The sequence below is a fragment of the Pseudomonas sp. FYR_2 genome (assembly GCF_043106425.1).
Lineage (GTDB): Bacteria > Pseudomonadota > Gammaproteobacteria > Pseudomonadales > Pseudomonadaceae > Aquipseudomonas > Aquipseudomonas monteilii.
Window position 1 is genome coordinate 1 of record NZ_JBICMM010000020.1, and the last position, 57,671, is coordinate 57,671.

A 57,671-nucleotide genomic window follows, 5' to 3' on the forward strand; every position below is an offset into this window, starting at 1 on the left:
CCTTGTGTCTCAAGTCGCCCTCAGCGCTGCCGTTATACTGGCAACCACGGGCGCTCGGCATTATTACATGCGCCGCCGCGCTGCCAAGAGGCCGGGTTCGACAGGTTGTATACAATCATGACTGAAATCAATAGTCTCGCTGCACAAACCGCGGTCAACACCCAAGCCATGAAGGCGGGCATGACCGGCGAACTGCTGCGCCTGACGCAACCGCAGCCTGGCTTGATGGCCCCTGGCGAGACCGCACAGGCCGAAGTGGTTGCGATGCGCCAGGTGGGCAGCGACTTTCAGCTGGTGCTACGGCTGATGCAGGCCAACGGCCTTCAAACCCAACTGCAAGCCAGTGCCAGCCAGCCCCTGCCTCAAGGCAGCCAGGTCACCGTCAGCCAGACCGAAAGCAATCATCTGGCGATCATGCTGCAGCAGGCCAGCGCCAGCCAGGTCGCTACCCTCACCCGCCTGGACACCAGCAAGGTGCCCGTCGGCACCCTGCTGCAAGGCAAGGTCATGACCAACCAGCTACTGCCCCAGGCCGCTGGCCAGCCTGCGGCCTACCGGGCCCTGATCAGCCTGCTCAACAGCGCCCAGGCCGGCGCCACCCTGACGGTGGACAGCCCACGCCCACTGGCTATCGGCAGCCTGCTCAGCGCGCGGGTGGAGGGTGACCAGTCACTGCGTTTCGTGCCACTCAGCGGCAGGCAGGACCAGCTCAACATCGCCCAGCAGCTGCTAACCCAGCAAAACCGCCAAGCCTCGTTGCCCGGCCTGCTCAACGCCCTGCAACAGATGACCCGAGACCCTGGCATCGATGGCGACCTGCGCGCCAGCGCCGAACGCCTGTTGGTCAGCCTGCCAGATGCGCGCCAGCTGGGCGATGCGAAAGCGGTTGCCCAGGCCTTGAACAACAGTGGCGCTTTCCTTGAAGCGAAACTGCTGGGTGGCTTTCCTGCCAGCGTCGCCACCGATCTGAAAGCGCATTTGTTGCGGCTGGTCGCCCAGGCTTCAACTACGCCGCCCGGCACGTCCAACCTTGCACCCGCCAGCCTGGCCGTGACCATGCCGGCACTGGCCCGCAGTGCGCTGGGCATGCTCGAACGGGTCAGCCCCAGGCCGCAGCCGGGCGCGTTCCCGCTACCCTCGCGCCTGCTCGAGGCCCTGGAAGACGAAGGCAACCTGCAACAACTGCTGCGCCTTGCCGCTGCGGCAATTTCGCGCCTGCAAAGCCATGCCATGAGCAGCCTGCAACAGACCGGAACGCTGGAAAACGGCAACCTGCAGACCACCTGGCAAACCGAAGTGCCGATCCGCCACGGTCAGGAATTCATCCCGTTGCAGGTCAAACTGCAGCGTGAAGAAACGCCGCAGCAGCAAGCCGACCGCCAGCATGAAGCACAAGACCCGCTGCAGGCCCTGTGGCGCATCGAGCTGGCCTTCGACCTGTCGCCACTCGGCCCCGTTCAGGTACAGGCGCAACTGAGCCAAGGCCGCCTGAGCGGGCAACTGTGGGCAGAGCGTGAGCAAACCGCCAGGCTGATCGACACCCAGCTCGGCGCCCTGCGCGAGCGCCTGCTGGCACGTGGCCTGGCCGTCGGTGACCTGGAGTGCCACCCTGGCACGCCGCCACAAGGCCCGCGCACGCGGGTAGAACAACGTTGGGTGGATGAAAACGCATGAGCCAGAAGCACACACGCCAGGCCATTGCCCTGAGCTACGACGGCCAGCAGGCCCCCACCCTCAGCGCCAAGGGTGACGATGCCTTGGCCGAAGCTATCCTGGCCCTGGCCCGCGAACACGAGGTGCCAATCTACGAAAATGCCGAGCTGGTGCGCCTGCTGGCGCGCCTGGAGCTGGGCGAGCAGATCCCGGAAGCGTTGTACCTGACCATCGCCGAAATCATCGCGTTTGCCTGGCAACTGCGCGGCAAAGTCCCGTATGGCTTCGATGATTCACCGATAGACGAACGTGACGTGACAGAGGTGCTTGCGCGCCTGCCTGGCCCGACAGGCTGAGCCTCAGGGCCAGCACTATTTACCACTCCCCTGCCAACCAGCCGGTCGATGCTGTGGTTTTCCCAACCCACGGAGACCGACATGGCCACCACGCACATCAATGCAGCTGGCGTGCAGTTCGTACGCAACCACCTCGCCACCCTTCCCCGCCCCGACCGCGAGGCCAAGCGCGCCATTGCTGCCTGGCTTGCCACCCAAGGGGTACACCAGGACCCAGACCTGATCGATGTCGTCACACTGCATGTTCACCCTGATGGCATCGCCAGTTACCAGGCCAAAGTCGTACAGCGGGTCAGCCTCACCCAAGCGGTGCTGATGAACTGGCAAGGCGAATCCAACAACGACTTCTTCGGCGGGCTGTTCAGGCAACCCTGGGCCGGCACGTTGCCGGACGATGGCCCAATCACGCTGGTCGACCACTTCCCCCCACAGCCCATTTACGACAACGGCGCCTGGTACGAGGTGTTCAATGGCCTGTTCAAGCACAGCACACCCGCCCGTTACGATCATTCCACACTGCTTGACATCCGCGCCGAAGCCTTGCAAAGCCACATAGAAGCGCTGGACTTTCACACCCTCTACAAGGCGACACTCGATACCTACTGGCGCGAGCAACTTGCTGACTATCGCTTGAGCTGCAAACTCAACTTCATCGCTGCCTGCAACAAACAGGTCGCAGAAGGCAGCCTGAGTGATGCCGCTCGCATGCTGGCCTGGCGCGCGGCCGAACTGATTCCTCAGGGCAAGGGGCTGCGCCTTAGCACGCTGAGCATCTACGGCTATGCCTCCACCGACTTGCTTTACATCAACGACGCCGGCAGTGGCTTAACCCTGCTCTACGCCCCCGGCAACAGTTCACCGCTACTGGAGTTCGCCAGCGAAGACCTGTTGAAAGACTGGGTTGGCCAACAGTGCAAAGGCGCCGACACGCGCCAGGCACTCAAGCAACACTTTCGCCTGGCCGACGGCCCACAGGGCATCGACTTCAGCGGCCTGGACACCGCCCTGGAAGGCCTGGGCGTTTACCCGCACAACCACCGCTTGCCACCGGAGCATGGCTTTTTCAACAACGACGGTACATGGCCGCCGCGCACCTACGTCAATTACCGCCCCGGCAAGTACAACCCACGCATTAACGGTGATCTGTTCCAGGCCATGGCCGAGCGAATGCGCCAACGCTGCTACGACGATGCCGACTTTCTGATCACCAGCGATGCGCAGGTAACCAAGGCACGCTGGCGTGGCTACCTGGTAACCTCGCTCAACCTGCTGGCGCCCCTGGCCCTCGTGGTTCCGGAACTCGTACCCCTGCTGGCTATCGGCGGTGTAGCACAGTTTGGCTTGGGGCTCGATCAGGCAATCAACGGCAAAAGCCTTGAAGACAAGGACGCCGGCGTGAGCAACATCGTTTTCGGCCTGCTCAATGCCACGCCCTTGGTCACCCTGCCAGCGACCCGCCCGCGTATGCTCTTCCCGGGCAAAAGTCCGCGCTTCGTCATGCCCACGCGACTGAATGATCAATGGGGCTACCCACTGAGCCCCAATAGTCCACCCCGGTTACCTGAAGAATCAATAGCAGACTACTTTTCACCCCCCAAACCCTCAATGCCGACCACGCGAATCATCAGAGGCTCGTTGGATCGCGCAACGGGCACCCATCCGCTGCTGGCGATCAACGAAGGAAAAGAAGTCAAAGTACTGTATGACACTGAACACGATGCGTTCATCCTGAAGTCGGATGCCAACGAGGTATTACCAACCTATTATCAAGTCACTGACAACCATCGCGGCTTGACTGCAATTGACCTGACCAACCGCCCAGTGACAAATCAGATGCGCATGGACACGTTGCGCGCATTGGGTGTGGACATAGAACTGCCCATCACTATCCCCACGGTGAACAGCGCCGAAGTACGGCCAATTCCCAAGCAAATCCTCAGCATCTGGGTCGGCGACAAAAGCATCCCCGACGAGCTGGTGGAGACCGTTGCCAAAAACGCAAAACGCCTGGAGCACACCCGTTTCTCTTACCGTCTGTACCTGTCGAAGGCCAACCCGAAAGTATTCAAGAGCAACTACGCAAGGCTGACCGGAAAAGCCCCTCGGCTGCAGGTGCTCACACTGGAGGACCAACCCTTCTTTGATAACTTCAGGGCAACCAGGCACTTTCAACAATATGAACAGGCACTTGATGCACCGGGGGCAAACTTCGCCTCAGCATGCGACATACTCCGCTACCCACTCCTTCGATCAGAGGGTGGCGTCTACATGGACATCGACGACACCTTGCGCACCTTGGGTGACAATCCACAGGCCTATGCGGTGATCGACTCAACCCCCTTGGCCACTACGCCTGACGGCCTTGTACTGGGTGGTCCGGTGAACAATGAACTGCTGGGCATGCATTGCGCATACAACACCAACATGATCGGCAGCCATGCGGGCAACCCGACCCTGAGCCGGATTTCTGAAGCGATGCACCAGCGCTTTCTCGACAACCTGGCGTTCTACAACACCCGGCCTCTACGCGGCAGTGCCGGGTTCGAGGCGTATGCCCAGGCGTTGAGCAACATGACCGGACCTGGCGTGTTCACTGATGTGGTTGACCAGCAACTGCCCAGGCTGCGTATTCTGCGACAGATCAGCAAGCTGGAATCAACGCCTCTTAATGATCCTGGCTTCGTCACAGGAGACTTGACCTTCCCCCTTTTCAACGCGAGACACAGCGATCAGGCGCTGAGTTACGTCGTGGAGATCGGCAACTACCACTCGTGGAGCAAAGCCTGACACCTGCTGGGCGACTTACGTCGCCCGCTTGGCTGAGCCATAAAGCCAGCACTATCTACCGCCCCCCTGCCGATCAATCAGTCGATGCTGCGGTTTTCCCAACCCACGGAGACCGACATGGCCACCACGCACATCAATGCAGCTGGCGTGCAGTTCGTACGCAACCACCTCGCCACTCTTCCCCGCCCCGACCGAGAGGCCAGGCGCGCCATTGCTGCCTGGCTTGCCACCCAAGGGGTACACCAGGACCCAGACCTGATCGATGTCGTCACGCTGCATGTTCACCCTGATGGCATCGCCAGTTACCAGGCCAAAGTCGTACAGCGGGTCAGCCTCACCCAAGCGGTGCTGATGAACTGGCAAGGCGAATCCAACAACGACTTCTTCGGCGGGCTGTTCAGGCAACCCTGGGCCGGCACGTTGCCGGACGATGGCCCGATCACGCTGGTCGACCACTTCCCCCCACAGCCCATTTACGACAACGGCGCCTGGTACGAGGTGTTCAATGGCCTGTTCAGGCGTACCACACCCGCCCGTTACGATCACTCGACGCTGCTCGACCTCCGCGCCGAAACCTTGCAACGCCATATAGAGGCAATGGACTTCCACTCAGGTTACAAGGCATCACTCGACACTTACTGGCATCAACACCTTTCAGACTACCGGCTGTGCTGCAAACTCAACTTCATCGCTGCCTGCAACAAACAGGTCGCAGAAGGCAGCCTGAGCGACGCCGCACGTAAGCTGGCCTGGCGGGCAGCCGACCTGATCCCGCGTGGCAAGGGTTTACGCCTGAGCACGCTGAGCATCTACGGCTATGCAGCCACTGACCTGCTGTACATCAACGACACCAAGACCGACCTGACCCTGCTCTACGCCCCCGGCAACAGTTCACCGCTACTGGAGTTCGCCAGCGAAGACCTGTTGAAAGACTGGGTTGGCCAACAGTGCAAAGGCGCCGACACGCGTCAGGCACTCAAGCAACACTTTCGCCTGGCCGACGGCCCACAGGGCATCGACTTCAGCGGCCTGGACACCGCCCTGGAAGGCCTGGGCGTTTACCCGCACAACCACCGCTTGCCACCGGAGCATGGCTTTTTCAACAACGACGGTACATGGCCGCCGCGCACCTACGTCAATTACCGCCCCGGCAAGTACAACCCACGCATTAGCGGTGATCTGTTCCAGGTCATGGCCGAGCGAATGCGCCAACGCTGCTATGACGATGCCGATTTCCTCATTACCAGCAATGCGCAAATAACAAAATCCAGATGGGCCAGCTACCTGAACAGCACCCTCACGCTTGTGGCACCGCTGACATTCGTGGTGCCGGGCCTAGCCCCACTGCTTGCGCTGGGCGGTATAGCGCAGCTTGCGCTTGGCCTTGACCAGGCCATCAACGGGAAAACCTTGAGCGAAAAACAGCAAGGGCTGGGCGATATCGCTTACGGTCTTTTGAATGCAACCCCATTGGCCGCTGAGGCCGTGATCAAAAGCACTGCGCTGTTTCGCTATCAGGAAGACGGCTTCGTTCTCCCGCGCAAAATCAATGATCAATGGGGATACCCCCTGAGTCCCGTAAGCCCGCCCCATCTGCCGGAGGTGGAGGTAGCGCCCTATTTTCACCGCCCGGCGCGCATAGCGCCCCTGCCGGACGCTGATGCCGTCGTTGCCAACTCGGTAAGGCGCTTTCCTCGGTACAACGGCGATGTGGACCAACTGATCGGCTACTACGAAGAAGTGCCCGACTACGCAGAAGTGCTCGAGCTGGTCTACGACATGGAAGCCGATCTGTTCATCACCGAGGAAGGCACCAATGAGGTAGAACCGGTTTACTATGAAGCCGAGCCCGAAACCGGTAACTTGCGCATCGTCAACCCCGAAGGGCGCCAGGTAACAAACCAGATGCGCATGTCATCCCTGCGAGCGCTGGGTATCGATGTGCAGCTTCCCGTACATTTACCAGCGCCCGTCCCGCCAGGTGCTCACCCGATCCCCAAGCTGATTTCATCGCTTTGGGTCGGCAATAAAACGCTCAGCGACGAGCTGCTTGGCACACTGGCTGCCAACGCACTAAAACTACGCGACAGTGCGTATCGATATCGGCTATTCCTGTCAAAAGCAAACCCCGAGGCCTTTGCGGAAAACCTGCGCATGCTAGAGGCAAGAGTGCCCGATATGCAGGTATTAACACTGGAAGACCAGCCTTTCTTCACCGCCTTCGAACAAAGCCAATACTTTGCCCAGTACCAGGCAGCAATCGACGGCAACGGAGGTGTAGCCACCAACTTCTCCTCAGCATCGGATGTATTGCGCTACCCGATGCTGCATGCTGAAGGCGGGATATACATGGATGTCGATGACCAACTGCTGGATGCGGCGGCGAGTGCCGCTCATAACACTGCGGCTATCGATACCGTAGAATTGCTCGCCACCGATGACGGGCTGCTGTTACACCCACCCATGCACAACGAAAAGCTGGGAATGAACACGCAGTTCAACACCAGCATGATCGGCAGCCACGCCGGCAACCCGACACTGCTGGCCATTTCCGAAGAAATGCATGCCCGCTATCTAGGCAATGCGGATTTCTACCAGGTACGTCCCACGCTGGCAGATGACCCCGCTGGCTTCTATCGCTACGCCAACCGGCTCAGCGAACTGACCGGCCCGGGAATGCTCAATGCCGTGGTAGACCGGTTGCTGCCAGACCTCTATTGCCTGCGGCAGCTTCACAACCTGTACATGATGCCGCGCATCAACAGCTTCCTGTACGTTGACCTGGACGCTTTCCTCGCACTTCAGCGACAGCGCCTGCCACTGTCCCGCGTGGCCAACGTGGGCGGCATGCATTCCTGGGCCACTACCTGACGCAGCACCTGAAAGAAAGGCGACATCATGGTCGCCTTTGTGCATTCACCCGCTGCGGTGCAGCTTGCTCATCAACTCCGCCTCGGCCTGGGTCAGGCCGCAGCTTTCGGTCAATTCGGCCACGCTGGCGCCCATGCCCACCAGTTTGGCAGCCTGGGTGAAGGTGACGTTGTTGGGGTCACGCTGTTCCAGCTGCTGAATCTTGTCGGGCAGTGGCGCCACCGCCACGCTCAGCTCGTGCAGCGCCTCGCCCATGCGCACGGTACCGTTCTGGTAGTCGTCCAGGCGTTTGGCCAAGTCCTTGATGCGCTGGTCACGCAGCGCATCGCCTTCGGCCTGTTGCGCAGCCAGCTCGCGCTGGCGCTTGCTGTAGTTGAGGAAAAACCACAGGCTCAGCGCCCACACCAGCGCCAGGAAGATGACAGCAACCTGTAGGATCAACTCAGATATTCTCCAGCTCGGACCACTCTTCCTCGGTCATCATCTTGTCCAGCTCAACCAGAATCAGCAGTTCGCCATTCTTGTTGCACACGCCCTGGATGAACTTGGCCGACTCTTCGTTACCCACGTTTGGCGCGGTCTCGATTTCGGACTGGCGCAGGTACACCACCTCGGCCACGCTGTCGACCAGAATGCCGACCACTTGCTTGTCAGCCTCGATGATGACGATACGGGTGTTATCGGTGACTTCGGTCGGCATCAGGCCGAAACGCTGGCGGGTGTCGATCACCGTCACCACGTTGCCGCGCAGGTTGATGATGCCCAGCACATAGCTTGGCGCACCCGGCACCGGGGCGATTTCGGTGTAGCGCAACACTTCCTGTACCTGCATCACATTGATGCCGTAGGACTCGTTGTCCAGACGGAAGGTAACCCACTGCAGGATCGGATCTTCGGAACCTTGTGCAGACGACTTTTTCATTCCCCTAGCCCTCAAAATCCGCCATTGGCGGTGTGTTCGGTGTCATTTTTGTCTAGCGTGCATCTGCTTGACCGCGCCGCTGGCGATCAGCTCGGCCAACGCGGCGACGTCGAGCAGTGCACACATGTGTTCGATTACGGTGCCGGCCAGCCACGGGCGCTGGCCGCGCTGGCTGCGCCATTTGATTTCGGACGGGTCCAGGCGCAGCGAGCGGCTGACCTGGTGCACGGCCAGCCCCCATTCGTAGCCCTGCACGGAAATCACGTAATTCAGGCCTTGGCGAAAATCATCCCGGTAACGGTCGGGCATCACCCAACGCGCAGTGTCCAGCACCTTCAGGTTACCCGCCTGGCAGGTCAGGATGCCGAGAAACCAGTCGGGTTGGCCGAACAGCGGCGTCAGCTCCTGGCCGGCCAGGTTGTAGATCGACCCCAGGCACACCAACGGCACCGCCAGGGTCAGGCCAGCCACGTCGAACAGCAGGCATTCGAACGGCTCGGCGGCCCACACCGGACGGCCGTCGACGCTGGCTGGCGGCACCGGCAGGTCCGGCGCCGGCAAATGCACATCCACCAGCGGAACCGCCAGCTCCACAGCCTGCTCTTCAACCAGTACCGGAATACTGGCCTCGGCTACCACCGCTTGCTCGACCACCGTCACCACAGGTGCTTCCACCGGCATGACGGCAGGCAGCACCGCCAGCTTTGGTTCGGCGAAAGGCCGCGGCGGGAAGTTAGCAGCGGTTTCGGCCGGCGCCGGCACGGTCGGTTGCCGGGCATCACGCGCCTGTTCCTCACGCACCGCTTCGGCGAAATCGTCCGCTACAACCGGCGGCTCGAACAGGCCTTCGGCCTCGGTAGCCTCCTGCAGCAGGCCATCGAGGTACGACTGCAGAGCCAGCTGCGGGCGGGTGCCGGTTTTCTGTATCTGGGTCATCAGGCCACCTGCGCCGCAGTCTTGTAGGTCAACAGGTGCTTGAGCAGCGCCCGGTAGGCAACCAGCCCACGGCTCTTGCTGTCGAACTGCGAGGGCGTAACGCCCTTGCGGCTGGCATCGCGCAGGCGCGTGTCCACCGGGATGTAGCCTTGCCACACCTGCTGGCCGTAACTGTCACGCAACTGCTTGAGCGTGCCCAGCGAGGCCTGCGTACGGCGGTCGAACAGGGTTGGCACAATCTGATACGGCAGCGCCTGCTTGCGCGAGCGGTTGACCATGGCCAGGGTGCCGACCATACGCTCCAGGCCCTTGACCGCGAGGAACTCGGTTTGCACCGGGATCACCAACTGCTGGCTGGCGGCCAGGGCATTGACCATCAGCACGCCGAGCAAGGGTGGGCTGTCGATCAGGGCAAAGTCGAAATCCTGCCATAGCTGCGCCAGACTCTTGGCGATTACCAGGCCCAGGCCGTTCTGCCCCGGCGACTGGCGCTCCAGCACGGCCAGCGCAGTGCTCGACGGCAACAGCGAGATGCGCTCGTCACTGGTGGGCAGCAGCAATTGCCCAGGCAAGCCGTCGGGTACCGCACCCTTGTGCAGGAACAGGTCGTAGCAGCTGTGCTCCAGGGCATCGGGGTTGTGCCCGAAATAGCTGGTCATCGAACCGTGCGGGTCGAGGTCGACGACGACCACGCGCTTGCCGGCCTCTGCCAGCAGGCCGGCCAGGGCGATGGTCGTGGTGGTCTTGCCGACGCCACCTTTTTGATTGGCTACTGCCCAGACTCTCATCGTGCGTTGCTTCCTCCCGGTATGGCCGCCTGCCCTGCCGGGAACGGTGTGAAATTCAGTGACGGAGAATTGACGAGTTACTGCCCCGCCACCGTTGCTGGCGTTGCAGGTGCACTTTGTGTGCCAGCGCGTCGTAATGCAGCATCCGGCGTGGCATTGGCACTGCCCGAGCCGGTCAGGCTACGGCGCACTTCAAGGTTGCGCGATATCACCAGTACCACACGGCGGTTGCGCGCGCGGCCGTCGGCGGTGTCGTTGCTGGCCACCGGCTGGTACTCGCCGTAGCCCACCGAAGCCATGCGCGCCGGATTCACCCCTTCCATCGCCAGCAGCCGCACGATGCTCGCCGCCCGTGCCGACGACAGCTCCCAGTTGGTCGGGTACTGCGCGGTGCGGATTGGCAGGTTGTCGGTAAAGCCCTCGACGTGCACCGGGTTGGCGAACGGCTTGAGAATGTTGGCCACCTTTTCGATGATGGCGAACGCCTTGTCACTGGGCATGGCATCGCCGCTGCCGAACAGCAGCGACGAGTTCAGCTCGATCTCGATCCACAACTCGTTGCCGCGCACAGTCATCTGATTGCTGTTGATCAGGTCGCCAAAGGCATCACGCACATCATCGCTGATGGTTTTCAGCGGGTCGACGTTGGTTGCCGCCAGGCCCGCCTCGGTCTGCTCGCTGTCCTTCACCAGCGGCTCTGCCGGGCGCACGCTCAACGGCTGCTCATCGCCGATGGGGATGGGTTTCATGCTGCGTTCAGGGTCGTTGAACACCCCGAGCAAGGCCTGGGAAATGACCTTGTATTTGCCCTCGTTGATCGAGGAAATCGAGTACATCACCACGAAAAAGGCGAACAGCAAGGTGATGAAGTCGGCGTACGACACCAGCCAGCGTTCGTGGTTTTCGTGTTCCTCGGTATGACGACGGCGGCGCATGGGTTACTCCATGAAGCCTTGCAGCTTCAGCTCGATCGAGCGCGGGTTCTCACCCTCGGCAATCGACAGCAGGCCTTCGAGCAGCATTTCGCGGTAACGCGACTGGCGCATGACAATGGCCTTGAGCTTGTTGGCGACCGGCAGCAGGATCAGGTTGGCGCTGGCCACGCCGTAGATGGTTGCAACGAAGGCCACGGCAATACCGTTGCCCAACTGCGACGGGTCGGCCAGGTTGCCCATGACGTGGATCAGGCCCATTACCGCACCGATGATGCCGATGGTCGGCGCATAGCCGCCCATGCTTTCGAACACCTTGGCGGCCTGGATATCACGGCTTTCCTGGGTCAAAAAGTCGACTTCAAGGATGCTGCGGATGGCTTCCGGCTCGGCGCCGTCCACCAGCAGTTGCAGGCCCTTGCGTGCATACGGGTCGGGCTCGCTGTCGGCCACCCCTTCCAGGCCCAGCAGGCCTTCCTTGCGTGCGGTCAGGCTCCAGTTCACCACGCGGTCGATGCCGCCCGGCAGGTCGACCCGTGGCGGGAACAGGATCCAGCGCAAAATCTGCAAGGCACGCTTGAACGACGACAGCGGCGACTGCAGCAACGCTGCCGCCAAGGTGCCGCCCAGCACAATCAGCCCCGCCGGGCCATTGATCAGGGCCCCGACATGGCCGCCTTCGAGGAAGTTGCCCCCGACGATGGCGACAAAGGCGAGGATCAGGCCGATCAGGCTGAGGACGTCCATCAGACACAGGCCTCCACCAAGTGTTTGCCGATTTCGTCCAGGCTGTACACCGCGTCTGCCAGGTTGGCCTTGACGATGGCCATGGGCATGCCATAGATCACGCAGCTGGCCTCATCCTGGGCCCACACCGTGCTGCCACCCTGCTTGAGCAGGCGCGCACCTTCGCGGCCATCGGCGCCCATGCCGGTGAGCACCACCGACAGCACCTTGTCGCCATACGACTTGGCCGCCGAACCAAAGGTGATGTCCACGCACGGCTTGTAGTTCAGGCGCTCGTCACCTGGCAGGATCTTCACCGTGCCACGGCCATCGATCATCATCTGCTTGCCACCCGGGGCCAGCAGCGCCAGGCCCGGGCGCAGCATGTCACCGTCCTCGGCCTCCTTGACGCTGATGCGGCACAGTTTGTCGAGGCGTTCGGCAAAGGCCTTGGTGAACGCCGCCGGCATGTGCTGGATCAGCACGATCGGCGCCGGGAAATTGGCCGGCAACTGGGTCAGCACCCGCTGCAAAGCCACCGGGCCACCTGTGGAGGTGCCGATGGCTACCAGTTTGTATGGCTTGCGCTTGGGGGCAGGCGAGTGCGATGCCACAGGGGCCGGGGCCGGGGCCGCCGCTCGGGCAGGCGCCGCAGCGCGAGCTGGCGTCGGGCTGGCAAAGCTGCTCGTCGGCACAGGGCTGCTGGCTGGCGCAGGCGCTGCGACCGGCGCGGTGCGGGCATAGCTGCCAAGGCGACGGTTGCTGCGCGAAATGGTGTGCACCTTCTCGCACAGCATCTGCTTGACCTTTTCGGGGTTGCGCGAGATGTCTTCGAAGTTTTTCGGCAGGTAATCCACCGCCCCCGCATCCAGGGCATCGAGGGTGACACGGGCACCTTCGTGGGTCAGCGAGGAGAACATCAACACGGGCGTCGGGCAGCGCTGCATGATGTGCCGCACTGCGGTGATGCCATCCATCATGGGCATTTCGTAGTCCATGGTGATGACATCGGGCTTGAGCGCCAGCGCCTGGTCGATTGCTTCCTTGCCGTTGGTCGCGGTACCCACTACCTGGATCGTCGGATCCGCCGAGAGGATTTCCGAGACGCGGCGGCGGAAGAAACCGGAATCATCCACCACCAGGACCTTGACTGCCATAAACACTCCATTAGGCGGCGCACCCCGCCAGGGTGCGCCACCGAAATCAAATACGCCGCGCGGCGTAACGCTTGAGCATGCTCGGGACGTCGAGAATCAACGCAATGCGCCCGTCACCGGTGATGGTGGCCCCGGACATGCCCGGGGTGCCCTGCAGCATCTTGCCCAGCGGCTTGATTACCACTTCTTCCTGGCCCACCAGTTGATCGACGACAAAGCCGATGCGTTGCGTGCCGACCGACAGGATCACCACGTGGCCCTCGTGCTGCTCTTCGTGCACCTGGCCCTGCACCAGCCAGCGCTTGAGGTAGAACAGCGGCAGCGCCTTGTCGCGCACGATCACCACTTCCTGGCCGTCGACCACATTGGTGCGCGACAGGTCGAGATGGAAGATCTCGTTGACGTTGACCAGTGGGAAGGCGAACGCCTGGTTGCCCAGCATCACCATCAGCGTGGGCATGATCGCCAGGGTCAGCGGTACCTTGATGACGATCTTCGAGCCCTGGCCCTTGGCCGAGTAAATGTTGATCGAACCGTTGAGCTGGGAGATCTTGGTCTTCACCACGTCCATGCCCACGCCACGCCCGGACACGTCGGAAATCTCGGTCTTGGTCGAGAACCCTGGCGCGAAGATCAGGTTGTAACAGTCCGACTCGCTCAAGCGCTCGGCGGCGTCCTTGTCCATCAGGCCCTTTTCCACGGCCTTGGCACGCAGGATGTTCGGGTCCATGCCCTTGCCGTCGTCAGAAATCGACAGCAGGATGTGGTCGCCTTCCTGCTCGGCAGACAGCACCACACGGCCCGTACGCGCCTTGCCAGACGCTTCCCGCTCATCAGGCATCTCGACACCATGGTCGACAGCGTTGCGCACCAGGTGCACCAACGGGTCGGCCAGGGCCTCGACTAGGTTCTTGTCCAGGTCGGTCTCTTCGCCGACCAGCTCCAGGTTGATCTCTTTTTTCAGCTGGCGAGCCAGGTCGCGCACCAGCCGAGGGAAGCGGCCAAACACTTTCTTGATCGGCTGCATGCGGGTTTTCATCACCGCTGTCTGCAGATCGGCAGTGACCACATCGAGGTTGGACACGGCCTTGGACATGGCCTCGTCGCCGCTGTTCAGGCCCAAGCGCACCAGGCGGTTACGCACCAGCACCAGTTCGCCCACCATGTTCATGATCTCGTCCAGGCGCGCAGTGTCCACACGCACGGTGGTTTCCGCTTCGCTGACAGCATGCTTGTCGGCGGCCGGGGCCGGCGCACGGGGTGCCGCCGCTGGCTTGCTCGCCGGCGCTGCAGCGGCAGGCTTGGCAACCGGCTGGCTGTCGGCCTTGGCTGCGACGGGTGCTTGCACCTTGGCTGCAGCAGACGCTTCGACTGCTGCAACGTCACCGCCGAACTTGCCCTTGCCATGCAACTGGTCCAGCAACGCCTCGAACTCATGCTCGCTGATTTCGTCGCTGGCCGCTGCGGGGTTGCCCTCCACGGCGGGCGCCGGCGCCTTGGCGGCTGGCAAGGCATCCGCCTGGAAGGTGCCCTTGCCATGCAACTGGTCGAGCAGCGATTCGAACTCGGCGTCGGTGATTTCATCGCTGACCGGCTCGGCAGACGCGGCTACCGGCGCGGCCGCCACCTCGGTGCTGAACTGGCCTTTGCCGTGCAACTGGTCAAGCAACGACTCGAATTCGGCATCGGTGATTTCGTCACCCTCGCCGCTGACGGTCTCGCCCTGCATCTGCTCGTCGGCCGCCGCTTGCGCCTTGACCGCATCGAGCGAGTCGAGCAACTGTTCAAACTCGCTGTCGGTGATGTCCTGGTCTTCGACCGGGGCTGCGGCGGGCGCCTCGGCAACCGGCTCGGGTACAGCAACAGACGGCGCAACCGCTTCGGCGCCACCGGGCTCGGCCAGGCGTGACAACGCCGCCAGCAGCTCGGGGGTGGCCGGGGTCACTTCGGCGCGCTCGCGCACCTGGCCAAACATGCTGTTGACCGTATCGAGTGCCTCGAGCACCACGTCCATCAGTTCCGCATCGACCCGGCGCTCACCCTTGCGCAGGACGTCGAACACGTTCTCGGCAATATGGCAGCACTCCACCAGCTCGTTCAGCTGAAGGAAGCCGGCGCCCCCTTTAACAGTGTGGAAACCGCGAAAGATCGCATTGAGCAGGTCGGCATCGTCGGGCCGGCTTTCCAGCTCGACCAGTTGCTCGGACAGTTGCTCAAGAATTTCGCCGGCTTCTACCAGGAAATCCTGGAGGATTTCTTCATCGGCGCCGAAGCTCATCAAACGTGCTCCTTAAAAACCCAGGCTGGACAGCAGATCATCGACATCGTCCTGACCGGACACGACGTCTTCACGCTTATCGGCATGAATCTGCGGACCTTCACCCCGAGTCGGATGTTTTTCTGCATCTTTTTCTGCGCGCAGTTGATCGTGGTCATGTTTTATGCCGGCAAACCGGTCGACCTGGCTGGCCATCAGCACCAGCTTGAGCAAGTTGCTTTCGACTTCGGTCACCAATGCGGTGACGCGCTTGATCACCTGACCGGTCAGGTCCTGATAGTCCTGAGCCAGCAGAATGTCATTGAGGTGACCGGCGACCTTGCGGTTACCTTCGGCGCTGTGCGTCAGGAAACTGTCGACACGCTTGACCAGGTCACGGAATTCCGGCGCAGCCACTTCGCGGCGCATGAAGCGCTGCCAGTCGGTGCTCAGGGCCTTGGCCTCGCTGGCCAGGTCGTTGAGCACCGGGGTGCTTTCCTCGACCAGGTCCATGGTGCGGTTGGCCGCGCCCTCGGTCAGCTTGACCACGTACGACAGGCGCTCGGTGGCGTCGGTAATCTGCGACACCTCCTCGGCTTGTGGCATGGTCGGGTCGATCTGGAAACTGACGATGGCGCTGTGCAGCTCGCGGGTCAGCTTGCCGACTTCCTGGTACAGGCCACGGTCGCGGGTCTGGTTCAGCTCGTGAATCAGCTGCACCGCCTCGCCGAAGCGGCCGCGCTCCAGGCTTTCGACCAACTCCTGGGCGTGTTTCTTCAGGGTCGATTCGAACTCGCCCAAAGAGGTTTGTGATGAATCCATGGCGCGCCCCCTGACGTGACTCAACCGTTGACGCGTTCGAAGATCTTCTCGATCTTTTCTTTGAGCACCTGGGCGGTGAACGGCTTGACCACGTAACCATTGACGCCGGCCTGGGCCGCTTCGATGATCTGGTCGCGCTTGGCTTCAGCAGTCACCATCAGTACCGGCATGCTTTTCAGCTTGTCGCTGGCACGCACTTTACGCAGCAGGTCGATGCCGGACATGCCCGGCATGTTCCAGTCGGTCACCAGGAAGTCATAGTGGCCGTTTTCCAGCATCGGCAGCGCCGTGGTGCCGTCATCGGCTTCGTCGGTGTTGGTGAAGCCCAGGTCACGCAACAGGTTCTTGATGATCCGCCGCATCGTCGAAAAATCGTCAACGATGAGGATTTTCATGTCTTTGTTCAAGTAGACCTCCAAGCAGTCTCAAACGCGCTCGGCCCCGAGCGCGCATTCAATCAATTCGGTGCAACATGGAAAATGCATGTGGAAAACGACTGCAACGACAGCAGGCTCAACGTGCCCGCCATTCCCCCAAGCGGCTGCGCAGACGCGCGGCACACTGGCTGTGCAACTGGCTGACTCGCGATTCGCTGACACCCAGCACCTCACCGATTTCCTTGAGGTTCAGCTCTTCGTCGTAGTACAGCGCCAGCACCAGGCGCTCACGTTCCGGCAGGTTGGCAATGGCTTCGGTCAGGGCAGCCTGGAAGCGCTCGTCCTCCAGGCCACGCGCAGGTTCGACGTGGCCACTGGCACCATCCTCGTGAAGCCCTTCGTGCTCGCCGTCCTGCAACAGGTCGTCAAAGCTGAACAGTCGGCTGCCCAGGGTGTCGTTCAAGATCCCGTAGTAATCATCGAGACTCAATTGGAGTTCGGCAGCAACTTCATGATCTTTAGCGTCCCGGCCCGTTCTGGCCTCCACGGCACGCATCGCGTCACTGACCATACGGGTATTGCGGTGCACCGAACGCGGTGCCCAGTCGCCTTTGCGAACCTCATCCAGCATGGCCCCGCGAATGCGGATGCCGGCGTAGGTTTCAAAGCTGGCGCCCTTGCTGGCGTCATACTTGCTGGCCACTTCCAGCAGGCCGATCATGCCGGCCTGGATCAGATCCTCGACCTGCACATTGGCTGGCAACCGCGCCAGCAAGTGGTAGGCAATACGCTTGACCAGCGGCGCATAACGCTCGATCAGCTCGTATTGGGCGTCTTTGGCCGCCCGGCTGTACATCCTGAAGCCGCTGGCGTTCATAGCACAGGTCCCGCGCTGGTGGGCTGCACCAGCCGCTCGACGAAGAACTCCAGATGGCCGCGCGGGTTGGCCGGCAACGGCCAGCTGTCGACCTTCTGAGCAATCGCCTTGAAGGCCAGCGCGCACTTGGAGCGAGGGAAGGCCTCGTAGACGGCACGCTGCTTTTGCACCGCCTTGCGCACGCACTCGTCGTACGGCACGGCGCCTACGTACTGCAGGGCAACGTCAAGGAAGCGGTCGGTGACCTTGGTCAGCTTGGCGAACAGGTTGCGCCCTTCCTGTGGGCTCTGTGCCATGTTGGCCAGCACGCGGAAACGATTCATGCCGTAATCGCGGTTCAGCAGTTTGATCAGGGCGTAGGCGTCGGTGATCGAGGTGGGTTCGTCGCACACCACCAGCAGCACTTCCTGGGCAGCGCGAACGAAGCTGACCACCGAGTCACCGATACCCGCAGCCGTGTCGATCACCAGCACGTCGAGGTTGTCGCCGATTTCGCTGAACGCCTGGATCAGACCCGCATGCTGGGCCGGGGCCAGGTGCACCATGCTCTGGGTGCCCGAGGCCGCCGGCACGATGCGCACACCGCCAGGGCCTTGCAGCATCACGTCACGCAGCTCACAGCGCCCTTCGATGACATCGGCCAAGGTACGTTTGGGGGTAAGGCCCAGCAACACGTCGACGTTGGCCAGGCCCAGGTCGGCGTCAAGCAGCATGACCCTGCGGCCAAGCTCGGCCAGCGCCAGGGACAAGTTCACTGAAACGTTAGTCTTGCCGACGCCACCTTTGCCACCGGTCACGGCGATCACCTGTACGGGATGCATGCTACCCATGTCTGTTCTTTACCTTGTCTCGCTGGGACTCAGGCCACACGTGGGGCAATTCTGCGTACCCCTTGGCATAGCTACTTTGCACACACTTCATGGTCAACCCGCTCGCCGTGGGTTGTGATAGAGATCAGCGAACATGTCGGCCATGGCCTCTTCGCTGGGCTCGTCCTGCTGCTGCACATTGACTGCGCGGGAGACCAGTTGGTGGCCACGCGGCAGGTGCAGGTCGTCAGGAATGCGTGGGCCATCGGTGAGGTAGGCCACAGGCAGTTCATGACTGATGGCAAGGCTCAACACGTCGCCAAGGCTTGCCGTTTCATCGAGCTTGGTCAGGATGCAGCCCGCCAGGCCACAGCGCTTGTAGCTGTGGTAGGCGGCGGTCAGCACCTGCTTCTGGCTGGTGGTGGCCAGCACCAGGTAGTTCTTCGCAGCAATGCCACGCCCGGCCAGGGTTTCCAGCTGCATGCGCAGCGCCGGGTCGCTGGCCTGCAGGCCGGCGGTATCGATCAGCACCACGCGCTTGCGCAGCAACGGTTCCAGTGCGGCTGCCAGCGACTGCCCCGGGTCGACGTAGGTCACCGGCACGTTGAGGATGCGGCCCAAGGTCTTGAGCTGCTCCTGGGCGCCGATGCGGAAGCTGTCCATGCTCACCAGCGCCAGGTTATGCGCGCCGTACTTGAGCACGTAGCGGGCGGCCAGCTTGGCCAGGGTGGTGGTTTTGCCCATGCCGGCCGGGCCGACCATGGCGATCACCCCGCCCTCTTCGATCGGCTCGATTTCCGGGATTTCGATCATGCGCGCCAGGTGCGCCAGCAGCATGCGCCAGGCCTGGCGTGGCTCCTCGATCTCGGTGGTGAGGTCCAGCAGCTCGCGGGCAATCGGGCCGGACAGGCCGATGCGCTGCAAGCGCCGCCACAGGTTAGCCTGCTGCGGCTTGCTGCCCTGCAACTGGGTCCAGGCCAGCGAGCCGAGCTGCACTTCCAGCAACTCGCGCAGGCCCGACAGCTCGGAGCGCATGGCATCGAACAGGCGCGGGTCTACTGGCGCAGCGGCCGGGGCAGCAACGGCCTCAGGGACATCGACGTGCGGCTCGATCAATGGCTCGGCGGCGGTCAGCGACTGCCCGGCGAACAATTGGCGGTTGTTGTCACTGCTGTCCTGGCGGTGGTCCAGCTCGGCCTGGGCCGTGGCAATGCGCGTGTGCGTCTTGCGCAGCTCTTCTTCCAGCTCGGCGTTGGGCACGCGTGGGGCCAGGGCGGACAGCTTGTAGTCCAGCGCGGCCGTCAGTTCGACACCACCGGCAATACGGCGGTTGCCAATGATCGCGGCATCGGCGCCCAGCTCATCACGGACCAGTTTCATGGCCTGACGCATATCGGCGGCGAAAAATCGCTTAACTTGCATTATCCACTACCTCAGCCGTTAGGGCCCACGGTGGCAACGATGGTGACTTGCTTGTTGTCCGGTATTTCCTGATACGCCAGAACATGCAAATTCGGTACAGCCAGACGACCGAAACGCGACAGCATGGCGCGGATCGGGCCGGCGACCAGAAGAATGGCCGGCTGACCCTGCATTTCCTGGCGCTGGGCCGCTTCGATCAGCGAACGTTGCAGCTTCTCGGCCATGCTAGGCTCCAGAAGAACACCCTCTTCCTGACCCTGCCCGGCCCTTTGGAGACTATTGAGCAAAATCTGTTCCAACCTTGGCTCCAGGGTAATCACTGGCAGCTCCGACTCAACGCCGACAATGCTTTGCACGATGGCGCGACACAATCCGACGCGCACTGCCGCTACCAGCGCGGCGGTATCTTGACTCTTGCCAGCGTTGTTCGCGATGGCTTCGGCAATACTGCGAATATCGCGCACTGGCACCTGTTCCGACAACAGCGCTTGCAGCACCTTGAGCAGGCCCGACAAGGAAATGACACCCGGCACCAGCTCTTCTGCCAGTTTAGGCGATGCCTTGGCCAGCACCTGCAGCAATTGCTGGACCTCTTCGTGGCCGATCAGCTCGTGGCAGTGCTTCTGCAGGATCTGATTGAGGTGGGTGGCCACCACGGTGCTGGCGTCGACCACGGTATACCCCAGCGACTGCGCTTGCGAGCGCTGGCCAACGTCGATCCACACCGCTTCAAGGCCAAACGCCGGGTCGCGCGCAGCAATACCGTTGAGGGTGCCGAAGACCTGCCCCGGGTTGATCGCCAGCTCGCGGTCCGGGTAGATCTCCGCCTCGGCCAGGATCACCCCCATCAGGGTCAGGCGATAGGCGCTGGGTTGCAGGTCGAGGTTGTCACGAATGTGCACGGTCGGCATGAGGAAACCCAGGTCCTGCGACAGCTTCTTGCGTACACCCTTGATCCGTGCCAGCAACTGGCCGCCCTGGTTGCGGTCGACCAGCGGAATCAGCCGGTAGCCGACTTCCAGGCCAATCATGTCGATCGGCGTGACGTCGTCCCAGCCCAGCTCCTTGGTCTCCAGCGCACGCTGAGGCGAGGGCAGCAGGTCCTGCTGGCGCTGCGCTTCCTGCTGCGCCTGCAGCTTGGTCTTCTGTTGTTTCTTCCACACCAGGTAGGCGCCACCACCGGCCAACAAGCCGAGGCTGAGGAATGCTACGTGCGGCATGCCCGGCACCAGGCCCATGACGATCATCAGCGCGCCCGACACGGCGAGCGCCTTGGGCGAATCGAACATCTGCCGGTTGATCAGCTTGCCCATGTCCTCGGAGCCCGAGGCACGGGTGACCATGATCGCGGCGGCGGTGGACAGCAGCAGTGATGGCAATTGCGCCACCAAACCGTCACCGATGGTCAACAGGGCGTACACCTTGCCGGCATCGCCGAAGCTCATGCCGTGTTGCAGCATGCCGATGAGCATGCCGCCGATCAGGTTGATGAACAGGATCAGCAAGCCGGCGATGGCGTCACCACGGACGAATTTGCTGGCACCGTCCATCGAACCGTAGAACTCGGCCTCTTGCGCCACCTCGGCACGACGGTGCTTAGCCTGGGCTTGGTCGATCAGGCCGGCGTTGAGGTCGGCATCAATGGCCATCTGCTTGCCGGGCATGGCGTCGAGGGTGAAACGCGCACTCACTTCCGAGATACGCCCGGCACCCTTGGTCACCACCACGAAATTGATGATCATGAGGATGGCGAACACCACGGCACCGACCACGTAGTTGCCGCCGATCACCACCTCACCGAAGGCCTGAATCACTTTACCGGCGGCGCCATGACCCTCCTGGCCGTGCAACATGACCACACGCGTGGAGGCCACGTTCAGGGCCAGACGCAACAGCGTGGCCACCAGCAGGATGGTCGGGAATGCAGCGAAGTCGAGCGGGCGCAGGGCGTACACGCACACCAGCAGCACGACGATCGACAACGCGATGTTGAAGGTGAAGAACACGTCGAGCAGGAACGGCGGAATCGGCAACATCATCATTGCCAACATCACCAGCAGCAACAGCGGCACACCCAGGTTGCCCCGGCCGAGCCCGGCCAGGTTGTTACGGGCGTTGCTGATTAACTGAGCGCGATCCACCGGGAGTCCTCTTGATGCAAAACTTTGACGCACAGGGGGCGCCTGGGCGTGGCTTTGCAAGAAGCTTTCCAACTTTGTATGCCTTGAGGGATTTAGCGCCTGTCACACCGAGCGCCGCCCGCGCGGCGCATCGCGAGCTGCGCTCGCTCCTACGTTTGTTTCGGGCCAATTAGTCCTGTGGGATTTGCGCGCGTACGCCTTGGCGCATGGCTCGATTTCGCGTCGTTCAGACAAGGCGGTCGCGCGCGCCTGCCACAAGCGTTACTGGCCAGAAACAAACGTAGGAGCGAGCGCAGCTCGCGATGCGCCGCGTGGGCGGCGCTCGATCTAACACCACACAAACATCACCAAACGCTTCAACTGTCGCGCCGCAGGTCCGGCGGGATCGGCAGGTCGTCTTTCAGCGGCTCTGGCCGCTTGCCCTTGCCCGCTCGGTACTGGCGGATCTGGAACACATAGGCCAGCACCTGCGCCACCGCAAGGTAAAGGCCTGCGGGGATTTCCTGCTCGATTTCGGTGGAGTAATAAATCGCCCGCGCCAGCGCTGGCGATTCGAGGATCTGTACCTTGTGCTCCACGCCAATCTCGCGGATTTTCAAGGCAATGAAATCGGTACCCTTGGCCAGCAACAGGGGCGCCACCCCACCCTTCTCCGGGTCGTATTGCAAGGCTACCGCGTAGTGCGTCGGGTTGGTGATGATCACATCCGCATCCGGAACTGCCGCCATCATGCGCCGCTGCGACACCTCGCGCTGCAACTGGCGAATACGCTGCTTGACCTCGGGCTTGCCTTCGGTGTCCTTGTATTCGTCACGCACTTCCTGCTTGGTCATCTTCAGCTTGTTGTGCGCCTGCCACAACTGGAACGGCACATCCGCCGCCGCAATCAGCAACAACCCGGCCGCCATCCACAACGCACTCCAGCCGACCACCTGAACACTGTGAATGATCGCTTGCTCCAATGGCTCGTTGGCAATGGAGAGCAACGCCTGGCGGTCGTTGACCAACACCACTACCGCCACCACCAGAATCACGAAAAATTTGGCGAGCGCCTTCAACAATTCGGTCAGGGCATTCACCGAGAACATGCGCTTGATCCCCGACAACGGATTCATGCGGCTGAATTTCGGCTGCAACAGGGTGCCGGAAAACAGGAAACCGCCCAACGCGATGGGTGCGACAAACGCGATCACGAACAACAGGATCAGTATCGGCTGTACCGCCCAGATGGCCATCTTGCCCGAAGCCAGAAGAAAGGCACCCATGGCGCGCTCGTCGACGATGATGTCGCGCGTCAGGCTGAAGTTCATGCGCATCATGGCCAGCAGGGTCTCGGCCAGATGCCCACCAAACGCCAGCAAGCCACCCGCGCCGGCCAAGGTCACCGCCACGGTGTTCAACTCTTTGGACCGCGCGATCTCGCCTTTCTCGCGAGCTGTGCGCTTGCGCTTTTCGGTGGGTTCTTCTGTCTTGTCCTGACCGCTCTCGCTTTCCGCCATGCTCAGCGCGCCCTCGCCAATTCACGCAGCCATTGCAGCGCTTCGCTGGCCAATGCCTGGTAGTGGGAAAGGATATCGGCCAGGCCGACCCAGAAAATGGCCATGCCCATGACCAAGGTCAACGGAAAGCCGATCGAGAAGATATTCAACTGCGGCGCCGCGCGGGTCATCACACCAAAGGCGATGTTCACCACCAGCAGCGCAGCGATCACCGGCAGGATCAACAACAGACCGGCACCGAACACCCAGCCCATGCGCCCGGCCAGCTCCCAGAAGTGATTGACCACCAGCGCACTCCCCACCGGCAAAGTGGTAAAGCTCTCGGTCAGCACCTCGAACACCACCAGGTGCCCGTTCATCAACAGGAACAGCACACTCACCAGCATGGTCATGAACTGGCTGATGACCGTGACGTTGACGCCGTTGGCAGGGTCGACCATCGAGGCGAAAGCCATGCCCATCTGCACCGCGACGATCTGACCGGCGATCACGAAGGCCTGGAACAGCAACTGCAAGGCCAGGCCAAACAATGCGCCAACGATGATTTGCTCGACGCACAGCAGCATACCGCGCAGGCTCAGCGGGTCGAATTCGGGCAGCGGTGGCAATGCCGGCACGATCACCACGGTAATCGCCACCGCCACGTACAGGCGCACCCGCGCCGGCAACATGCGGGTGCCGAAAATCGGCATGGTCATCAGCACCGCAGTTACCCTGAACAACGGCAGAATGAAGGTGGCGACCCAGGTGCCGATCTGCGTATCGGTCAGTTCCAGCATCGCCACGTCAACCAATCAGCTGCGGGATGCTGGTGTAAAGGCTGGTGATGTACTCCATGAACTTCTGCACCAGCCACGGCCCGGCGATAATCAGCGTAATCAACATCACCAGCAGGCGCGGCAGAAAGCTCAGGGTCTGCTCGTTGATCTGCGTGGCGGCCTGAAACATCGCCACCATCAGGCCCACCAACAGGCTCGGCACCACCAGCACGGCGACCAGCAGGGTGGTCAGCCACAGGGCATCACGGAACAGGTCGACAGCAACTTCAGGTGTCATCGGCGGCTCTCCTTGACGGCGTCAGACGCCGCCGAAACTGCTGGCCAGGGTGCCCATGATCAGCGCCCAGCCATCCACCAGCACGAACAGCATGATCTTGAACGGTAGCGAGATGATCAGCGGCGACAGCATCATCATACCCATGGCCATCAGCACACTGGCCACCACCATGTCGATGATCAGGAACGGGATGAAGATCATGAAACCGATCTGGAAAGCGGTCTTCAACTCGGAAGTGACGAAAGCCGGCACCAGAATGGTCAGCGGCACCTGATCGGGGCCTGCGATGTCGGTACGCTTGGACAGGCGCATGAACAGGTCGAGGTCGCTTTGCCGGGTTTGCGCCAACATGAAGTCCTTGAGCGGCCCCTGGGCTTTGTCGATGGCCTGCTGGGCTGTCATCTGCTCTTTCAGGTAGGGCTGCAGGGCGTCCTGGTTCACCCGGTCGAACACCGGGGCCATGATGAACATGGTCAGGAACAGCGCCATACCGGTCAGCAACTGGTTCGAGGGTGTCTGCTGCAGGCCCAGAGCCTGACGCAGAATAGAGAACACGATGATGATGCGGGTGAAGCTGGTCATCAGGATGACGAACGCCGGAATGAAGCTCAGCGCAGTCATGATCAGCAGGATTTGCAGGCTGACCGAATACTCCTGCTGCCCGTCCGGGGTATTGGACAGGGTAATGGCCGGGATCGACAGCGGGTCGGCAGCCAGGGCCAGCGGCGCAGCCAGCAGCAGCGCCAGAGTCAACAACGTACGCAGCGCGCCGCTCATCACTTGTTGTCCTTAGGGTTTTTGCCCATCAGCTCCATCAGCCGCTGAGCAAACTCCGGCGTCGCCTGACGAGCGCCGTCCGGCACTTCCACGGGTTCGGCCAGCACATGCAGGGCCTCGATGCTGCCCGGGGTATGGCCGATCAGGATCTGCTCCTTACCCACCTGCACCAGCAACAGGCGGTCACGCGGGCCAATGGCACGACTGCCGACAATCTCGATCACCTGCCCGCCCTTCACCGCCGTGCTCTGCAGGCGCCGCAGCATCCAGGCCAGGAAGAAGATCAGGCCCACCACCAGCAGCAGGCCGAAAACCATCTGCGCCAGCTGCCCGCCAAGGCTGCCAGGTGGCGTCGCCGGGGTAGCGGCCGGCGTGGCTGCGGCCAGGCATGCGTTACTGACCAGCAGCACCGCCAACGCCGCAAGGGCGCGCATCGTGCCCTTCACTCAGCGCAGCTTCTTGATACGTTCGCTGGGACTGATCACGTCGGTCAGGCGGATGCCGAACTTCTCGTTGACCACCACTACTTCGCCATGGGCGATCAGCGTGCCGTTGACCAGCACGTCGAGTGGCTCGCCGGCCAGGCGGTCGAGCTCGATCACCGAACCCTGGTTCAGCTGCAACAGGTTGCGGATATTGATCTCGGTGCTGCCCACTTCCATGGAAATGTTCACCGGGATGTCCAGGATCACGTCCAGGTTCGGGCCTTCGAGGCTGACGTTTTCGTTCGGCTTCGGCGAGCTGGCGAACTCTTCCATCGGCAGGCGGCCCGGGCCGCTGGTGCTGCCGGTGTCACCGCCCAGCAGTGCATCGATATCGGCCTGGCCGGCCGCGCCGGTTTCTTCCAGGGCCGCGGCCCACTCATCGGCCAGCGCCTGGTCCTCTGGGGAGGTGATCTCGTTTTCGTTAGCCATGGTTTCCTCGACAGGCATTCAATTCGTTATGAGCGACCGGCACGCCGTCAGCGGCGTTCGATCGGGTCGATGATCTGCAGGGCCAGGTTGCCCTTGTGCGAACCCAGCCGCGCCTTGAACGCCGGCACGCCATTGGCGCGCAACACCAGGTGCTCGGGCAGCTCCACCGGGATCACGTCGCCAGGCTGCATGTGCAGGATGTCGCGCAGTTTCAACTGGCGCCGGGCGACCGTGGCGGTCATTGGCACGGCCACGTCCAGCACGTCTTCGCGTAGGGCCTTGACCCAACGCTCGTCCTGGTCGTCCAGGTCGGACTGGAAACCGGCGTCGAGCATTTCGCGCACGGGCTCGATCATCGAATACGGCATGGTGACGTGCAGGTCGCCGCCGCCGCCGTCCAGCTCGATGTGGAAGGTGGACACCACCACCGCCTCGCTGGGGCCGACAATGTTGGCCATGGCCGGGTTGACCTCGGAGTTCATGTACTCGAAGGTGACCGGCATGATCGCCTGCCAGGCTTCCTTGAGGTCGACGAAGCACTGGTCCAGCACCATGCGCACCACGCGCAGCTCGGTAGGCGTGAATTCACGGCCTTCGATCTTGGCGTGGCGGCCATCGCCGCCGAAGAAATTATCCACCAGCTTGAACACCAGCTTGGCGTCGAGGATGAACAGCGAAGTGCCGCGCAGCGGCTTGATCTTGACCAGGTTGAGGCTGGTGGGCACGTACAGCGAGTGCACGTATTCGCCGAACTTCATGACCTGTACACCGCCCACGGCCACGTCGGCAGAACGGCGCAGCAGGTTGAACATGCTGATACGGGTGTAACGGGCGAAACGCTCGTTGATCATTTCAAGGGTCGGCATGCGACCCCGTACGATACGGTCCTGACTGGTCAGGTCGTAGCTTTTGATACTGCCAGGCTCGGATGCACTCTCGGTCTGCACCAGCCCGTCGTCGACGCCGTGCAACAGGGCATCGATTTCATCCTGGGACAGCAGGTCCTGTACGGCCATTGCGGACTCCTACTGCAATACGAAATTGGTGAACAGCAACTGGTCGATGACCGGCTTGCCGACTTCCTTCTGGGCCACTTCCTGCACCACCGCAGTGGCCTTCTGACGCAGCATCTCCTGCCCGACCGGGCTGCTGGCCAGGGTGTCGAAGCCTTGCCCGGAGAACATCATCACCAGGTTGTTGCGAATCACCGGCATGTGCACCTTCAGCGCATCCAGATCGGCCTGGTTGCGCGCCTGCAGGGTGATGCTCAACTGCATGTAGCGCTGGCGGCCGTTCTGGTTGAAATTGACCACGAAGGCCGGCGTCAGCGCCTCGTAGATGGCCGCAGGCTTGACGTTGCTGGCCGCAGGCTCGGCGGCCGGGGCCGACTCGCTCTTGTGCATGATGAACCAGGTAGCGCCCACCGAAAGGCCGATCGCCAGCAACAGCCCGACGACAGCCAGCAGGATCAGCTTGAGTTTGCCTTTAGTGGCGGGGTCTTTGACTGCTTCGCTCTTCGCCATGCCAATAATCCGTCGTCCATCGGGGGTTCAAGGGAGGATGGCTTGGCTTGAGCAAGTGTTATGCCAGATTTTGCAGGGGATGGGTTTCAGCAGGATTTGCGGCGTTACCTTCTTCGCGGGCAAGCCCGCTCCCACAGGTACTACACAGGGTTCGAAATCAATGAAATGCCTGTGGGAACGGGCTTGCACGCGAAGAGGCAAGTACAAGCAACCTGCAATCAAGCGTAGAAGTCGACCGCACTGTCACCAATAACGACCTGTTGCTCCACAGGCCTGGCGCTGTCGACAACCTCACCCCCAACCTGCTCCGCCCGCCGCGCGGCCACGCCGGACAGGTTACTGCCCTGCGCCTGCCCCTGCTGCTGTTGCTGCCCGCGCGACTGGTCGGCCACGTTGACGTCTGGCTGGGCCAGCCCCTGTTGGGCAAACAGCTCGCGCAGGCGGTGCACCTGACTGTCGAGGGCGTCACGCACACCGGCGTGGCCACTGATGAAGGTGACCTGGGTCGACTGGTCCGCCGCAACATTGACGCGAATGTCCAGGCGGCCCAGCTCTGCGGGTTCCAGCTGGATGTCTGCAGATTTCAGGTTCTGGCTGGACAGGTACATGACCCGGTTGACCAAGCCTTCCGCCCACGCCCCCTGGTTCATCGGCAACGGCTGGTGCAACGGGCTGGCGTTGGCCGGCATGGCGCTGGCGGTCTTGGCCGTGGCAGCCTGGGTCAGGCTGGCCAGGCGGTTGGCGAAATCATCGACACGGGTGTCGCTGCTGGCGCTCTTGGTGTCCTTCAGGCCATCCTCAAGCAAGGCACCAAAGGCCTTGTCGCCAGACTCTCCCGCCTCACCCTCGGCACTCTCGACCAGATTCGCCAAGGTATTGACGGCGGCCTGGCCTTCCTCGCCCTGCGCCTGGGAAGGGTCAAGGGCATGGGCCGACGTAGCCCCCTTGGCTTGCGCACTCTGCTCCAGCGCCAGGCGCAAGGTCGGCAGGTTGGCCAGAGGGTCTGCATCCGGGTCGAAAGCCTCTTCGGCGGAAGGCTCCTCGGGCAGCGCGCCAACCTGCGCCGTGGCGGCCTGCAGCACCGGCGCCACCGCCTCGGCCTGGGCCTGGATCAGTTGCGCACCGGGCTGGGCGTCGGTGACCTGGCCGGCCACCAGATTGGCATCACGCACCCCGGTATCGGCCTGGGACACATCGTCTGCTGGCAATTTGTTGCCGTCATCGGCAACAGCCGTTTTGTCAGCCGGGTCTTTCTTGCCGTACGCTGGCGCCTCAGGTTTATCCTTGGGCTTGGCCTGGGCGGCTTTGTCATCCTGCGAGGCTGCCTTTTCACGCCCCTGCCGTGCCATCACCTGGCCAAAGCCGTCGCCCTTGTCGCCCAGCGCCTGCAGCGGTTTGTCCGCCTGCGCGGTGGCAGAGCGCGAGGCACTGGCAATGGCGTTGGTTTGCAACAAAGGGTTGGGTGCGACAGGCATCGAGCGGTCTCCGCGCCAGAAACAAAAAAATAATCCGCTCAGAGACAGGCAAGACTCGCGCCAAGTTGTGTATCAGCCCGCTGAAATACGCTGCTGCTCACCCCGGTAGAAGCGCTGCACCTCGACGAATTCCTCGTCGATGCGGTTGATCAGGTCCTCTATGCCATACAGCGGGGGCCGCCGTGCGCGCTCCTCCAGCTGTTGGCACAGGCCGGCCAGGGCTACAGCCCCCATGTTGCTGCTGCTACCCTTGAAGCTGTGGGCAGCCGCACCCAGCTCTTCGGCGCTTTTGGCCGCGTGCAACTGGCCCAGCCGCCGCTCGGAATCGTCGAGAAACGTCTGCACCAACTGCAGGTAGCCATCCTCCATGACCTCACGCAGGTCACTGAGCACCTTGTGGTCAATATGCATGTCAGTCACTTGCTCACTCCTTGATCAAGCCAGATTATGCCCGAGCCAGCCAGTGGCTCACCATACGAACGCCACATACGCGCACCGCCCGCCTTCACTCCAGCGCGCATCGCTGGCTAACCGCCGCACCAGGTTCAGGCCACGCCCGCTCAGCCCCTGGTCCAGCGAAGGCTGCGACAGTACCCGCTGCACATCGAAACCCGCACCGCTGTCGCGAACCTCGATACTCAGACGCCCGCCATCGGCAAGCGGTTCAACCTTGAAATCGATGCGCACAAAGCCGTCTGTCAGCACGCCCAGGCGCCGGGCACGCTCCTGATAATAGTCGGCAAAACCCTGCACATCGCGCTTGAGCCGCGAGTCCAGCCCTAGCACACCATGCTCCAGGGCATTGGAATACAACTCGCTGAGGACGCTGTGCAAACTGCCGGTACGCGCACGAAGCCCATGAATCTCCTGCAACAACTGCACCAGGTAAGGGATCGGGTTAAAGCACTTCAGGCTCTCGCCGCGCACTTCGAAGCCCAGCGACCAGTCCTGCGGGCTGAAACGACCGCTATCAGCGTAGATCATCGGCGCGGGCACCCGCTCCTCGGCGCCGAACATGCGAATATCACACAAACTGATGTCGTCGCGCGGGCGCCCGCCAAAGCGCGCCAGGGCCTGCATCACTTCGTCGAACAACCGCACCGGGTCGCGGTTGTTGGCCAGCACCGCCAGCAGGCGCTGCACACCGAACAGGCGCTCCTGGTCATCAGCCGTGTCGAGCACGCCGTCCGATAGCAGCAACAGGCGCTCACCCGGCGCCAACGGAAGCACTTCGGCGCTGTCATCAAAACGCTCGGCAGCCAGAATACCCAGCGGCAGATGCCGCGAGCTCAGCGCTGACAGCACCTGGCCATCCACCGACAGCCGATAGCCATCGGGCATACCGCCATTCCACACTTCCACCGAGCCGCGCTGCACGCTGAGGTTGAGCAGTATCGCGCAACAGAACATGTCCACCGGCAGGATGCGTTTGAGCTTGGCGTTCATCTCGCGCAGGATCGGCGCCATGCCGTAACCCTTGGCGGTCATGCCGTAAAACACCTCGGCCAGCGGCATGGCGCCAACCGCCGCTGGCAAGCCATGGCCGGTAAAGTCGCCCAGCAGCACGCGCATGTCACCGGACGGCGTGAACGCAGCCAGCATCAGGTCACCATTGAACAGCGCATACGGCGACTGCAGGTAGCGGATGTTGGGCGCAGAAAGGCAACCGGAGTGGGCCACCTTGTCGAAAACGGCCTTGGCCACCCGCTGCTCGTTGAGCAGGTGGTGATGGTGCCGGGTGATCTGGTCACGCTGCTCCAGCACAGTGGCTTGCAACCGGCGCAACCGATCCATGGCACGGATCTTGGCAGCGAGGATCACCGCGCTGTAGGGCTTGGCCATGAAGTCATCGCCACCCGCCTCCAGGCAGCGCACCAGGCCTTCCTCTTCGTTCAGCGACGTCAGGAAAATGATCGGCACCAGTGCCTCGCCGGCCAGGGCCTTGATCTGCCGCGCCGCCTCGAAGCCGTCCATTACCGGCATCAGCGCGTCCAGCAACACCAGCTGTGGGCACCGCTCCTGAAACAGTGCCACTGCCTGCTCGCCGTTTTCCGCGGTGAATACCTGGTGGCCCTGGCGACGGACGATCTGCGCCAGCAGCAGGCGGTCGGCGGCACCGTCCTCGGCGACCAGCACGGTCAACGGCTGTTCGGCCGGCATGTCGGCGCTCAACTGATATCGAAGAGTTTTTCGAAATTGGAGATGGCGAGTATCTTGCGCACGTCGGAGCTGGCATGCACCACCCGCACATCCGACTCATCGCCACCCGCGTGGTCGCGCAACAACAGCAGCATGCCGAGCGCGGAACTGTCGAGGTAGGTGGTGTCTTTCAGGTCGACGATCACCGAATCGGGGCGATCGGGCTGGCGTTCGTAGGCGTCACGAAATTCCTGATGTTTGCCGAAATCGAAGCGCCCCTTGATCTTGATCGTCAGCTTTTTCCCGTCCTGCGAAAAGTCAGTCTCGACTGCCATGCTAGCGATTCCTTCGATGATGGCGGATGCAACTCCATTAAGGTTTAGCAGGCGATGGCAGGGGTGGCAAGGTCATACCTGTACCGGCGATAGGGCCGGCACAGGCTAGAGATGGCTTTGGCTGGGCAAGCGCTGAGACAACTCGTCCAGCAACCGCTGCTCACGCTTGTCCTCGGCTCGCCGGGCTTCGTCCCTGTAACGCTGCACCAGCTTGCGCAATCCCTCCACCCGGGCATAGGCCTGCTGCCAGGTACCACGGGCGTTGTTGAGGTTGTTCTGGTGCCACACCAGGCTCTGACGCTGCTGGGTCATGGCCGTTTCCAGCTGCCCCAGAAAACGCTGGTAGTTGACCAGCCAGCTGCCATTCACGCCCTGCCCGCCACGGTTGATCCACTGCAGCTGGTAGTCCTCGCGAAAACGCTCCAACTCGGCCAACTTGGCCTGGGCCGTGGCCACCTGCTGCTGGAAGTGCCCTAGGCGCTGAGCGGCCTTACGCTCGGCCTCCTCGGCCATGTCCACCACCGGCGCCAGACGCGCGGCGCGTCCGGGCAGCGCCATGGCTTATCAGCCTGCCGGGGGCGTGAAAATCGCCCCCAGCTGTTCGCGGCTCTGCGCCATGCCCACATTCTCGTGCAGCCCTTGGCGCAGAAACTCCACCAGCTTCGATTGCAAGGCGATGGCCAGGTCGGTCTCCGGATCACCGCCGGCCACGTAGGCACCCACGCTAATCAGGTCGCGGCTTTGCGACAGGCGCGACCACAGTTGCTTGAACTTCTGCGCCTGACGCAAATGATCGGCATCGACCACCTGGGGCATGACCCGGCTGATCGACGCTTCGATGTCGATGGCCGGGTAATGGCCTTCCTCGGCCAACCGGCGCGACAGCACAAAGTGACCGTCAAGCACGCCCCGCGCCGAGTCGGCGATCGGGTCCTGCTGGTCGTCGCCCTCTGACAGCACGGTATAGAACGCCGTAATCGATCCACCGCCCGGCTCGCCATTGCCCGCCCGCTCCACCAGCTTGGGCAGCTTGGCGAACACCGATGGCGGGTAACCGCGAGTGGCCGGGGGTTCGCCGATGGCCAGGGCGATTTCCCGCTGGGCCTGGGCGAAACGGGTCAAGGAGTCCATCAGCAACAGCACATTCTTGCCCTTGTCGCGGAAGTACTCGGCGATGCGCGTGCAGTACATGGCCGCGCGCAGACGCATCAGCGGCGCATCGTCGGCCGGCGACGCCACCACCACCGAGCGCTTGAGGCCCTCTTCACCGAGGATATGCTCGATGAACTCCTTCACTTCGCGGCCCCGCTCACCGATCAGCCCAACCACGATGATTTCGGCTTCGGTGAAGCGAGTCATCATGCCCAGCAGCACCGATTTACCCACGCCGGTACCGGCAAACAGGCCCAACCGCTGGCCACGGCCAACGGTAAGCAGACCATTGATGCTGCGAATACCCACGTCCAGCGGCTTGCTGATGGGGTCGCGGTTAAGCGGGTTGATCACCGGGCCGTCCATCGGCACCCAGTCCTCGGCCTTCATCCCACCCTTGCCATCCAGCGCGCGGCCGGCACCGTCGAGCACGCGGCCGAGCATGCTCATACCCATGGGCAGACGTCCGCCGTCGTCCAGCGGCACCACCCGCGCGCCCGGTGCAATACCGACGATGCTGCCCACCGGCATCAGGAACACCTTGGGCCCGGCAAAGCCCATGACTTCGGCCTCGACCTGCACCGGGTGGTAACTGTCGTCGTTGATCACCAGACAACGGCTGCCCACCGCAGCACGCAGGCCTTCGGCCTCCAGGGTGAGCCCGACCATGCGCAGCAGGCGGCCTTCGACGACGGGCTGGACCGGCAGCTCGATGGCCTCGGCATAACTGCCCAGGCGCTTGCCGAAGCTGGTGCGTTCAAGGCGCATCAGAAGTATCCACCGGGCTGGCCAGATCTACCGCCATATCCGGCGCTGCCGGGTGCAGTGCGTGGTCGTGCAATTGGTCGAACAGTTGTGCCACGGCTTTTTCGATGCGCGTTTCCATGGTTGCATCGATACGGCTGTGAAGCGTCTCGATACGGCAACCGCCTGGCAGCAGTGCACTGTCTTCCAGCAGCCGCCAGCTTTCCTCATGGCGTTCGCGCAGGGCCTTGGCCAGCTCGAAATCCTGCGGGCTGAGGTGGATGCGGATATTGTCTGCACCCATGGGCAGCAGCTTGAGCGCTTCGCGCAGCACTTGGGTGATCTGGCTGGAGTCGCTGCGCAGCTCGCGGCCGATCACCTGGCGCGTCATGTGGGCCACCAGATGCACCAGTGTTTTCTCGATCTGCGTGTCCTGCTCGGCGATCGGCTCCATCAGGTTGGCCATCAGCCGGTCAAGGCTTTCGAGCTTGGCCTTCAGAGCCTCTTCGGCCTCCTGTCGAACCTTGAGCTGGGTGCTGTGAAAACCTTCGCGCTCACCGGTGGCAAAGCCCTCGTTGTAGGCCTCTTGCCGGATCGCTTCGAGTTCTTCCAGGGTCAGCGGCTGGACTTCTTCCAGCGGCACTTCCTCGACTTCCTCGATGACCTCGGGTTCAGGCTCAGGCTCCGGTTCGGGCTCCGGTTCCGGGTCGAAGCTGGGCAGCGCCCACACGTCCACGCCCTCAAGGTCGCGGGCGCGGATCAGGTCGCTGGGGTGGTGTTCTTTGCTGGACATGTTTTCAGGTACTCAAAACCATGCGCAGCCGTCGCAATCCCTGTGGGAGCGGGTTTACCCGCGAATGCGTCGGCAGCGACAACCTCTATCTCCTGGCCTGACGCCTTCGCGGGTAAACCCGCTCCCACAGGGGACTGCGTAGGCGGGCAGATCGCGAAAAACCTAGATCATTTCCTCGGCGCCTTTGCCGCCGAGCACGATCTCGCCAGCCTCGGCCATACGTCGGGCAATGGTAAGGATTTCCTTCTGTGCCGTTTCCACATCGCTGACCCGTACCGGCCCCTTGGCCTCCAGGTCGTCGCGCAGCAGCTCCGAAGCACGTTTGGACATGTTCTTGAAGATCTTGTCCTTGACCCGCTCGTCGGCGCCCTTGAGCGACACCACCAGCACGTCGGACGACACTTCGCGCAACAGCGCCTGGATACCGCGATCGTCGACGTCGGCCAGGTTGTTGAAGACGAACATCAGGTCTTCGATCTGCTCCGACAGGTCGCTGTCGATTTCGCGGATCGCGTCCATCAATGCACCTTCCACGGAGCTGTCGAGGAAGTTCATGATGTCGGCAGCACGCTTGATGCCGCCCAGGGTGGTGCGCGCCGCGTTGGAGTTGCCCGAGAACTGCTTCTCGAGGATCTGGTTCAGCTCTTTCAACGCCGCTGGCTGCACAGTGTTCAGCGACGACACGCGCAGGACGATGTCCAGCCGCACTTTGTGGTCGAAGTTGCTCAGCACTTCACCGGCCTGGTCCGGGTCGAGGTACGCCACCACGATGGCCTGGATCTGCGGGTGCTCATAGCGGATCACGTCGGCGACAGCACGCGGCTCCATCCACTTCAGGCTGTCCAGGCCACTGGTGTTGCCACCGAGCAGGATGCGGTCGACCAAGCCATTGGCCTTGTCCTCGCCCAAGGCCTGGTTGAGCATCTTGCGGATGTAGGCATCGGACCCCACGCCCAGACTGGTCTGATCGCCGACGATGTCGACGAACTCGCTCATCACCTGTTCCACCTGGTCACGGTGCACATTGCCCATCTGCGCCATGGCCACGCCCACCCGCTGCACCTCCTTGGGCCCCATGTGCCGCAGCACCTGGGCCGCATCGGTCTCGCCCAGCGAGAGCAGAAGGATCGCCGCTTTGTCGACGCGGCTCAGCTTGGCGGTAACGGCTCGGTTATCACTCATCGGCGTTGATCCAGTCTTTCACGACCTGGGCGACACGGCCCGGGTCTTCGGCCACCAGGCCTTTGATTGCGTTGAGCTGTGCCTCGTAACCCTCGCTCGGGCTAGGCAGCAGAATGCTTGTCGGGCCACCCAGGCTGACGCGGTCGTTGGCCAATTCGCCATCCAACCCCACCATGCCGCCCAGCTCCATGTCGCTATCCGAGGCAGCCTGCTTGCCGCCCCCCGTGATGTTGTTCAGCACTGGTCGCAGCACACCGAATACCAGCACCAGGATGAACACCACGCCCAGCACCTGCTTGACGATGTCCCAGAACCACGGCTGCTGATAGAAGGCGATATCGGCAATTTCTTCGCCACGGTCGGCGGCGAATGGCACGTTGATCACCGTCACGCTGTCGCCACGGCTGGCATCGAAGCCCACGGCGTCCTGCACCAGGCGAGTAAAGCGCGCCAGGTCCTCGGCGCCCCACGGCGCGCGCGTGCTGTCGCCAGTGGCCGGGTCGATCTTGACCTGATCGTCCACCACCACGGCCACCGACAGGCGGGTCATACGCCCTTGTTGCTGGCGGGTGTGGCTGATGGAACGGTCCAGTTCGAAGTTCTTGGTGCTTTGCTGGCGTTTGTCCGACGGGTACGGCGCGAGCATCGGCTGGCCGGTGGCCGGGTCCATGATCTGCTGGCCGTTGGCATCCACCAGCGGCTGGCCAGGCTGAATGGCCGCAGCCGGGGTGGCAGCGCCACCGGTGGTTTGCGGGGCCGAGGCCGCGCCAGGTGGCTGGTTGCTCAGTGCGCCGGGCACACCTTGCGGCCCTTGGCTGCTGGCGCGTTGTTCATCGACCGATTGCTCGCTACGCAGCGCTGGCTGGTCGGGGTTGAACTGCTCGGAGGTGGACTCCACCGCACTGAAGTCCAGGTCCGCCGACACTTCGGCCTTGTAGCGGTCGTTGCCCAGCACGGGCTGCAGGATGTTGTGCACACGCTGGGTAAGCATACTTTCCACCCGGCGGCTGTAGTCGAACTGCTTGCCGGCCTGGGTGAGCGCGGAGTCCTGGATCTGTTCGGACAGCAGGTTGCCCTTCTGGTCGACCACGGTGACCTGTGATTTGTCCAGCTCTGGCACGCTGGTGGCGACCAGGTTGACGATGGCCATCACCTGCCCGGCTTCCAGGGCACGGCCCGGGTACAGCTCGACCAGCACCGAGGCGCTGGGCTTGCGTTCATCGCGCACGAATACCGAGCTTTTCGGGATGGCCAGGTGCACGCGTGCACCCTTGACATTGTTCAGGCTGGAAACAGTACGCGCCAGCTCACCTTCCAGGCTGCGGCGGTAGCGGGTGGCCTCCATGAACTGGCTGGTGCCCAGGCCCTGCTCCTTGTCGAGCAGCTCGAAACCCACGTTGCCGTCGCTCGGCGCCACCCCGGCGGCGGCCAGCTTCAGGCGCGCACGGGAGAGATCGTCGGCTTTGACCAGCAGAGCACCCGAGTTGGGTTCCACGTTATAAGGGATATCAGCAGCGGCCAGGGTGTCCATGACCTGCTTGGTGTCCATGCCCGACAGACTGCCGTACAACGGACGATAATCGGGTTGTTGCGACCACAGCACCACAGCAAAGCCGATCGCCACGCTGGCCGCCAGGCCGACCATGAGGCCGATCTGCCGCAGCATGGGCATCTGTGCGATGTTTTCCAGGAACGACATACCGGGCAGCGGCCGCTTGGCCGCTGGCGCGCCAGTCTTGGCAGGGGGGTTGTCGACGACTGCTTCAGCCATGGTTTACATCCGTCCTCAAACCGGCATCTGCATGATGTCCTGGTACGCCTGGACTACCTTGTTGCGCACCTGGGTCAGGGCCTGCATCGACACGCTGGCCTTTTGCGAAGCGATCATCACGTCGGTCAGGTCGACGCCGCTCTTGCCGATTTCGAAGGCATTGGCCAGCTGGGTCGAGGCCTGCTGAGTCTCATGCACCTTACCGATGGCCTGGCCGAGCATGTCGGCAAAGGTACTTTGCCCCGGCGCCAGCTCTGGGGCAGCAGTAACCTTCTGCAACGACATGGCATCGGCCTGCATGGCCCGCATGTCCAACATCAGACGATTGAATTCAACACCTTGGCTCATGACCCTTCTCTCTCCCTGCAGCCGCATTTTTTTGACACTCATGCGGCGGATAGCCTACGTAAAGCAACAAAGGTGCCAGCCTATGTATGTGAGCCAAGCAATTGGGGTCCGCTTTGCGGCCCCAAAGCTCTTCAGCCGAACAGGCTGGCTTCTACATCGAACCCGGCGTCACGCATCTGCGCCAGCTTGTAGCGTAGGGTGCGCGGGCTGATCCCGAGGCGCTCGGCTGCCTCCTTGCGGCGGCCGCGCTCGGCACGCAGGGTGTCGATGATCATCTGGTACTCGTGGCGGCGCATGTCATCACCCAGTCCGCTGGCCTCAGTAACCACCCCAGGTGATGGCTCGGTGCCGGCCGACAATGGAATGGCGCCCTCCAGACAAAAATCCGCCGCCTCAATCACCCCACCTTGCTGCAGGATCAGCGCCCGCTGCAGGGCGTTGTCCAGTTCGCGCACGTTGCCTGGCCAGGCGTGCGCCTGCAGGCAGGCCCGGGCCGCGGGCGAGAGGCGCACCGGGGCATGCTTCATCTTGGCCACATGCCGCGCCAACAGGCGCTCGGCCAGTTGCAGGATGTCGCCTGGGCGCTCGCGCAGCGGGCGCCAGGCCAGCGGAAACACCGACAGGCGATAGTACAGGTCTTCGCGGAAGCGCCCGGCCGCCACCTCGCCCGCCAGGTCACGGTTGGTGGTGGCCAGTACACGTATGTCGAGGCTGATCGGCTTGCGCCCGCCTACCCGCTCCACCTCGCGCTCCTGCAGCACACGCAGCAGCTTGGCCTGCAAGGCCATGGGCATCTCCGAGATCTCGTCGAGCAGCAACGTGCCACCTTCGGCCTGTTCGAACTTGCCGGCCTGGGCAGCGATAGCGCCGGTGAAGGCGCCCTTCTCGTGACCGAACAGAGTAGCCTCAAGCATATTGTCGGGGATCGCCGCACAGTTGATCGCGACGAAGGGCTGCGCGGCACGGGGCGACTGCTGGTGAATGTAGCGCGCCAGCACTTCCTTGCCAGTACCGGACTCGCCGGAAATCAGCACGGTCGAGTCGCTGCGCGCCACCCGGGCGGCCAGCTCCAGCAACTGGCGGCTGGCCGGCTCGCAGGCCACCGGCCCTTCTTCGCCGGTCACGCGCCCGGCGGCATGCCGCTCGACCAGGCTGAGCAGCGCCTTGGGCTCGAACGGCTTGACCAGGTAGTCGGCAGCGCCCTGGCGCATCGCCTCGACCGCACGCTCGACGGCGGCGTGCGCGGTCATCAGCAACACCGGCAACTGCGGTTGCTGGCGGCGCAGCTGGCTGAGCAACTGGTGCCCGTCCATGCCGGGCATGTTCACGTCACTGACCACCAGGCTGAAGGCGTCATCCAGCACGACGTCCAGCGCTTCTTCGGCACTGCCCACCGCCTGGTAGGCGAAACCGCCGATTTCCAGGGTATCGCCCAGCGCCTGGCGCAATACGCGGTCGTCCTCGACCAGCAGCACCTTGATTGCCATCACACCCCCTCCGCCAATTGCCCGTCGATCAAGGGCAGCTCTACCCGCACGCAAGTACCACGGCCCACTTTCGAACGCAGGCTGATCCTGCCGTGGTGTGCGCGCACCACGGCCTTGACCACGGCCAGGCCCAAACCGGTACCGGTGGCCTTGGTGGTCAGGAACGGCTCACCCAGGCGGCCGAGCAAATCGGCATCGATACCGCAGCCAGCATCGCTGACGCACAGGTGCAAGGTGCGTTCACGGCGATACACGTGCACCTTCAGCCGTGCCGGCCCGTCGCTGGCCTGCAGGGCATTTTCGACCAGGTTGAGCAAGGCCCCCACCAGGGTGTCGCGGTTGCACAGCAGCTCACCCAGGTGGCTGTCACACTGCCAGCGCACGGCATGCCCCTGCACATGCACCTGGGCCGCCTGCTGCAGCGCCTGGAACAAGGCTTTCGGAGTAACCCGATCACCCAGCGGCAGCTCGCCACGGGCGAACACCAGCATGTCGCGCACCTGGTGCTCGAGTTCGTGCAGACGTTCCTTCAGGGTGCCGGCAAAGCGCTGGCGGGTTTCCGCGCTCAGCTGTTGCTCGCTATCGGCCAGATGACTGGCGTACAGCATGGCTGCCGACAGCGGCGTACGGATTTGATGCGCCAGCGAAGCGACCATACGCCCCAGCGACGACAACCGCTCGTGGCGCGCCAGCTGGTCTTGCAGGCGACGGGTTTCAGTCAGGTCATTGAGCAGCACCAGTTGGCCGGGCTCGGCGTCCAGCGAACGGGTGGCGATCGACAGGCGACGGCCGTCGCGCAACGAGACTTCGTGGCCATCGTCCTTGCGCGGGGCAAAGCTGCGAGCGATCACCTGGCGCCACAACTGGCCAATCAGCGGCTCACCGAGCAACTCGCAGGCAGCCGGGTTGGCTTCACGCACCAGGCCCTGGCCGTCGATCACGATCACCCCGCCAGGCAGCAGGTCCAGCAGGTTTTGCAGGCGGTTGGCCAGGCGTTCCTTCTCGCCGAGTTCGTCGATGCGCTGGGCACTGACCACGGCCAACTCGCCCTTGAGCTCGCTGACCCGGGCTTCGAGCAGGCTATAGGACTGGCTCAACTGGCTGGACACCTGATTGAACAAGGCGAAGGCTTGCTCGACACCCTGGCGGCTTTCCTGTTCCACCGGGGTTTGCCCCTGCTGGTCGGGGGCTAGGGATACGTGGGCGGCCTGGGGCATCGTGCTCTCTCGCGTGGCTGACCGTCATAAAAACGGTATGGTGCCAGCGTTGTAGCAATAGCCGTGCCGGGGATGGGGGCTTTGGGTATGACTTGGGTTTTGTGACAGGGCGGAAATCGAGCGCCGCCCACGCGGCGCATCGCGAGCTGCGCTCGCTCCTACGTTTATTTCGGGCCAATTGCTCCTGGGGGGATTTGCGCGCGGACGCCTTGGCGCATGGCGCGACATTACGCCCTACAAACAAGGCGGTCGCGCGCGCCTGCCACAGGCGTTACTGGCCGAAAACAAACGTAGGAGCGAGCGCAGCTCGCGATGCGCCGCGCGGACGGCGCTCGATTTCCGCCTCACCACAAAACCCAAGGCGAACAACCCACCCCAACATCAGTCCTCTGCCTGGTCCTCGCCGCCCTGGCGGCTCATGCCGTACTTGCGCATCTTCTCGACCAGGGTGGTCCGGCGAATGCGCAAACGTTCAGCCGCGCGCGCAACGATACCGTTGGCATCGTCCAGCGCCTGCTGGATCAGGCCCTGCTCCAGGCTACCGAGGTAGTCTTTCAGGTCGAGCCCTTCTGGCGGCAGCATGGCATGGTTGCTGAAGTTCGGCGTATGGCCATTGATCGCCACGCGCTCTTCCAGGTCGCTGCGCAGGCTGTCGACCATCTGCTCGTCTTCATCATCGACGTAGCGGAACTTCTTCGGCAACTCGGACACGCCAATCACCCCGTACGGGTGCATGATCGCCATGCGCTCGACCAGGTTGGCCAGCTCACGCACGTTACCCGGCCAGCCGTGGCGGCACAGCGACATGATCGAGGCAGAGTTGAAGCGGATGGAACCGCGCTTCTCGTGCTCCATGCGCGAGATCAGCTCGTTCATCAGCAGCGGGATGTCTTCCACCCGCTCACGCAACGGCGCCATCTCGATCGGGAACACGTTCAGGCGGTAATACAGGTCTTCACGGAAGGTGCCGTCCTCGATCATGGTCTCGAGGTTCTTGTGCGTCGCGGCGATGATGCGCACATCGATGCTCTGGGTCTTGTTGCTACCCACGCGTTCGAAGGTACGCTCCTGCAGCACACGCAGCAGCTTGACCTGCATCGGCAACGGCATGTCGCCAATTTCATCAAGGAACAAGGTACCGCCGTTGGCCAGCTCGAAACGCCCGGCACGGCTGGTGATCGCACCGGTAAAGGCACCCTTCTCGTGGCCGAACAGCTCGCTTTCCAGCAACTCGGCCGGGATCGCGCCACAGTTGACCGGCACGAACGGCGCTTCGCGGCGCTTGGAGTGGTAGTGCAGGTTACGCGCCACCACTTCCTTGCCCGTGCCCGACTCGCCCAGGATCAACACGCTGGCATCGGTGTCGGCTACTTGCTGCATCATCTGCCGCACATGCTGGATGGCACGGCTGGTGCCGACCAGGCTGCGGAACAGATTGGGCTCGCGCTGGCGGCCACGCTCGCGCGCCTGGTCGTACATTTCGCGGTAGACCTGGGCACGGTGCAGTGAATCCAGCAGCTGGCTGTAGCTTGGCGGCATTTCCAGGTTGGAAAGCACACGGCGGCGAAGGTCTTCCGGCAGCTCGGCCGAAGAAATTTCACCTAAAAGCAGAACCGGAAGGAACTCATCCCAGGCAGCCACTGTCTTAAGTAGCCCAACAAGATTGCCCGGAGCATTTACGGTACCGATGAGCACGCACAGCACTTCGCGGCTCGAGGACAATGGCTCGACCGCCTGCTGCCAGTCATGGCTGGCGCACGCGAGGTTTTCTTCGCCGAGGAAGTTCAGCACCACCGCAAGGTCGCGGCGGCGCGCGCTGTCGTCATCGATCAGCAGAATCTTGGTTTCACGCCACATGCAATAGCAACTTCCCTAGTCATATCGGCGCCCTGCAGGGGCATGCTCGACATCATTCCGACTGAATGGTCAGTGTTCGGACGTCTGAAATTCGAAAACAGCCACTAGTAAAGTCAAAAAGGGCCACACAGTCAAATTTATGGCGCCTTTTGTTAAGTTGTGCGCATCTTAACTGAACAGATGGTAAACCTTCGAAGCATTTTTCGCTTGATTGATCTGCATCATCTCTTCGGCAATTGCCTGGCGTTCACCGGTTGTCACGTCGATCAGGTTGCGGTAGACCTGCAGCACCCCTTCCAGCTTCTCGCGCAGCAACGCCTGGTCCATCGCGTGGGTTTCCAGCACCTCGTCGATGCATGTACGGCACGCCACATCCAGTTTGGCAATGGCTTCCCAGTCACGCTCACCCAAGGCGCCGATCAGGGCATCGCAGGTGTCATCGAGGCGTTGCAGTGCGGTCACGGTAATCTCCTTGCCGTCAGCTGGCAGGCTGGGCATCGGCAATGCCGTCCCAACCGCTTTTCACGGTAATCAGCAGCTGGGCAACTTCATCGATAATGCCGGCATCGTTGTCGAGGTTGGCCTGCATCAGGCGATTGGTCATGTAGACGTAAAGGGCATCGAGTTTCTCTACAGCCTCTGGGTTTTCGCTTTTTTCGGGCTGCAGGCCGTCGCGAAGACCGATGATGATGTCGATCGCCTTGCCGAGCATCAGGCCCTTCTCCGCAATATCACCGCGCGCCATGGCACCCTTGGCCTGAGCCATGCGATCGAGGCCACCTTCCATCAGCATCTGCACCAGGCGATGGGGCGTGGCTTCGGAAATCTGGGCATGGGAATTGACCTTCTGATACTGACGAAGGGCTCTCATGGGATTCATCTTGCGACCTCGTGACGGGCAGGCTTAAGGGGGAGATATTCCTTGTATCGGGCAGGCGGCGAAAAACTTTACCGGCCGATGACATGAAGCCGGGCATGATGCCCGCACTTCATGCAATGTTCACGGATTAATCGTCGCTGTTCGACTTGTTCAGTGCATTGAGGGTGCTGAGCACTGAACTCTGCTGCTGGCGCAGCTGGGTGACCAGGGTATCCATGTTGTTGTACTTGTCCTGCAGGCTCTTCTGCAGGGCTTCCATACGGGCGTCCAGGGTGTCCTGCTCGGTCTTGAGCTTGGTCAGGCTTTCGCTCAAAACCTTGGAGCGCTCGGCGAGGGTACCGGTACTGGCTTTGGCGAAAGGCTCGGTGACCTTTTGCAGGCGTGCCAACAGGCCGTCCTTGCCATTGAAGATACTGGTCAGGTCCGCAGCATTGGTGGCGGCAGCCTTGTCCCACTTCTTGTCATCGAGACTAAGCGCACCGCCATCCTGAGCAGAGGTAACACCGAAGGCTGCGAGCGACTTCAGGGTACCGTTGCCGGATACTGCATTGAGCTCTTCACGAATGGAAGTCATCAACGTGCGCATGGTGGCATCACCGGTCAGCGCCGCGGCAGTCATGGTGCCGTCGGCGTTCTTGGTGACCTTGGTTTCTGCGTTCATCACTGTGAGCAAGGCGTTGTAGGTATCGATGAAACCTTTCAAGCCCGACTTCAACGTGGTGGAGCTGGTAGTCAGCGAGAGAATGGTCGCCGTGACTTCACCACTGGTACTTTTCGGCGAAGTTCCCACCAATTTGATGTTCAGACCGCTTACGGCATCAGTGATGTCGTTGGTCTTGGACTTCATGGCGATGCCGTCAAGTGTATATTCGGCGTCTGCAGGCTCGTCGACCACGGTGTAGTCAGTATCGATACCCGAGTTACCCGAAAGGGTAATGTCCGAGCCTACACCCATATTGGTCGAGGTGATGATCAAACGAGAGCCATTGGCATCCGTCAGTACGTTGGCACTCAGACCTGCCGTACCAAACTGACTATTGATGCTGTCACGCACCTGCTGCAAGGTTGCTCCGGCAGGAACGCTGAGATCGTGGGCCTTGCCATTCTGAGTCATCGTCAAGGTGGTCGGCGTACTGCCGGGGTTTACTACCGAACCCGCACCATTGGCGTAAACCTTGGTCGACACTTTTGACGCGGTCGCCAACTTGTCGACAATCAACTTGAACGAGCCGTTGGCAGCGCCCGTGCCCATGGTCACTGTCGCGACTTTCTCATCAGAAGACTTCAGGCTGAGGCCACCAAAGCTGTTGGTATCGGTCATGTTGGTCAGGGCGCCGCGGAACGCGTCCAGAGCCGCCTGAATCTTGCCAATAGAGGACAACGTGGTGGTTGCCTTCAGCGTTTGGGTATTGATCTGCGCTTGCTTCGGCGCCTTTTGCGCGGCTACCAGGGATTCGACGATCGCCTGGGTATCGATGCCCGAGCCAATACCGCTGACTGTTGTACCTGCCATCATTGCTCTCCTTGTTCAGTAGCTGCCGGATCCTTGGCGGACAAATCCATCAAAGGGTCGACAGCAACAAAAATCATGCCAGCCTATGCCTGATCATCGAACAGCAGGCTGCTGGCTTCACTGAGGCTTTGCGCCAGTTTCAGCGCAAGTTCCGACGGAAGCTGCCGGATCACCTCGCCGGACTGGGTGGCAATTACCTTGACCACGACCCGACCGGTGGAATCATCGATGGAAAAATCCAGCTGTCGCTGGCTCGATTGCACGAAATCACGAATCTCGCCAACCGCCTTTTCCAGGTCTTCGCGCGAGTGTGGCTGTTTTTCGGGTGCAGCGGCTTCCTGCACTTTGGCAGGTGCAGCAGGGTCCCGATCAGCTACTGGCGCCTGGGGTAACACGGACGGATACACCTGGCTCAGCTTGACACTCATGTCCATGTTTCGAACTCCTCATGTCAAAAAGGGCAAAAGGGCACGTAAACGCGCCCTTTCACCCTTTACTCAGGCGCCTGAATTACTGGAGCAGTTTCAGGACCGAAGATGGCAGCTGGTTAGCCTGCGACAGGATTGCGGTCGAAGCCTGTTGCAGAGTCTGCTGCTTGGTCAGCTCGGCAGTTTCCGAAGCGAAGTCTACGTCCTGCACGGTGGAGCGGGCAGCAGTGGAGTTCTTCTGGATGTTCTGCAGGTTGTCGACGGTGGTCTGCAGACGGTTCTGGGTAGCACCCAGGCCCGAACGGACGCTGTCGATGGAGCCGATGGCTTTGTCGATAACGGCCAGGGCGTTTTGTGCCTTGGTTGCGTCGGTTACATCAGTTTGGGCAATAGTAGTTTTTTCAGAAGTGCCTTTCGCGCCAAACAGCTCAGTAACTGCTGTACCAGTACTGGTCAAAGAATAGCCTTTCGCAGAATCCAGAGATACTGCACCAGTAGCGATCATTGTGTCAGCAATCGCTACAGCACCGCTATAGAGGCCATCACCGCCTTTGCTTGCAACTTTAATTGCAGCAGTGGCACCAGCGTTGGTGTCAGAGAAAGCAACGTTTTCACCAGTGTCAGACTTGATGGAAAGCGAGCCATTGCTTTCATCATAGTTAACGCTAATGCCCAATTTCGCGGAGTTGGACTTCAGCTGATCAGCAAGCGAAGCCGTGTCCCTCACGCCCAGCAGTTTGACGTCTTGGTCACCCACAGTAATCGTGAAATCTGCTGGTGCGGTTGAAGCAGCTGCATCAACAGTGAAGCTAACCTCAGTACTAGCAGTGGCGGTAAGACCACCAATGATACCATTAAGACCTTTGGCGATTTCTTTTGCAGAGGCGCCAGCTTTAACCGCGAAGTCCTCACTCTGACCATTACCTGTTACAGTAAGAGTACCGCCAGTCAGACCAGTTGTTTTCGGAGAGGCTGTAACACTCTTCACCTGCTGGGAACCGATCTGATTTGCTGCCACGTTCTCCAGCGACAGGTTGATCGTTTCGTTGGCATTTGCACCAACCTGAATGGCCTTGGTGCCATAAGAACCGTCCAGCAGCTTCTGACCACCGAAGGTGGTGGTCTGCGAGATACGGGTCAGTTCTGCAGTCAAAGCTTGGTATTCGTCGTTGTTCGACTTACGGTCGTCGGCGCTCAAGGAGCCAGTAGCCGAGGACAGTGCCAGGGTACGCATTTTCTGAAGGATGTCGGTCGAAGCCTGCATTGCGCCTTCAGCGGTCTGGGCAATCGAGATACCGTCGTTGGCGTTCTTCACAGCCTGGCCCAGGCCGTTGATCTGGCTGGTCAGACGGTTGCTGATCTGCAGGCCGGCAGCGTCGTCTTTAGCGCTATTGATGCGCAGACCCGAGGACAGACGCTGCATCGAAGTGGTCTGGGCAACGCTGGCCTTGGTCAGGTTGCCTTGGGTGGTGATCGACGCAATGTTGGTGTTTACAGTTAAAGCCATGACGAAATCCTCGTTGGATGGGTACTGCGGCTTCCGGCCTTGGCAACCGCCGGATTGGCCTAGAGAACCTTCGTAATAGTTATCGTCGGGTGCGCGGGTTGCTTGAGGGCTTTTTCGAAAAAAAATGCTGGCATGGGGCCAGCCCCTAGAAATCAAGGGGTTAAGGCCAGTTTATTGGCGTCAAAACCTCTCTCCGACCGACTGATGAGCATAAAAAACAGCGCCGAGCAGGTAGCCTGCTCGGCGCTTTTTTGAACCTCGAATCAATCAGTCGCGATACAGGATGGCCGAGCCCCACGACAGACCCACACCAAAGCCGCTGATCGCCACGCGCTTCCAGCTGCCGTCGAGCATGTGCTTCTGCAGCAGCAGCGGCACGCTGGAGGACACGGTATTGCCGGTTTCCAGCATGTCTTTTACGAACTTTTCCGGGTGCTGCTCTTCGAAGCGTCGCGCCACGGCGTCGACAATCGCCGCGCTGCCCTGGTGAATGCAGAAGGCATCGATATCCGACGACGTCAGGCCACTGGCATCCAGCAGCTCGTGCAGGTGCGCCGGCACCTTGACCAGAGCAAAGTTGAACACCTGGCGGCCGTTCATGAAGAACTTGCCATCCGTGACTTTCAGGTGCTCGGCACCGGAACCGTCAGTGCCGAAACGCGCCTGGCCGAGGTTCCACACTGCATCTTCACCCATCCAGGTCGCCGTGGCGGCATCGCCGAACAGCATGGTGGTGTTGCGGTCTTCCGGGTCGACGATCTTCGAATACGGGTCGGCGGTGATCAGCAGGCCATTCTTCAGCCCTGCCGCCTCCATGAAGCCTTTGATCGCATACAGGCCATACACGTAGCCGGAGCAGCCCAGCGACACGTCGAACGCCGCCACGCGGGTGGACAGGCCGAGTTTGCTCTGGACGATGGCGGCGGTGTGCGGCAGGCCTTCTTCGTCACCGTTCTGGGTGACCACGATCAGCGCATCGATCGATTGCGGGTCGAGGTCGGGGTTGCTGGCGAACAGCGCCTGGGCGGCTTCCACGCACAGGTCGGAGGTTTCCTGTTCAGCGGCCTTGCGCGGCAGGAACGACGCGCCGATCTTGCCGAACATGAACTCTTCGTCCTTGCCGAACTTCGCACCCTGGACATAGTTGTCCAGGCCAGCGGTGGGCACGTAACTCGCGATGCTTTTGATGCCAATCATTCTGGCTTCCCAATGAAAACAGCCAAAGACCACCACTCGATGAATTGAGGGCGCCAAATACCGGAGCGGTCACCGCCAAGGGTTGAAGGCAGAGCTCGCCTGCGCACCGGTAACAAAATGCTGCAACAGCTGCTGCATAGAATACAGGGAAGATGACCGTTTTGACTCATTGGTCACATTGAATTGCTACGAAAGCCTTGCAGAGGATGTGGGGACTGGAATTTTTGCCAGAAGAAAAAGCCGGGGCCGCTTCGCGCCCCTTCGCGGGCACGCCCGCTCCCACAAGGATTGAGTGTGCTTGAAACCTGCACAATACCTGTGGGAGCGGGCGTACCCGCGAAGGGCCGTGAAGCGGCCCCAGCCTTTGACAATGCGGATCAGAGCTTGTTGAACAGGCTCAATTGCGAAATGCGCGAGAAGGCCAGCTGCGAGGCCTCAAGCATGGCCTGCTGCAAGGTCAGGGTGATGGCCGCCTGTGACATGTCGGTGTTACCGATGGCGTTCTGGGTGGTCTTGTTGGCCAGGCCCAGGCTGGTGTTTTCCTGGCGCTGGATCTCCAGCGAGTTGCCACGGGCACCAATCGAACCACGGGTGATGTCGACCTGCTCGCGGGCGCTGGCCAGGTTCGCGATTGCCGAGGCCGCCGCGTCCTTCAGCGCATTGGCCGCGCCAGCGCCGGTCACCGGTGTATCCAGCGCAGCACGCAGCTGGCTGAGGGTTTCCAGCACGTTCTGGTTCTGGTGGGTATTGGCAGTGACCGCGAACTGGTCGCCTGCCTCCGGCGAACCGGACACCTGGTAGGTCACCCCGGCCACCGTCAGCGACGGTGCAGTGAAGGTACCTGTGGCTATCGCCTTGCTATCGGCCGTCAGCGGCTGAGCATAGAGCTCGTAGGCGCCCGGGCCGGTGAATTTGATCACCGCACCATTGCTGGGGAAGGTGCTGCGATAGGCGGCTTCGTCGGTCACGCTGCTGCTGGTGATCTGGGCACTGGACGTGTTGTTGCCGTTACGCGTGGCATTGAACGAGTCTGGGCGTGCCTCCAGGGAAAACTCGCGCCCCGCCACCGCCGCATCGGCATCAGCGCCCTCTTCCAGGGTAACGGTGATTTCGAACTCCACGCCACGCAGGGCAATGCGGTTGGCCCCTTCCGTCTTGCTGTCGAATGTACCGTTGGTAGGGGTTTCAGACGTAACGTCCCGGCCATTGGCATCGGTGATGGTGTATTGGGTTGCGCTGGTGAAGGTCAGCTTGTATGGCTGGCCTGCCGTGAAGCTGTTGTTGTAACTGGTGCTCGAGGTCATCAGGCCTGACGACACCCCGACCACGCCATCGTCGGTGGCAGGCACCAGCAGGGTCGACTGGGTGCGGCTCTTGTTGCTGGCCGAGTCGAAGATGCTGAAACCCGTGTCGTTGGTAGCCAGGTTCAGGGTATCGGACACCTGCAAGCTCAGCTGGGTCTGGTCGCCGTGGTAGCTGTAGGTGCCATCGGAATTGCGCACATAGGGCGGCGTAGTGCTTTTGGAGCCGCCAAACATGTAGTCGCCGTTGGCATCGCGCGAGTTGAGCAAACCGAAGATATTGGCCTCGATCTCTTTCAGCTCGGTGCTGATGGCTGTGCGATCAGAGTCGGTAACCCCAGCGCCACCGGCGCGAATCGCCAGCTCGCTGGCGCGCTGCATGGCGTCGTTGATGGTGGAGAGCACGCTCTCCTCCTGCAGCAGGGAATTGCTGACGGTATTGATGTTGCCGCTGTACTGGTCCAACAGCGCCTGCTGCTGTTGCAGCAGCAGCAGGCGCGCAGCACCCACCGGATCGTCGGCGGCGGTCTGGATACGAATACCCGACGTCACCTGATCGTTGGTCTTGTTCATGCTGGAGAAGTTCTTGGAGTAGCTACTGGCGCTGGCCTCATAGAACTGAGCAGTGGAAATACGCACGATAGTCTACTCCTTACAAGGCATTGATCAGGGTGCTGAAAGTTTCTTGCGCCGCCTTGATGATCTGCGACGACGCCGTGTAGTAGTGCTGGAACTTGACCAGGCTGGCCGCTTCGTCGTCCAGGTTGACCCCGGACACTGCGCTGCGGCTTTCACTGGCGCTCTTGAGCACCGCCTCGGTCGCGGTGGTGTCGATGGTCGCCTGGTTGGCCTTGGCGCCCACACGCTCGACCAGCGATGCATAGGCCGAGGTGAAACTGGTGCCGCCGCCGGAGCCGGTGTTCACCGTCGACTTGGTCTGCAGGCCCAGCAGCGCCGTGGCGTTGCGGTTGTCGGCCTTGCCGTCGGCATTGAACGACAAGGTAAAGCTGTCATTGGCTGCCGGGCTACCGCCGATGGTGGTCTCGACGGCGAATGTGCGCGGGTTGCCGCTGGCATCCTTGATTGGATTTCCGGCGGCATCGAGCATCGGCACGGCAATCGAGAGTTTATTGTCCGTACCCGGCACCACGCTGCCGGTGCCAATCTGGGTGCCTTTGGCATCGAATAGCTTGTACCCCTGGGAGCCACCGCTGGCGGCGTCGAACACCACGCGCACCGGCATCGAGTCGCGAATCGATTGCTGGATCAGCGCAGTATCGGCACCGCCGTAGATGTCCAGCGATTCACCCAATGTCGGCTGGGTGATGGTGCCGGTGCCGCTGTTGCCGCTGCCCGAGGTCGCGCTGATCGGCCCGGCGAAGGCCAGCTTGTTGGCATCGGTCAGGGTGGTGGTGATGCTGCCGGCTGCCGCACGGGTGGGGATCACCTTGAAGCTGTCGCCAGCCGCCAGGCCGCCGCCATTCAGCGACAGGCTGAAACCGTCGATCACCGGTGCCGGGTCGGCGTTGAGGTCGAAGCTGCCCATGTCGGTGCCGTCAGAACGGCGCACGCTGTACTGGTTGGCGCTGGTGAACTTGACCTCGTAGTCGTAGGTGGTCAGCGCACCGCTGTTGGCGATGGTCACATCCAGGTTGCCAGAGCCGGAACTGTTGTTCGACGAAGCCAGGCTGCGCTGGGCAATGGCAGTGGCACTGTTGATACTGGAGAACAGCGAGCTGCCGAATTGCCCATTGGCATCCAGGCCCTGGCCCAGCTGGCTGTTGATGCTGTCGGCCACCACCAGGGCGACGCGCCCCAGCTCGTTCATCGACGGCGTCAGCACATCCTGGCGATAGCGCAGCAGGCCGCCGATCGCGCCACCGGTCACCACCGACGTCACATCGGAACTGAACGACTCGTAGTTGATACGCAGGCTGGCCTGGCTCTTGTCGGCAGCGCCAGGCTCTACCGACAGGGTGTTGGCCTTGTTGCCGGTGACCAGCGACTGGCCGCTGCCCAGGTACACGTCGTAATTGCCGTCACGCTCCTGCACCGTAACACCGACCAGCTCGTTGAGCTGGCGCACCGCTTCGCTGCGCGCATCCAGCAGGCTGTTGGGGGTGTTACCCGTGCCGCTGGCCGCGGCGATCTGCTTGTTGTACTCGGCAATGCTGGCGGTCAGCTTGTTGACCTGGCCGGCCATGGTGTCGAGCTGGGAGTTGATCGTGGCGTTCTGCTGGGTGAGCTGCGTGCTCACCGCATTGAAACGGTTGCTCAGGGTTTGCGCTTGCGTCAGCAGCAGCTGGCGCGAAGCAACGTCACCGGGTTTGGCCGCTGCAGTCTGCAGGGCCGAGAAGAACGCGGTGAGCACCGAGCTGATGCCGGTGTCACGGTCGGCCAGCAGCTTGTCGATACTGGTGATCTGGTCCTGGAAGGCAACCGAGTCGGCCTGCAGCGAGGTGGCGGTCTGCAGCTGGTTATCCAGGTAGGAGCTATAGATGCGGCGCACGTCCGCCAGCGTGGTACCTGTGCCCAGGAACCCGGCGCCGATGTTGTGCGAAGCCCCCGCTGCCTGAATCGTCTGCTGGCGCGAATAGCCACTGGTCGCGGCGTTGGCGATGTTGTTACTGGTTACCGACAAGGCCGCCTGGCTGGCACTCAGGCCACTCAGGCCGATCGAAATCAGGCTCGACATGATTTAGTCCTTTTATAGATTCGTGGTTCTGCCAGCCATGGCGTATTGCGGGGTTGACTGCATTTGCTGGGCGATGCTGATGATCTTTTTCGCATAGCCCGGGTCGGTCGCATAACCTGCCTTTTGCAGCTCTCTTGCAAACTGCTCAGGGTTATCGGCCGAGTCCAGCGCATCTTGATAGCGCGAATTGCTCTGCAACAGGCTTACCAGGTCGTGGAAGCTGTCCTGGTACGAGTCGTAGCTGCGGAACGCCGCCGTTTCCTTGACGAACTGGCCGTCGCGAAATTCGCTGGTGATCGCCCGCGCCTGCTCGCCCTGCCAACTGCCAGTGGCTTTGATGCCGAACAGGTTGTGGCTGCTGCTGCCATCGCTGTTGCGCATCACCGACTTGCCCCAGCCGGTTTCCAGCGCGGCCTGGGCCACCAGGTAGCGTGGGTCGATACCAATGCGCTTGGCGGCCTGCTCGGCCATCGGCAACATGGTGGCGACGAATTCATCACTATCGGCAAACGCCTTGTTCGGCGCCAGCGGTGGCTGGGCCACGGCACGACCGACAATGCGCAGGCCGTTGTCGGGCACGGCGAAGGCCTTGGCCACTTGCTGGCCGTCACGGGCTGGCACAGCGGCGGTATTGGTGGTGGCCGCCGACGGCACGATACCGGCCAGCAGGCGGTCGGTGAGCTTGCTCGGCAAGGCCAGGCGCCGCGAGTTGAGCGCAGCGACGTCGTTGCGGGTCGTGGACGCGTCCGTGGCATGCACCGGCTCTGCGACCTTGTTGCCCCACAATGCCGGGCCGCTGTTATCGACGCGCGGGAACGGGCTGGTGTTGACCGACGCACTGCGGCCCTTGGTCAGCTGACGCACCAGTACGTCCTGCAAGCCGATACCCCCCCCTTCACGGGACATGCTCACGGCCAACTGCTGGTCGTACATATCGCGGTACTGCTTGACCGTTTCGGTGTTCATCGGGTTGTCGTCGGCCAGCACATCACTGGCCTTGCGTGAGGCCTTGAGCATTTCGCTGATGAACAGCGACTCGAACTCCTGGGCCACCTTGCGCACGTTGGCTTCGCTGTCGCGGTCACCGTGCTTGAGGGCACTCAGGCGGTTAAGGTCGGTATAGGCGCCGCTGTCGACTCTGCCGGAAACCTGGCTTTTGATGTTCATCCGCGCCGTCCTCAGATCACGATCAGGTCGGCCTGCAAGGCGCCGGCCTGTTTCAGGGCTTCGAGGATCGCCATCAGGTCGCCGGGCGCGGCGCCCACCTGGTTCACCGCGCGGACGATTTCATCCAGCGTGGTGCCTGGGCCAAACTTGAACATTGGCTTGGCTTCCTGCTCGGCATTGACCCGCGAACGCGGTACTACGGCGGTCTGGCCATTGGAGAAGGCCCCCGGCTGGCTGACAATCGGGTCTTCGGTAATGGTCACGGTCAGGCTGCCATGGGTGACCGCCGCCGGCGACACCTTGACGTTCTGGCCAATGACGATAGTGCCGGTACGCGAGTTGATGATGACTTTGGCCACCGCCTGGCCTGGGTCGATTTCGAGGTTTTCGAGGATCGACAGGTAATCCACGCGCTGGCTTGGGTCCATCGGCGCACTGACCCGCACCGACCCACCGTCCACGGCCTGCGCCACACCTGGGCCGAGCAGGTCGTTGACCTTGTCGACGATGCGCTTGGCGGTGGTGAAGTCGGGGCGATTGAGGTTCAAGGTCAGGGTATTGCCCTGGTTGAAGCCGCTTGGTACTGCGCGCTCGACACTGGCTCCACCCGGAATACGGCCAGCCGAGGGCACATTGACGGTGATCTTCGAGCCGTCACGGCCCTCGGCGTCAAAGCCGCCCACCACCAGGTTGCCCTGGGCGATGGCATAGACGTTGCCGTCGATACCCTTGAGCGGGGTCATCAGCAGGCTGCCGCCGCGCAGGCTCTTGGAGTTACCGATCGAGGAAACGGTAATGTCCACCACCTGGCCAGGCTTGGCGAACGCCGGCAGGTCGGCATGCACCGACACCGCCGCCACGTTCTTCAGCTGCACGTTGCCGGAACCGGCCGGCACCTTGATGCCAAACTGCGACAACATGTTGTTGAAGGTCTGCAGGGTGAACGGCGTCTGGGTGGTCTGGTCACCCGTACCATTGAGCCCCACCACCAGGCCGTAACCGATCAGCTGGTTGGAGCGCACGCCAGAAATGCTGGCAATGTCCTTCAGGCGCTCGGCCTGGGCGCCAAAGGCACAGGACAGAAGCAGGGTTGCGGCAATCAGCTGCCTCACGTTGAACATGGTCATCCGTACTCAGAAAGGCCAAAGCGGGCTGATGAAGAAGCGGTCCAGCCACCCAGGCTGGCTGGCATCGGCGAACGAGCCAGTACCGGAATAAGTGATGCGCGCGTCGGCCACACGGGTGGACGGCACGGTGTTGTCGGTGGCGATATCGTCGGCACGCACCATGCCGGCAATGCGCACCAGCTCTTCGCCGGTGTTCAGGGTCAGCCACTTCTCGCCGCGCACGGCGATGATGCCGTTGGGCAGTACTTCGGCCACGGTCACGGTAATCGAACCGGTCAGGGTGTTGCCCTGGGTGGCCTTGCTGTCGCCTTTGGTGGCGCGCTCGCCGTTGTAGCCGGCTTCCAGCGACAAGTCACCACCGCCGAACGGGTTGTTGGTGTTCGGTGTGCTGCCAAACAGCGAGGTCAGGCCGATGTCGGCTTTGCTGTTCTTCTGGATCTGCGAGCCCGCGTTCTTGCTGGCCGAGGTTTTCTCGTTGAGGGTGATGGTGATGATGTCACCCACCCGGAACGCCTTGCGGTCGCTGTACAGGTTCTGCTCGAACCCGGCCTGGTAGATCGAACCGTTGTTGGCCGCTGCCGGCAATGGGGTGCGCGGCAACACCGGCGCGTAGTACGGGTCGTTGGGCTTGGGCGTCGGCGCGACGCAACCTGCCAGCAACACCGCCCCCCCCAGGGCGAAAACGGACAACAGACGATTCATGACGCTTACCTCACGGGTGCAACGAAGTGACAGGGCTTAGAGCTGCTGGGTTACGAACGACAGCATCTGGTCGGCGGTGGAAATGACCTTGGAGTTCATCTCGTAGGCACGCTGGGTGGTGATCATGTTCACCAGTTCTTCCACGGTGCTGACGTTGGAGTTTTCCAGGGTCTGCTGCTGGGTGGTGCCGAAGCCGTTCAAGCCGGGGGTGCCGACTTGCGGCGCACCACTGGCGGCGGTTTCCAGGAACAGGTTGTCACCGATCGCCTGCAGGCCGGCCGGGTTGATGAAGTCGGCGGTCTGGATGTTGCCGATCACCTGTGCAGCCGGGTTGCCGGCGGTGGTGATCGACACAGTACCATCCTGGCCTACGGTGAACGTCTGCGCGTCGTTTGGCACCACGATCGCAGGCTCCAGGGCGTAGCCGTTGGCCGTGACGATCTGGCCGTCGGAGTTCAGGTGGAAGGTACCGTCACGGGTGTACGACACGGTGCCGTCTGGCTGCAGGATCTGGAAGAAACCACGGCCGTTGACCGCCATGTCCAGCGGGTTTTCGGTGGTTTGCAGGCTGCCGGCGACGAAGCTTTTCTGGGTGCCGACAATGCGCACACCGGTACCGACTTGCAGGCCCGAAGGCAGCTCGCTGTCCTGGGTGGACTGGGCACCAGGCTGACGCTTGATCTGGTAGAGCAGGTCGGCGAACTCGGCGCGATCACGTTTGAAACCGGTGGTCGAGACGTTGGCCAAGTTGTTGGAAATGACCGTCAGGTTGGTGTCCTGGGCGGACAGGCCGGTTTTAGCGACCCAAAGAGCCGGAAGCATGTAAGTTCTCCTCGTGCGCCTGTTTTACGGCACCCGTTCAAAAGTGATTAGCCGATTTGCAAAACCCGAGCCATGGCTTCGTCGCCTTCCTTGGCCGTGTTCATCATCTTGACGTGCAGTTCGAACTGGCGGGACAGCGCCAGCACCGAGGTCATTTCCTCGACAGCATTGACGTTGCTGCCTTCCAGGAAGCCTGCCACCACCCGCACGTTGACGTCGGCATCGGCCGGCTGGCCGGAGGTGGTGTGGATCAGGCCATCCAGGCCCTTCGTCAGGCCTTTGGTGTCGGGGTTGACCAGCTTGATGCGGTCGACCTCGGCCATCACCCGCGGGTCTTCACCCATGGAGCGAATGCTGATGGTGCCGTCGGCGCCCACCTCCACTTTCTGCTCTGGCGGGATGGCGATCGGGCCACCGTTGCCCATCACCGGCATGCCATTGCCAGCACGCAGAACGCCGAGTGCATCGATGTTCAGGCTGCCGGTGCGCACATAAGCCTCGCTGCCGTCCGGTGCCTGCACGGCGATGAATCCCTTGCCGGTCACGGCAACATCCAGGTCACGCCCCGTCTCGACCAACGGACCTTCGCTGAAGTCGGTGGCCGGGCGCTCGGTCATGGCAAAGGCGCGCGCCGGAAAGCTGTCGCCAAACACCGGCATCGAGCGGGCCTGCTCTAGGTCACGCTGAAAACCGTTGGTGGAAATGTTCGCCAGGTTGTTGGCGTGGGCCTTCTGCGCCAGCGCGTTCTGGCTGGCACCGGTCATGGCCACATAAAGCAACTTGTCCACAGTATCTCCTCTGCGCGTCGCTGCCGCGCTGTCACTGAGCGGGTTCGAAGCAATAATCGAACCAAGTCTGAAACTGCCTGTTTATGGGGGTTTCAGCGTGACAAGGGACAACAAACGTCAGTTTGTCGGCGGATGTTTGCCGCCAGCGGCAAGGGCTTGCTCAGTTGGTGCGGCAAGCAGCGTTGTTATAGGGGCCGGAATGCCGCACCCAACCATCGCCTGGGTTGCTGGCCGAGCACATGTAGCGGCCGGTGGCCAGGCTTTGCCATTGGTAGAACGGCGCGGGGGCGGCCGAGAGCGGCAAGGCCATGGCCAGAAGGGGAAACAGGGCCAGTAGCGAAAGCCGTTTCATGAGCATGAACCCTCAAGATGTTGGGGCCGCATAGCGGCCCCAATTACAGACAAAACCACACCAGCAAGCGACCATCAGGTCATCTGGATGATGGTCTGCATGATGGTGCTTTCGGTGGAAATGGTCTTGGCGTTGGCCTGGTAGTTACTTTGCGCCTTGATCAGGTTGACCAACTCACCGGTCAGGTCGACGTTGGAGTCTTCCAGCGCGCCGCCGGTAATCTGGCCCAGAGTACCAGTGTCCGGAGCGCCGATCACCGGCACGCCCGAAGCGTAGGACTCTTTCCAGCTGGTGCCGCCAATCGGGGTCAGGCCCTGCAGATTGGCAAAGTTGGCGATAGCCACCTGGCCGATCACCTTGTCCTGGCCGTTGGTGAAGTTGGCGAACATGTTGCCGCTTTCGTCGATGGTCAGGCCCGACAGCTCACCGGTGGCAAAGCCGTCCTGGCTCTTGGCGGTAGTGGCGGAAGCGGCGTTGTACTGGGTGGTGCCCAGCATGTCCAGGTTGACCCCGGCAACGTTGGCGGTAGCACCGTTGGCACCCCATACACCGGCAGCGTTCTTCTGCGCCGGGATCCAGTTGCTAAGGGTAAAGGTCTTGTTGTCTGCGATGGTCAGACCACCCGTTACCGGGCCGGCGGTCATGGCGGCAGTATCCAGGGTACCGTCAGACTTGAATGGCAGCTTGTTGGCCAGCGGCGTGGTCGACGTCGGGTCAGCCGGGTTGCGGCCATCGATGGTGGTGTACATGGTCCAGGAGTTGCTGGCGGCATCCTTGACGAAGTACTGGTTCAGCTGGTGCGCGTTACCCTGGCTGTCGTACACGTCGGTATTGAACGTGTAGTTGTAGGTGCCGGTGTTGGTCGGATCGAACGGCGACTGGGTTGGCGCGGTGGCGGTGGAGTTGAGGTTGACGTTCTCGGAGATGCGTCCGGTCGGGTTCGGCGTCAGGTTCGAGGTGTCGATCTGCAGGTTGGTCAGCACACCCTGGATGATCTTGCCATTGGCATCCACTGCGTAGCCTTGCAGATTGGCGCCCGACGAGCTGACCACATAGCCATCCTTGTCGCTGTAGAAGGCACCGGCACGGG

General features: G+C 62.0%; 54 protein-coding genes (1 of these 54 running past the window's edge). 4 read left to right on the forward strand and 50 right to left on the reverse strand.

The genetic code is table 11. The features are described 5' to 3' along the window. Window positions 1-117: 117 nt before the first annotated feature. The 4 genes from ACF8R4_RS10075 to ACF8R4_RS10090 all read left to right on the forward strand — a co-directional run bounded on the left by ACF8R4_RS10075 (window position 118) and on the right by ACF8R4_RS10090 (window position 7,667). Entirely contained in the window at window positions 118-1,674 is a 1,557-nt protein-coding gene (locus tag ACF8R4_RS10075) for a flagellar hook-length control protein FliK (RefSeq protein WP_156867633.1), read from the forward strand. Beyond that, entirely contained in the window at window positions 1,671-2,009 is a 339-nt protein-coding gene (locus ACF8R4_RS10080; RefSeq protein WP_060499610.1) for an EscU/YscU/HrcU family type III secretion system export apparatus switch protein, read from the forward strand. Before ACF8R4_RS10075 ends, ACF8R4_RS10080 begins: the two co-directional genes overlap by 4 nt. An 81-nt stretch (window positions 2,010-2,090) precedes the next feature. Next, a complete protein-coding gene (locus ACF8R4_RS10085) occupies window positions 2,091-4,796 on the forward strand; it encodes a dermonecrotic toxin domain-containing protein (protein ID WP_060499609.1) in 2,706 nt (901 codons plus the stop codon). Between the two features lie 117 nt (window positions 4,797-4,913). After that, on the forward strand, window positions 4,914-7,667 hold the full coding sequence (locus tag ACF8R4_RS10090; RefSeq protein WP_104834239.1) for a dermonecrotic toxin domain-containing protein: 2,754 nt from the start codon (window positions 4,914-4,916) through the stop codon (window positions 7,665-7,667). A gap of 45 nt (window positions 7,668-7,712) precedes the next feature. Here ACF8R4_RS10090 and ACF8R4_RS10095 read toward each other — a convergent pair whose 3' ends face one another. The 50 genes from ACF8R4_RS10095 to flgE form a co-directional block, all read right to left on the reverse strand. Further along, the gene (locus ACF8R4_RS10095) at window positions 7,713-8,108 is read right to left on the reverse strand and encodes a DUF2802 domain-containing protein (RefSeq protein WP_060499607.1); all 396 of its coding nucleotides are present in this window, start codon (window positions 8,106-8,108) and stop codon (window positions 7,713-7,715) included. Window position 8,109: 1 nt separating this feature from the next. Beyond that, a complete protein-coding gene (locus tag ACF8R4_RS10100) occupies window positions 8,110-8,589 on the reverse strand; it encodes a chemotaxis protein CheW (protein ID WP_003254393.1) in 480 nt (159 codons plus the stop codon). A gap of 42 nt (window positions 8,590-8,631) precedes the next feature. Further along, entirely contained in the window at window positions 8,632-9,525 is an 894-nt protein-coding gene (locus ACF8R4_RS10105; protein ID WP_104834238.1) for a CheW domain-containing protein, read from the reverse strand. Next, on the reverse strand, window positions 9,525-10,313 hold the full coding sequence (locus ACF8R4_RS10110; RefSeq protein WP_060499605.1) for a ParA family protein: 789 nt from the start codon (window positions 10,311-10,313) through the stop codon (window positions 9,525-9,527). Before ACF8R4_RS10110 ends, ACF8R4_RS10105 begins: the two co-directional genes overlap by 1 nt. A gap of 77 nt (window positions 10,314-10,390) precedes the next feature. After that, a complete protein-coding gene (gene motD, locus ACF8R4_RS10115) occupies window positions 10,391-11,248 on the reverse strand; it encodes a flagellar motor protein MotD (RefSeq protein WP_025753826.1) in 858 nt (285 codons plus the stop codon). Window positions 11,249-11,251: 3 nt separating this feature from the next. Continuing rightward, a complete protein-coding gene (locus tag ACF8R4_RS10120; protein WP_060499604.1) occupies window positions 11,252-11,992 on the reverse strand; it encodes a flagellar motor protein in 741 nt (246 codons plus the stop codon). Next, entirely contained in the window at window positions 11,992-13,128 is a 1,137-nt protein-coding gene (locus ACF8R4_RS10125; protein WP_104834237.1) for a chemotaxis response regulator protein-glutamate methylesterase, read from the reverse strand. The genes ACF8R4_RS10120 and ACF8R4_RS10125 overlap by 1 nt, the downstream gene beginning before the upstream one ends. Window positions 13,129-13,174: 46 nt before the next feature. After that, entirely contained in the window at window positions 13,175-15,406 is a 2,232-nt protein-coding gene (locus tag ACF8R4_RS10130) for a chemotaxis protein CheA (protein ID WP_104834236.1), read from the reverse strand. Window positions 15,407-15,418: 12 nt separating this feature from the next. Then, the gene (locus tag ACF8R4_RS10135; protein WP_060499602.1) at window positions 15,419-16,207 is read right to left on the reverse strand and encodes a protein phosphatase CheZ; all 789 of its coding nucleotides are present in this window, start codon (window positions 16,205-16,207) and stop codon (window positions 15,419-15,421) included. 20 nt (window positions 16,208-16,227) lie between these two features. Further along, window positions 16,228-16,602, reverse strand: coding sequence for a chemotaxis response regulator CheY (locus ACF8R4_RS10140; protein ID WP_010955070.1), 375 nt, complete (start codon window positions 16,600-16,602; stop codon window positions 16,228-16,230). 118 nt (window positions 16,603-16,720) lie between these two features. After that, complete coding sequence (fliA, locus tag ACF8R4_RS10145; protein WP_060499601.1) at window positions 16,721-17,461, reverse strand: RNA polymerase sigma factor FliA; 741 nt, start codon at window positions 17,459-17,461, stop codon at window positions 16,721-16,723. Next, window positions 17,458-18,291 carry a flagellar synthesis regulator FleN gene (gene fleN / locus ACF8R4_RS10150; protein ID WP_003254408.1) on the reverse strand — a complete coding sequence of 278 codons (834 nt, stop codon included), beginning with the start codon at window positions 18,289-18,291 and terminating at the stop codon, window positions 17,458-17,460. Before fleN ends, fliA begins: the two co-directional genes overlap by 4 nt. 93 nt (window positions 18,292-18,384) lie before the next feature. Then, complete coding sequence (gene flhF, locus ACF8R4_RS10155; protein WP_060499600.1) at window positions 18,385-19,692, reverse strand: flagellar biosynthesis protein FlhF; 1,308 nt, start codon at window positions 19,690-19,692, stop codon at window positions 18,385-18,387. Between the two features lie 11 nt (window positions 19,693-19,703). Further along, window positions 19,704-21,833: a flagellar biosynthesis protein FlhA gene (gene flhA / locus ACF8R4_RS10160; RefSeq protein ID WP_164524883.1), complete on the reverse strand. Its 2,130-nt coding sequence runs from the start codon at window positions 21,831-21,833 to the stop codon at window positions 19,704-19,706. Window positions 21,834-22,189: 356 nt separating this feature from the next. Next, window positions 22,190-23,332, reverse strand: coding sequence for a flagellar biosynthesis protein FlhB (flhB, locus tag ACF8R4_RS10165; protein ID WP_156867628.1), 1,143 nt, complete (start codon window positions 23,330-23,332; stop codon window positions 22,190-22,192). A gap of 2 nt (window positions 23,333-23,334) precedes the next feature. After that, the gene (gene fliR, locus ACF8R4_RS10170) at window positions 23,335-24,111 is read right to left on the reverse strand and encodes a flagellar biosynthetic protein FliR (protein ID WP_060499595.1); all 777 of its coding nucleotides are present in this window, start codon (window positions 24,109-24,111) and stop codon (window positions 23,335-23,337) included. 7 nt (window positions 24,112-24,118) lie between these two features. Further along, complete coding sequence (fliQ, locus tag ACF8R4_RS10175; protein WP_016711779.1) at window positions 24,119-24,388, reverse strand: flagellar biosynthesis protein FliQ; 270 nt, start codon at window positions 24,386-24,388, stop codon at window positions 24,119-24,121. A 21-nt stretch (window positions 24,389-24,409) separates the two neighbouring features. Next, a complete protein-coding gene (gene fliP / locus ACF8R4_RS10180; protein ID WP_003254415.1) occupies window positions 24,410-25,165 on the reverse strand; it encodes a flagellar type III secretion system pore protein FliP in 756 nt (251 codons plus the stop codon). Next, on the reverse strand, window positions 25,165-25,599 hold the full coding sequence (gene fliO / locus ACF8R4_RS10185) for a flagellar biosynthetic protein FliO (protein WP_104835427.1): 435 nt from the start codon (window positions 25,597-25,599) through the stop codon (window positions 25,165-25,167). Before fliO ends, fliP begins: the two co-directional genes overlap by 1 nt. A 12-nt stretch (window positions 25,600-25,611) precedes the next feature. Next, window positions 25,612-26,079 carry a flagellar motor switch protein FliN gene (gene fliN / locus ACF8R4_RS10190; protein WP_025753835.1) on the reverse strand — a complete coding sequence of 156 codons (468 nt, stop codon included), beginning with the start codon at window positions 26,077-26,079 and terminating at the stop codon, window positions 25,612-25,614. A 47-nt stretch (window positions 26,080-26,126) separates the two neighbouring features. Beyond that, window positions 26,127-27,095 carry a flagellar motor switch protein FliM gene (gene fliM / locus ACF8R4_RS10195; RefSeq protein ID WP_012273501.1) on the reverse strand — a complete coding sequence of 323 codons (969 nt, stop codon included), beginning with the start codon at window positions 27,093-27,095 and terminating at the stop codon, window positions 26,127-26,129. 9 nt (window positions 27,096-27,104) lie between these two features. Further along, window positions 27,105-27,602: a flagellar basal body-associated protein FliL gene (gene fliL / locus ACF8R4_RS10200; RefSeq protein ID WP_025753836.1), complete on the reverse strand. Its 498-nt coding sequence runs from the start codon at window positions 27,600-27,602 to the stop codon at window positions 27,105-27,107. Between the two features lie 218 nt (window positions 27,603-27,820). Then, on the reverse strand, window positions 27,821-29,077 hold the full coding sequence (locus ACF8R4_RS10205) for a flagellar hook-length control protein FliK (protein ID WP_060499592.1): 1,257 nt from the start codon (window positions 29,075-29,077) through the stop codon (window positions 27,821-27,823). A 72-nt stretch (window positions 29,078-29,149) separates the two neighbouring features. Then, the gene (locus ACF8R4_RS10210; protein ID WP_060499591.1) at window positions 29,150-29,497 is read right to left on the reverse strand and encodes an Hpt domain-containing protein; all 348 of its coding nucleotides are present in this window, start codon (window positions 29,495-29,497) and stop codon (window positions 29,150-29,152) included. A 48-nt stretch (window positions 29,498-29,545) separates the two neighbouring features. Beyond that, window positions 29,546-31,237, reverse strand: coding sequence for a fused response regulator/phosphatase (locus ACF8R4_RS10215; protein WP_186723206.1), 1,692 nt, complete (start codon window positions 31,235-31,237; stop codon window positions 29,546-29,548). Window positions 31,238-31,245: 8 nt separating this feature from the next. Further along, window positions 31,246-31,551, reverse strand: coding sequence for an STAS domain-containing protein (locus ACF8R4_RS10220; RefSeq protein WP_016711787.1), 306 nt, complete (start codon window positions 31,549-31,551; stop codon window positions 31,246-31,248). Between the two features lie 105 nt (window positions 31,552-31,656). Continuing rightward, window positions 31,657-32,109: a flagellar export protein FliJ gene (fliJ, locus tag ACF8R4_RS10225; protein WP_104834232.1), complete on the reverse strand. Its 453-nt coding sequence runs from the start codon at window positions 32,107-32,109 to the stop codon at window positions 31,657-31,659. A 6-nt stretch (window positions 32,110-32,115) separates the two neighbouring features. Further along, entirely contained in the window at window positions 32,116-33,471 is a 1,356-nt protein-coding gene (gene fliI / locus ACF8R4_RS10230; protein ID WP_060499588.1) for a flagellar protein export ATPase FliI, read from the reverse strand. Further along, on the reverse strand, window positions 33,461-34,240 hold the full coding sequence (fliH, locus tag ACF8R4_RS10235) for a flagellar assembly protein FliH (RefSeq protein ID WP_104834231.1): 780 nt from the start codon (window positions 34,238-34,240) through the stop codon (window positions 33,461-33,463). Before fliH ends, fliI begins: the two co-directional genes overlap by 11 nt. A 162-nt stretch (window positions 34,241-34,402) precedes the next feature. Next, window positions 34,403-35,422, reverse strand: coding sequence for a flagellar motor switch protein FliG (gene fliG, locus ACF8R4_RS10240; protein WP_003254434.1), 1,020 nt, complete (start codon window positions 35,420-35,422; stop codon window positions 34,403-34,405). Continuing rightward, a complete protein-coding gene (gene fliF, locus ACF8R4_RS10245) occupies window positions 35,415-37,193 on the reverse strand; it encodes a flagellar basal-body MS-ring/collar protein FliF (RefSeq protein ID WP_105946092.1) in 1,779 nt (592 codons plus the stop codon). Before fliF ends, fliG begins: the two co-directional genes overlap by 8 nt. A gap of 15 nt (window positions 37,194-37,208) precedes the next feature. Next, window positions 37,209-37,541, reverse strand: a complete 333-nt coding sequence (gene fliE, locus ACF8R4_RS10250; RefSeq protein WP_392492327.1) for a flagellar hook-basal body complex protein FliE — start codon at window positions 37,539-37,541, stop codon at window positions 37,209-37,211. 131 nt (window positions 37,542-37,672) lie between these two features. Next, window positions 37,673-39,028 carry a sigma-54 dependent transcriptional regulator gene (locus tag ACF8R4_RS10255; RefSeq protein ID WP_060499585.1) on the reverse strand — a complete coding sequence of 452 codons (1,356 nt, stop codon included), beginning with the start codon at window positions 39,026-39,028 and terminating at the stop codon, window positions 37,673-37,675. Then, window positions 39,028-40,245 (reverse strand): PAS domain-containing sensor histidine kinase, encoded by a 1,218-nt coding sequence (locus ACF8R4_RS10260; protein ID WP_104834229.1) that lies wholly within the window; start codon window positions 40,243-40,245, stop codon window positions 39,028-39,030. The genes ACF8R4_RS10255 and ACF8R4_RS10260 overlap by 1 nt, the downstream gene beginning before the upstream one ends. 381 nt (window positions 40,246-40,626) lie before the next feature. Beyond that, a complete protein-coding gene (fleQ, locus tag ACF8R4_RS10265; RefSeq protein ID WP_392492328.1) occupies window positions 40,627-42,102 on the reverse strand; it encodes a transcriptional regulator FleQ in 1,476 nt (491 codons plus the stop codon). A gap of 168 nt (window positions 42,103-42,270) precedes the next feature. Further along, window positions 42,271-42,600, reverse strand: coding sequence for a flagellar protein FliT (locus tag ACF8R4_RS10270; RefSeq protein WP_104834217.1), 330 nt, complete (start codon window positions 42,598-42,600; stop codon window positions 42,271-42,273). Next, on the reverse strand, window positions 42,581-42,982 hold the full coding sequence (gene fliS / locus ACF8R4_RS10275; protein ID WP_392492329.1) for a flagellar export chaperone FliS: 402 nt from the start codon (window positions 42,980-42,982) through the stop codon (window positions 42,581-42,583). Before fliS ends, ACF8R4_RS10270 begins: the two co-directional genes overlap by 20 nt. A 127-nt stretch (window positions 42,983-43,109) precedes the next feature. Next, window positions 43,110-44,495 carry a flagellar filament capping protein FliD gene (gene fliD / locus ACF8R4_RS10280; RefSeq protein WP_392492330.1) on the reverse strand — a complete coding sequence of 462 codons (1,386 nt, stop codon included), beginning with the start codon at window positions 44,493-44,495 and terminating at the stop codon, window positions 43,110-43,112. Window positions 44,496-44,578: 83 nt separating this feature from the next. After that, complete coding sequence (locus tag ACF8R4_RS10285; protein ID WP_060493038.1) at window positions 44,579-44,929, reverse strand: flagellar protein FlaG; 351 nt, start codon at window positions 44,927-44,929, stop codon at window positions 44,579-44,581. 76 nt (window positions 44,930-45,005) lie between these two features. Next, window positions 45,006-46,430: a flagellin gene (locus ACF8R4_RS10290; RefSeq protein ID WP_392492331.1), complete on the reverse strand. Its 1,425-nt coding sequence runs from the start codon at window positions 46,428-46,430 to the stop codon at window positions 45,006-45,008. A gap of 267 nt (window positions 46,431-46,697) precedes the next feature. Next, on the reverse strand, window positions 46,698-47,627 hold the full coding sequence (locus ACF8R4_RS10295; RefSeq protein ID WP_200928691.1) for a ketoacyl-ACP synthase III: 930 nt from the start codon (window positions 47,625-47,627) through the stop codon (window positions 46,698-46,700). Window positions 47,628-48,004: 377 nt separating this feature from the next. Continuing rightward, entirely contained in the window at window positions 48,005-49,567 is a 1,563-nt protein-coding gene (locus tag ACF8R4_RS10300) for a flagellar hook-associated protein 3 (RefSeq protein WP_392492332.1), read from the reverse strand. Window positions 49,568-49,580: 13 nt separating this feature from the next. Further along, window positions 49,581-51,623 carry a flagellar hook-associated protein FlgK gene (gene flgK / locus ACF8R4_RS10305; RefSeq protein ID WP_186723204.1) on the reverse strand — a complete coding sequence of 681 codons (2,043 nt, stop codon included), beginning with the start codon at window positions 51,621-51,623 and terminating at the stop codon, window positions 49,581-49,583. A gap of 12 nt (window positions 51,624-51,635) precedes the next feature. Beyond that, entirely contained in the window at window positions 51,636-52,790 is a 1,155-nt protein-coding gene (gene flgJ, locus ACF8R4_RS10310) for a flagellar assembly peptidoglycan hydrolase FlgJ (RefSeq protein ID WP_392492333.1), read from the reverse strand. Between the two features lie 11 nt (window positions 52,791-52,801). After that, window positions 52,802-53,911 carry a flagellar basal body P-ring protein FlgI gene (locus ACF8R4_RS10315; RefSeq protein WP_025753854.1) on the reverse strand — a complete coding sequence of 370 codons (1,110 nt, stop codon included), beginning with the start codon at window positions 53,909-53,911 and terminating at the stop codon, window positions 52,802-52,804. Window positions 53,912-53,923: 12 nt separating this feature from the next. Then, on the reverse strand, window positions 53,924-54,619 hold the full coding sequence (gene flgH / locus ACF8R4_RS10320; RefSeq protein ID WP_012273524.1) for a flagellar basal body L-ring protein FlgH: 696 nt from the start codon (window positions 54,617-54,619) through the stop codon (window positions 53,924-53,926). Between the two features lie 36 nt (window positions 54,620-54,655). Beyond that, window positions 54,656-55,441 (reverse strand): flagellar basal-body rod protein FlgG, encoded by a 786-nt coding sequence (flgG, locus tag ACF8R4_RS10325; protein WP_019099723.1) that lies wholly within the window; start codon window positions 55,439-55,441, stop codon window positions 54,656-54,658. Between the two features lie 47 nt (window positions 55,442-55,488). After that, window positions 55,489-56,229, reverse strand: a complete 741-nt coding sequence (gene flgF, locus ACF8R4_RS10330) for a flagellar basal-body rod protein FlgF (protein ID WP_012273526.1) — start codon at window positions 56,227-56,229, stop codon at window positions 55,489-55,491. A 160-nt stretch (window positions 56,230-56,389) separates the two neighbouring features. Further along, window positions 56,390-56,581, reverse strand: coding sequence for a hypothetical protein (locus ACF8R4_RS10335; protein WP_025753855.1), 192 nt, complete (start codon window positions 56,579-56,581; stop codon window positions 56,390-56,392). 74 nt (window positions 56,582-56,655) lie between these two features. After that, window positions 56,656-57,671, reverse strand: the 3' portion of a protein-coding gene (gene flgE / locus ACF8R4_RS10340; RefSeq protein WP_019099726.1) for a flagellar hook protein FlgE. It continues 307 nt past the right edge of the window; 1,016 of the gene's 1,323 nt are visible here — the last part of the coding sequence; the start codon falls outside the window, past its right edge; it ends in the stop codon at window positions 56,656-56,658.

Coding starts and splice junctions, on each gene's coding strand:
- ACF8R4_RS10130 (WP_104834236.1), bottom strand. CDS start 15,406: ATGAGCTTCGGCGCCGATGAAGAAATCCTCCAGGATTTCCTGGTAGAA.
- motD (WP_025753826.1), bottom strand. CDS start 11,248: ATGCGCCGCCGTCGTCATACCGAGGAACACGAAAACCACGAACGCTGG.
- fliJ (WP_104834232.1), bottom strand. CDS start 32,109: ATGGCGCTGCCCGGACGCGCCGCGCGTCTGGCGCCGGTGGTGGACATG.
- fleN (WP_003254408.1), bottom strand. CDS start 18,291: ATGGGTAGCATGCATCCCGTACAGGTGATCGCCGTGACCGGTGGCAAA.
- ACF8R4_RS10290 (WP_392492331.1), bottom strand. CDS start 46,430: ATGGCTTTAACTGTAAACACCAACATTGCGTCGATCACCACCCAAGGC.
- ACF8R4_RS10315 (WP_025753854.1), bottom strand. CDS start 53,911: ATGTTCAACGTGAGGCAGCTGATTGCCGCAACCCTGCTTCTGTCCTGT.
- ACF8R4_RS10285 (WP_060493038.1), bottom strand. CDS start 44,929: ATGGACATGAGTGTCAAGCTGAGCCAGGTGTATCCGTCCGTGTTACCC.
- flhF (WP_060499600.1), bottom strand. CDS start 19,692: ATGCAAGTTAAGCGATTTTTCGCCGCCGATATGCGTCAGGCCATGAAA.
- flgK (WP_186723204.1), bottom strand. CDS start 51,623: ATGTCGAGCCTGATTTCGATCGGCCTGAGTGGCCTGAGTGCCAGCCAG.
- fliR (WP_060499595.1), bottom strand. CDS start 24,111: ATGCTGGAACTGACCGATACGCAGATCGGCACCTGGGTCGCCACCTTC.
- fliE (WP_392492327.1), bottom strand. CDS start 37,541: ATGAGCCAAGGTGTTGAATTCAATCGTCTGATGTTGGACATGCGGGCC.
- ACF8R4_RS10295 (WP_200928691.1), bottom strand. CDS start 47,627: ATGATTGGCATCAAAAGCATCGCGAGTTACGTGCCCACCGCTGGCCTG.
- fliH (WP_104834231.1), bottom strand. CDS start 34,240: ATGTCCAGCAAAGAACACCACCCCAGCGACCTGATCCGCGCCCGCGAC.
- ACF8R4_RS10075 (WP_156867633.1), top strand. CDS start 118: ATGACTGAAATCAATAGTCTCGCTGCACAAACCGCGGTCAACACCCAA.
- fliA (WP_060499601.1), bottom strand. CDS start 17,461: ATGAACGCCAGCGGCTTCAGGATGTACAGCCGGGCGGCCAAAGACGCC.
- ACF8R4_RS10335 (WP_025753855.1), bottom strand. CDS start 56,581: ATGAAACGGCTTTCGCTACTGGCCCTGTTTCCCCTTCTGGCCATGGCC.
- fliD (WP_392492330.1), bottom strand. CDS start 44,495: ATGGCAGGTACAACAGTCAGCGGTATTGGCTCGGGCATCGATACCCAG.
- ACF8R4_RS10125 (WP_104834237.1), bottom strand. CDS start 13,128: ATGGCAGTCAAGGTCCTGGTGGTGGATGATTCCGGTTTCTTCCGCCGC.
- fliQ (WP_016711779.1), bottom strand. CDS start 24,388: ATGACACCTGAAGTTGCTGTCGACCTGTTCCGTGATGCCCTGTGGCTG.
- ACF8R4_RS10140 (WP_010955070.1), bottom strand. CDS start 16,602: ATGAAAATCCTCATCGTTGACGATTTTTCGACGATGCGGCGGATCATC.
- ACF8R4_RS10080 (WP_060499610.1), top strand. CDS start 1,671: ATGAGCCAGAAGCACACACGCCAGGCCATTGCCCTGAGCTACGACGGC.
- flgH (WP_012273524.1), bottom strand. CDS start 54,619: ATGAATCGTCTGTTGTCCGTTTTCGCCCTGGGGGGGGCGGTGTTGCTG.
- ACF8R4_RS10085 (WP_060499609.1), top strand. CDS start 2,091: ATGGCCACCACGCACATCAATGCAGCTGGCGTGCAGTTCGTACGCAAC.
- ACF8R4_RS10260 (WP_104834229.1), bottom strand. CDS start 40,245: ATGCCCCAGGCCGCCCACGTATCCCTAGCCCCCGACCAGCAGGGGCAA.
- ACF8R4_RS10105 (WP_104834238.1), bottom strand. CDS start 9,525: ATGACCCAGATACAGAAAACCGGCACCCGCCCGCAGCTGGCTCTGCAG.
- ACF8R4_RS10215 (WP_186723206.1), bottom strand. CDS start 31,237: ATGCCGGCCGAACAGCCGTTGACCGTGCTGGTCGCCGAGGACGGTGCC.
- ACF8R4_RS10120 (WP_060499604.1), bottom strand. CDS start 11,992: ATGGACGTCCTCAGCCTGATCGGCCTGATCCTCGCCTTTGTCGCCATC.
- flhB (WP_156867628.1), bottom strand. CDS start 23,332: ATGGCGGAAAGCGAGAGCGGTCAGGACAAGACAGAAGAACCCACCGAA.
- fliS (WP_392492329.1), bottom strand. CDS start 42,982: ATGAATCCCATGAGAGCCCTTCGTCAGTATCAGAAGGTCAATTCCCAT.
- ACF8R4_RS10100 (WP_003254393.1), bottom strand. CDS start 8,589: ATGAAAAAGTCGTCTGCACAAGGTTCCGAAGATCCGATCCTGCAGTGG.
- fliL (WP_025753836.1), bottom strand. CDS start 27,602: ATGGCGAAGAGCGAAGCAGTCAAAGACCCCGCCACTAAAGGCAAACTC.
- ACF8R4_RS10110 (WP_060499605.1), bottom strand. CDS start 10,313: ATGAGAGTCTGGGCAGTAGCCAATCAAAAAGGTGGCGTCGGCAAGACC.
- fliF (WP_105946092.1), bottom strand. CDS start 37,193: ATGGCTGAAGCAGTCGTCGACAACCCCCCTGCCAAGACTGGCGCGCCA.
- fliO (WP_104835427.1), bottom strand. CDS start 25,599: ATGCGCGCCCTTGCGGCGTTGGCGGTGCTGCTGGTCAGTAACGCATGC.
- flgJ (WP_392492333.1), bottom strand. CDS start 52,790: ATGAACATCAAAAGCCAGGTTTCCGGCAGAGTCGACAGCGGCGCCTAT.
- flgG (WP_019099723.1), bottom strand. CDS start 55,441: ATGCTTCCGGCTCTTTGGGTCGCTAAAACCGGCCTGTCCGCCCAGGAC.
- fliM (WP_012273501.1), bottom strand. CDS start 27,095: ATGGCCGTACAGGACCTGCTGTCCCAGGATGAAATCGATGCCCTGTTG.
- ACF8R4_RS10270 (WP_104834217.1), bottom strand. CDS start 42,600: ATGCCCAGCCTGCCAGCTGACGGCAAGGAGATTACCGTGACCGCACTG.
- fliI (WP_060499588.1), bottom strand. CDS start 33,471: ATGCGCCTTGAACGCACCAGCTTCGGCAAGCGCCTGGGCAGTTATGCC.
- ACF8R4_RS10220 (WP_016711787.1), bottom strand. CDS start 31,551: ATGGCAGTCGAGACTGACTTTTCGCAGGACGGGAAAAAGCTGACGATC.
- ACF8R4_RS10090 (WP_104834239.1), top strand. CDS start 4,914: ATGGCCACCACGCACATCAATGCAGCTGGCGTGCAGTTCGTACGCAAC.
- ACF8R4_RS10255 (WP_060499585.1), bottom strand. CDS start 39,028: ATGGCAATCAAGGTGCTGCTGGTCGAGGACGACCGCGTATTGCGCCAG.
- fliG (WP_003254434.1), bottom strand. CDS start 35,422: ATGAGTGATAACCGAGCCGTTACCGCCAAGCTGAGCCGCGTCGACAAA.
- fleQ (WP_392492328.1), bottom strand. CDS start 42,102: ATGTGGCGTGAAACCAAGATTCTGCTGATCGATGACGACAGCGCGCGC.
- fliP (WP_003254415.1), bottom strand. CDS start 25,165: ATGAGCGGCGCGCTGCGTACGTTGTTGACTCTGGCGCTGCTGCTGGCT.
- ACF8R4_RS10205 (WP_060499592.1), bottom strand. CDS start 29,077: ATGCCTGTCGCACCCAACCCTTTGTTGCAAACCAACGCCATTGCCAGT.
- fliN (WP_025753835.1), bottom strand. CDS start 26,079: ATGGCTAACGAAAACGAGATCACCTCCCCAGAGGACCAGGCGCTGGCC.
- ACF8R4_RS10135 (WP_060499602.1), bottom strand. CDS start 16,207: ATGGATTCATCACAAACCTCTTTGGGCGAGTTCGAATCGACCCTGAAG.